At 55.3% G+C, this 41,235-nt stretch carries 37 protein-coding genes and 1 riboswitch; of the genes, 19 read left to right on the top strand and 18 right to left on the bottom strand.

The window, feature by feature from the left end:
• A partial coding sequence (locus NDI79_RS23410; RefSeq protein WP_310931042.1) for an Eco57I restriction-modification methylase domain-containing protein occupies window positions 1–2,378 on the top strand: 2,378 nt, incomplete at its 5' end.
• A gap of 8 nt (window positions 2,379–2,386) precedes the next feature.
• Here the strand turns inward: NDI79_RS23410 and NDI79_RS23405 are convergent.
• The 4 genes from NDI79_RS23405 to NDI79_RS23395 all read right to left on the bottom strand — a co-directional run bounded on the left by NDI79_RS23405 (window position 2,387) and on the right by NDI79_RS23395 (window position 8,206).
• Window positions 2,387–6,193 carry a helicase-related protein gene (locus tag NDI79_RS23405; RefSeq protein ID WP_310931041.1) on the bottom strand — a complete coding sequence of 1,269 codons (3,807 nt, stop codon included), beginning with the start codon at window positions 6,191–6,193 and terminating at the stop codon, window positions 2,387–2,389.
• Between the two features lie 79 nt (window positions 6,194–6,272).
• On the bottom strand, window positions 6,273–6,494 hold the full coding sequence (locus tag NDI79_RS23750) for a DUF8139 family protein (protein WP_234299888.1): 222 nt from the start codon (window positions 6,492–6,494) through the stop codon (window positions 6,273–6,275).
• A 7-nt stretch (window positions 6,495–6,501) separates the two neighbouring features.
• On the bottom strand, window positions 6,502–7,272 hold the full coding sequence (locus NDI79_RS23400) for a RipA family octameric membrane protein (RefSeq protein WP_310931040.1): 771 nt from the start codon (window positions 7,270–7,272) through the stop codon (window positions 6,502–6,504).
• Window positions 7,265–8,206, bottom strand: a complete 942-nt coding sequence (locus NDI79_RS23395) for a TIR domain-containing protein (protein ID WP_310931039.1) — start codon at window positions 8,204–8,206, stop codon at window positions 7,265–7,267. Before NDI79_RS23395 ends, NDI79_RS23400 begins: the two co-directional genes overlap by 8 nt.
• A gap of 127 nt (window positions 8,207–8,333) precedes the next feature.
• On the opposite strand from NDI79_RS23395, the gene NDI79_RS23390 reads away from it, so the two are divergent.
• Window positions 8,334–8,771: a TIR domain-containing protein gene (locus NDI79_RS23390; protein WP_099254180.1), complete on the top strand. Its 438-nt coding sequence runs from the start codon at window positions 8,334–8,336 to the stop codon at window positions 8,769–8,771.
• Between the two features lie 21 nt (window positions 8,772–8,792).
• Here the strand turns inward: NDI79_RS23390 and NDI79_RS23385 are convergent, their stop codons facing one another.
• On the bottom strand, window positions 8,793–9,848 hold the full coding sequence (locus NDI79_RS23385) for a GNAT family N-acetyltransferase (protein WP_099254181.1): 1,056 nt from the start codon (window positions 9,846–9,848) through the stop codon (window positions 8,793–8,795).
• A 90-nt stretch (window positions 9,849–9,938) separates the two neighbouring features.
• Between NDI79_RS23385 and NDI79_RS23380 the strand changes: the two genes are divergently transcribed.
• Entirely contained in the window at window positions 9,939–11,705 is a 1,767-nt protein-coding gene (locus tag NDI79_RS23380) for a DUF262 domain-containing protein (protein WP_235158002.1), read from the top strand.
• Window positions 11,706–11,711: 6 nt separating this feature from the next.
• Here the strand turns inward: NDI79_RS23380 and NDI79_RS23375 are convergent, their stop codons facing one another.
• Window positions 11,712–12,683: a competence protein CoiA family protein gene (locus tag NDI79_RS23375; RefSeq protein WP_310931038.1), complete on the bottom strand. Its 972-nt coding sequence runs from the start codon at window positions 12,681–12,683 to the stop codon at window positions 11,712–11,714.
• 458 nt (window positions 12,684–13,141) lie between these two features.
• Between NDI79_RS23375 and NDI79_RS23370 the strand changes: the two genes are divergently transcribed.
• The 6 genes from NDI79_RS23370 (at window position 13,142) to NDI79_RS23345 (ending at window position 20,607) form a co-directional block, all read left to right on the top strand.
• Window positions 13,142–14,170 (top strand): Cdc6/Cdc18 family protein, encoded by a 1,029-nt coding sequence (locus tag NDI79_RS23370; RefSeq protein WP_310931037.1) that lies wholly within the window; start codon window positions 13,142–13,144, stop codon window positions 14,168–14,170.
• A 24-nt stretch (window positions 14,171–14,194) separates the two neighbouring features.
• On the top strand, window positions 14,195–15,319 hold the full coding sequence (locus tag NDI79_RS23365; RefSeq protein ID WP_310931036.1) for an SMODS domain-containing nucleotidyltransferase: 1,125 nt from the start codon (window positions 14,195–14,197) through the stop codon (window positions 15,317–15,319).
• Between the two features lie 410 nt (window positions 15,320–15,729).
• Window positions 15,730–17,664: a ThiF family adenylyltransferase gene (locus NDI79_RS23360; protein WP_310931035.1), complete on the top strand. Its 1,935-nt coding sequence runs from the start codon at window positions 15,730–15,732 to the stop codon at window positions 17,662–17,664.
• On the top strand, window positions 17,661–18,908 hold the full coding sequence (locus NDI79_RS23355; protein ID WP_310931034.1) for an SAVED domain-containing protein: 1,248 nt from the start codon (window positions 17,661–17,663) through the stop codon (window positions 18,906–18,908). The genes NDI79_RS23360 and NDI79_RS23355 overlap by 4 nt, the downstream gene beginning before the upstream one ends.
• Window positions 18,909–19,061: 153 nt before the next feature.
• The gene (locus NDI79_RS23350) at window positions 19,062–19,184 is read left to right on the top strand and encodes a hypothetical protein (RefSeq protein WP_008528531.1); all 123 of its coding nucleotides are present in this window, start codon (window positions 19,062–19,064) and stop codon (window positions 19,182–19,184) included.
• 22 nt (window positions 19,185–19,206) lie between these two features.
• Window positions 19,207–20,607: a hypothetical protein gene (locus NDI79_RS23345; RefSeq protein ID WP_310931033.1), complete on the top strand. Its 1,401-nt coding sequence runs from the start codon at window positions 19,207–19,209 to the stop codon at window positions 20,605–20,607.
• 249 nt (window positions 20,608–20,856) lie between these two features.
• Here the strand turns inward: NDI79_RS23345 and NDI79_RS23340 are convergent, their stop codons facing one another.
• Together NDI79_RS23340 and NDI79_RS23335 are read right to left on the bottom strand one after the other, a co-directional pair.
• A complete protein-coding gene (locus NDI79_RS23340; protein ID WP_144800141.1) occupies window positions 20,857–22,083 on the bottom strand; it encodes a hypothetical protein in 1,227 nt (408 codons plus the stop codon).
• A gap of 69 nt (window positions 22,084–22,152) precedes the next feature.
• On the bottom strand, window positions 22,153–22,701 hold the full coding sequence (locus NDI79_RS23335) for a hypothetical protein (protein WP_144800142.1): 549 nt from the start codon (window positions 22,699–22,701) through the stop codon (window positions 22,153–22,155).
• Window positions 22,702–22,979: 278 nt separating this feature from the next.
• On the opposite strand from NDI79_RS23335, the gene NDI79_RS23330 reads away from it, so the two are divergent.
• The 5 genes from NDI79_RS23330 to NDI79_RS23310 all read left to right on the top strand — a co-directional run bounded on the left by NDI79_RS23330 (window position 22,980) and on the right by NDI79_RS23310 (window position 28,688).
• Entirely contained in the window at window positions 22,980–23,924 is a 945-nt protein-coding gene (locus NDI79_RS23330; protein WP_313696092.1) for a hypothetical protein, read from the top strand.
• Between the two features lie 2 nt (window positions 23,925–23,926).
• A complete protein-coding gene (locus NDI79_RS23325; protein WP_144800144.1) occupies window positions 23,927–24,247 on the top strand; it encodes a DUF8156 family protein in 321 nt (106 codons plus the stop codon).
• A gap of 32 nt (window positions 24,248–24,279) precedes the next feature.
• A complete protein-coding gene (locus NDI79_RS23320; RefSeq protein ID WP_310931032.1) occupies window positions 24,280–24,657 on the top strand; it encodes a hypothetical protein in 378 nt (125 codons plus the stop codon).
• 269 nt (window positions 24,658–24,926) lie between these two features.
• Window positions 24,927–27,092 carry a type B DNA-directed DNA polymerase gene (locus NDI79_RS23315; RefSeq protein WP_310931031.1) on the top strand — a complete coding sequence of 722 codons (2,166 nt, stop codon included), beginning with the start codon at window positions 24,927–24,929 and terminating at the stop codon, window positions 27,090–27,092.
• Between the two features lie 327 nt (window positions 27,093–27,419).
• Entirely contained in the window at window positions 27,420–28,688 is a 1,269-nt protein-coding gene (locus NDI79_RS23310; RefSeq protein ID WP_310931030.1) for an orc1/cdc6 family replication initiation protein, read from the top strand.
• A gap of 610 nt (window positions 28,689–29,298) precedes the next feature.
• On the opposite strand, the gene NDI79_RS23305 is transcribed toward NDI79_RS23310, so the two are convergent.
• On the bottom strand, window positions 29,299–29,874 hold the full coding sequence (locus tag NDI79_RS23305; RefSeq protein WP_310931029.1) for a DUF8170 family protein: 576 nt from the start codon (window positions 29,872–29,874) through the stop codon (window positions 29,299–29,301).
• Window positions 29,875–29,995: 121 nt separating this feature from the next.
• On the opposite strand from NDI79_RS23305, the gene NDI79_RS23300 reads away from it, so the two are divergent.
• Both NDI79_RS23300 and NDI79_RS23745 read left to right on the top strand, forming a co-directional pair.
• Complete coding sequence (locus NDI79_RS23300; protein WP_310931028.1) at window positions 29,996–30,406, top strand: helix-turn-helix domain-containing protein; 411 nt, start codon at window positions 29,996–29,998, stop codon at window positions 30,404–30,406.
• Between the two features lie 243 nt (window positions 30,407–30,649).
• Window positions 30,650–30,811: a DUF7563 family protein gene (locus tag NDI79_RS23745; RefSeq protein ID WP_425499669.1), complete on the top strand. Its 162-nt coding sequence runs from the start codon at window positions 30,650–30,652 to the stop codon at window positions 30,809–30,811.
• 77 nt (window positions 30,812–30,888) lie between these two features.
• Here the strand turns inward: NDI79_RS23745 and NDI79_RS23295 are convergent, their stop codons facing one another.
• From NDI79_RS23295 to NDI79_RS23270, 6 genes are all read right to left on the bottom strand, one after another.
• Window positions 30,889–31,209, bottom strand: coding sequence for a DUF6788 family protein (locus NDI79_RS23295; RefSeq protein WP_310931027.1), 321 nt, complete (start codon window positions 31,207–31,209; stop codon window positions 30,889–30,891).
• Window positions 31,210–31,277: 68 nt separating this feature from the next.
• A complete protein-coding gene (locus NDI79_RS23290) occupies window positions 31,278–32,777 on the bottom strand; it encodes a hypothetical protein (RefSeq protein ID WP_310931026.1) in 1,500 nt (499 codons plus the stop codon).
• A 98-nt stretch (window positions 32,778–32,875) separates the two neighbouring features.
• Window positions 32,876–33,643 carry a CBS domain-containing protein gene (locus NDI79_RS23285; protein ID WP_310931025.1) on the bottom strand — a complete coding sequence of 256 codons (768 nt, stop codon included), beginning with the start codon at window positions 33,641–33,643 and terminating at the stop codon, window positions 32,876–32,878.
• 143 nt (window positions 33,644–33,786) lie between these two features.
• Window positions 33,787–34,602: a hypothetical protein gene (locus tag NDI79_RS23280; RefSeq protein WP_310931024.1), complete on the bottom strand. Its 816-nt coding sequence runs from the start codon at window positions 34,600–34,602 to the stop codon at window positions 33,787–33,789.
• A gap of 110 nt (window positions 34,603–34,712) precedes the next feature.
• Window positions 34,713–35,639, bottom strand: coding sequence for an ArdC-like ssDNA-binding domain-containing protein (locus NDI79_RS23275; RefSeq protein WP_310931023.1), 927 nt, complete (start codon window positions 35,637–35,639; stop codon window positions 34,713–34,715).
• A gap of 87 nt (window positions 35,640–35,726) precedes the next feature.
• Window positions 35,727–36,074, bottom strand: a complete 348-nt coding sequence (locus NDI79_RS23270) for a DUF8013 domain-containing protein (RefSeq protein ID WP_310931021.1) — start codon at window positions 36,072–36,074, stop codon at window positions 35,727–35,729.
• A gap of 183 nt (window positions 36,075–36,257) precedes the next feature.
• Window positions 36,258–36,322, top strand: a riboswitch (Fluoride riboswitch).
• Between the two features lie 8 nt (window positions 36,323–36,330).
• Here NDI79_RS23270 and NDI79_RS23740 point away from each other — a divergent pair.
• Both NDI79_RS23740 and crcB read left to right on the top strand, forming a co-directional pair.
• Window positions 36,331–36,744, top strand: a complete 414-nt coding sequence (locus tag NDI79_RS23740) for a CrcB family protein (protein ID WP_425499668.1) — start codon at window positions 36,331–36,333, stop codon at window positions 36,742–36,744.
• A complete protein-coding gene (crcB, locus tag NDI79_RS23265; protein ID WP_310931019.1) occupies window positions 36,744–37,085 on the top strand; it encodes a fluoride efflux transporter CrcB in 342 nt (113 codons plus the stop codon). Before NDI79_RS23740 ends, crcB begins: the two co-directional genes overlap by 1 nt.
• Before the next feature lie 137 nt (window positions 37,086–37,222).
• Here crcB and NDI79_RS23260 read toward each other — a convergent pair whose 3' ends face one another.
• The 3 genes from NDI79_RS23260 to NDI79_RS23250 form a co-directional block, all read right to left on the bottom strand.
• Entirely contained in the window at window positions 37,223–38,440 is a 1,218-nt protein-coding gene (locus tag NDI79_RS23260) for a homing endonuclease associated repeat-containing protein (protein ID WP_310931017.1), read from the bottom strand.
• A 182-nt stretch (window positions 38,441–38,622) separates the two neighbouring features.
• On the bottom strand, window positions 38,623–40,293 hold the full coding sequence (locus tag NDI79_RS23255; protein WP_310931015.1) for a sensor histidine kinase: 1,671 nt from the start codon (window positions 40,291–40,293) through the stop codon (window positions 38,623–38,625).
• A 214-nt stretch (window positions 40,294–40,507) separates the two neighbouring features.
• Window positions 40,508–40,723 carry a DUF8129 domain-containing protein gene (locus NDI79_RS23250; protein WP_310931013.1) on the bottom strand — a complete coding sequence of 72 codons (216 nt, stop codon included), beginning with the start codon at window positions 40,721–40,723 and terminating at the stop codon, window positions 40,508–40,510.
• A gap of 132 nt (window positions 40,724–40,855) precedes the next feature.
• On the opposite strand from NDI79_RS23250, the gene NDI79_RS23245 reads away from it, so the two are divergent.
• Complete coding sequence (locus NDI79_RS23245) at window positions 40,856–41,062, top strand: heavy-metal-associated domain-containing protein (RefSeq protein WP_310931012.1); 207 nt, start codon at window positions 40,856–40,858, stop codon at window positions 41,060–41,062.
• The last annotated feature ends 173 nt before the right edge of the window (window positions 41,063–41,235 follow it).

Genomic DNA, 41,235 nt, shown 5'->3' with positions numbered 1-41,235 from the left:
ACATTCTCGATCCCGCCGTAGGAAGTGGCGCCTTCCTGCTCGCCGCACAGGAGGTGCTGATGGACCTATACATGCAATGCATTGAGTATTTCCAGCGGCTCGAAGCTGAAGGGCAAGGCTGGGAGCTAGAATCCAGAACGCGAGAAGAGATTGAGGAAATCGAGTCTGGAAAAGGCTCCTCATCACTGTACGCAAAGCGAACGGCCATACTCAACAATTTGTACGGAGTCGATATCGACGAAGGTGCTGTTGAGATTTGCAAGCTCAGGCTCTGGTTGTCGATGGTCGCTGATATCGAGGATGAACCGAGCGAGGTGGAGCCGCTCCCCAACATCGATTTCAACGTACGACAGGGCAACAGCCTAATTGGTCAACTCGATACGGACATCGAAAGTAACGAAGACGGAGACAGCGATCTCGATTCTTGGGAAGTGAAAACTCGTTTTGAGGACGTGAAAGAGGCCATCAAGAAGCACAAGAAAGCGGAGACCAGTATTGAAGCTCAAGAATGGCGGAAGGAGGCAGAAGACAGAATAGAGGAACACCGGGACAAATTTGATGAAATCCTTCAGCGAGAATTTCAAGACGCTGGCTTTGACGACATAACGATCGAGGAAATTCGGGAGTGGTCCCCCTTCCACTGGCCGTTGGAGTTCGCCGATGTCTTCGAGAGAGGTGGATTCGACGTGTTCATCGGGAACCCGCCGTGGGACATGCTCTACGCGAATCGCGACGACTTCTTCATCCGCTACGATGAGCAGTTCCGTACCTATCCGTCGGAGGAAAAAGATGGTGTGATGGAAGAACTCCTCTCAAGCCCTGAAGTTGCGTGGGAATGGGAGGACTACAAGGAATCGATGGAAACTCAGGCAGACTTCTTCACGCAGGGAGATGTCTATAAGCTCCAATCTCCGGTGGTGGGGGGTCGAACGATGCCGACAAAGAACGAACTTTCGGCTCTATTTCTTGAGCGGGTATTCAGACTCTCCAGAGACGGCGTGAAGGTGAGTCTGCTCCTCCCGGGGACTATCTTCGGGGGAGTGATGGGGAAAGACCTCCGAACGCATCTACTGGATCACACAGACATAGAGAACCTCATCGGATTCGAAAATAAGGGAATCTTTGAGCAGATACATCGGCAGTACCGATTTGCAATTCTGACATTTGAGTATGGTGGAAGGACCAGTCGACTCCGAGGTATTTTCAATCAACGGAGTATGGACGTGGTCTATAATATCGAGGACGTGGCCGCAGAAATCCCACGACAAGTGCTTCTCAATTATTCTCCCGAGGGTAGAATTTTCCCCTCGATCACATCACAAGTCGAAGCCGATGTCCTCAGCAAGGTAGTCACTCAACCACCTCTAGATGAGAATATCGGAGGTGCTTGGTCTGTGGATATGTTGACGAAAGAATTCGTCGAGTCCACCGATAAAGACCGATTGCAAGATTCCCCTGATAATGCTGATTATCCAGTATATGGGGGTGCGAACATCCACCAATTCGAACACGATAATACCCACACAGAGAGTTTGGACAACCCCCGGTATTGGAGTCGGGGGATGTACGATCCACCGAATAGTGCCCAGTACCGTGTTCGAGAGAAAAAATTCAACCGGGGGAACCTCAAACGAGCAATCTACGACGCCTTTGGAGGTTCAGAGACGAGCAAGTCTCAAGTTCAATACGTAGATGAACTACTCGAAGAACACCGTAGTCACGGACTTGAGGAAGAAGATGTCCTGCTCGATTGCACTGAATACCGAATCGGCATTCGAGACGTTTCTCGATCCCGGGACGAGCGGACGATAATTGCTACGGTACTTCCGAAGGACGTCATCTGTCTCCACACCATTAACACGTTCAAGCCGTTCGCTATTGAGCCTAAAGAGGAACACCTCACAGAGTCCCCACTTCGGTCACCCTACGTCCGGCGATTTACGGATCAAGAACTCTTCGTGGCAACGGGACTCCTGAACAGCATTGCGTTCGATTTCCTGATGCGAACTAAAGTCGAGACGCACATCGTCAAGCGCGAGCTATTGGAATCCCAGCTACCACGGCTCACCGACGGAGATGACTGGTTCCATTATATCGCTGAACGAGCTGCCCGATTGAACTGTTACGGGAAAGAATTCAAAGAAATGCGTAAGCGACTCGGCGGAATCGAGGCAGCGGTAGAAGATCAAGAACGCAGAGAATTACAGGCTGAAATCGATGCGGCCGCATTCCACGCGTATGGCCTGGAACGTCGTGACGTGAAGTTTGTCCTCGACGACTTCCATCGCGTTGAGAATCCGAAGCTGATGGACGAGATGTACTTCGATCTGGTCTTGGAGAAATATGATTTACTGGATCAGAAGGGGCCCCTACCGTAGCTCCCGAATCACTGTCCGACAACTCCCCAGCATACGAGCTTCGCTTGTACATCACTCTCTCCCATCAGTTTCGTCTGGTATTCAGTAGAGGCTTCGACGTTCTCTTCCAAGAACTCCTCAAGCTGACTGAGGAACTCCCCGGTCGGCCACTCTGGGAAGGAGTCGTACTGCTCATTCTCGCGAAAGATCTCCCGTAGAATTCGGTCTTCATCCGTGTTCGCGAGCTTTACCTCCTGCAGCCGCTCTTCGATGTCGGTAGCCCATTCTCCCATTGTTTCGAACTCTTCGACAGGAGCTGGCTCACCGCCGTGGTTCGGCTGAACGTAGTGACTGATGAAATCGAGGATCGTCTCCTGTTCCTTCGAGAAGGCCTCTCCCTGTTTGAAAGCACCCTCAACTTGGCCTTCTCGAATCACCTCCAGACGCTCGTCAAGTACTGCTTGAATCTCACCGCGATTCGATAATACCGTCTCTGGATTTCCGGTAATCGGTTCGCCGTCAACTGAAGGGTCAATGTTGAGCGTGCTCACGGGCCGCTCTTTGACCTCGTCGGCGAAGGGCTTGTAGTAGAAAGCACGACGGACGCGACCAAGCGGGGACTCGTGGTCATCATCGTCGAACCAGAGGTGGGCAAGGGCGAATACGCCCGGACGAGGACCTGCATCGTGGTCAGTTACATTCGTGTAGAGGAATTCCCGTTCTTCCGGCGGGTCACCGAAGAAGTCCTCAGCGTACTCGAAGTCTTCCGCAGTCAGGTCGTAATCCTCGTTCAGTTCTCGCTTCAGAAGGTACCGCTCGAACGCAGCGTGTTCATTACTCCCCGCATTGCGGAGGAGCGGATTCTTGCTCGTGTCGTCGAGTTCATTCACGTCGTCAATTTCACGAGACTTCTGGAGAGAGTCCTCGATCTCGTCCACCTGTAATTCCCCGATAGTCTTCTCCGTATCTACACCTGTCTTTTCAAGAACCTGATCTTCGTTCGGATCAAGGATGTTGTTCTCCTTTCCGACAATGAGCGCGATATCGTTGATCTTTGCCTGTAGGCGTTTCAGGAGCTTGATCGCCGCCTCGATGTCGCCGTCCGGGTAGAAGTTGTGGACGTGTTTCTCGGCGGTACTCCCGATCCGGTCGACTCGCCCGACACGCTGGACAATCCGCATCGGGTTCCACGGCAGGTCGTAATTGACCACCACATGAACGTCCTGAAGATTAACCCCTTCACTCAGCGTGTCAGTGGCCACTACGTACTGTAGCTCTGAGTCCCCCGACTCGGCGAGCGTTTGCTGGTAGCCTGACGCTTCGGGTGCAAAGCGTTGAATGATGTCCTGCTTATTCTCGTCACCGCCCTTGACGACGGCACTGTTCGCCTCTGTGAGTGGTGAATCCTCGTTGTCACAGAGGGTTCGATAGACATAGTCTGCAGTTGCCCGATACTGCGTGAAGATGAGCACCTTCTGATCGTGATTCGTGAGGACATCTGCAAGTCGGTCGATCTTCGGGTCGCGGAACTCGCGGAGTGAAAAGACGGCCTCGTAAAAGTCGCGTGTGGCAGGGTCGACTTCGCTCAAGTCACTATTCGGGTAGAGAATCGGATTCATCTCTTCTTCAGGAATATCTGGGAGGACACCAGCGTCGTGGTCAGCGAGCCATTGCCGCGTGGAAACCGCATAATCACTCACATCACCCGCATCCCGGGCGACATCACCGATGAACTGCGAGAGGAAATACGATAGAAGAGTGAGGTCCTCCCTAATGTACGTCTTCACCTCGCCGATGGTGGCGTCTGCCAGTTCATCTCCCTCGGTATCAGCTCCTTCTTCCGATTGAATAGCGGTGGTATCGAAACCAAATTCTTCGAGTGTTTGTTCGAGATCTTCAGCAGCGTCGGCTCCTTCGACAAAGTCACCGAGTTCAGAGTCATCTCCCTCCCGAACAGTTCGGAGCATATCGATATCTTCGTCCTCAGGGAGTTCACCAAGAAGGCCGAGAAGCTGGCGTTCGCTCTGATGCAGCGTCTCGATCGACTGGACGAACGCGTACGTTGAGGACTCGAGCCGTTTGAGGAGGTTCAGCTTGTAGAGGGCTTTCAGCGTGCTCCCTGCTTTCGGATTTTTGACTGTGATGTGGGGAAGGTGGAGGGCGTCCATCACGTCGGGAAGCATCCGATATATTGGCTGGTAGGCCGCCGGCAGGGAGTACTGTTGCTTGTTGAGTTTCGGCGGCTTGAAGCTCATCTCGAAGTCTTCGCTGTCCTGAATCTGATCTTTGACGTGCTTGCGCGTCCGGAGAACCATCACTTCGTTCAGGATATTCGAAATCTCAGAGGAGTGTCGCTGGAGCTGCTCGGTGATTTCTTGCTGTTCGTCGTCGCCGACCTCCTCTTTCCCGGATGCGATGCGTTTTCGCGTCTCCGAGAGTTCGATATATTCGTCGAACGCATCAAAGTCGAGTGACGCCTTGTTCCGAAGTTCCTCCGGGCTGGTGAACAAGCTGATGAGGTTCTTTAGGTCGGTAGCGCTGTTATTAATCGGGGTCGCGGTCAGCATAATCATCGTCTTTCCGCGGAGTTGCCTGAGATTCGCGTGTCGTCGCGTCCCCTTGTAGTCATCATCGTGGTCCGGATTCGGTCGCCATTTCCCGTAGTTCCGGAACCGGTGAGCCTCGTCGATAAGCAGGACGTCGAACTCGTCTTTGAGGTCCTGCACCTCGTCGTAGGAGAGATTCTGGAACTTGCTGATACTCATCACGTCAAGGTGCGTGCCGTCTACCTCTAACCCGAAGTACGGATTGCCGTCTTCGTCAGTGTCGTTCTGGAGTAGGTCTTCCCACTGATCAGTCAGGTTTGCCGGGACAATGAGGAGACAGTGGTCGCCACGTTGGCGGTAGTCGTGGAGGAGTTCACCGCCAATAAATGATTTCCCCAGGCCGACCGAGTCGGAGACGATGCACCCGTTGAACTGTGAAAGCTTTTCCTTTGCACTCTCGTACCCGAGCTTCTGGAAGTAGTACAGTGGGCTGTCACGGATGTTGACGTTCCCACTCAGTTCGTCGTAGGCGAGCAGCTTGTAGAGCTCGAACGGTTCGAGATACGTGCCCAGCTCCTCAGATGACGTCTCCTGGTCGGACTCGTCCTCCTGCTGTTCCTTCCAGTCCTGGTACTCCTCGCTGTTCTCGATGATTCGGATGATCTCTTCACTGAACTCCTCGGCGTTGGCCCACTGGTTGTCGTACCACTCCTCGAACGCTTCGGCCTTGTGTCGATCCTGACTCGTGAGGTTCAGCTCGATGTTGTTCTGGTGGCCGCTCTTGGTGAAGTTCGAGGAGCCGACAACTGTAGCGCATGGGCGGGTGTCTTCATCCTCGTCTTGTCCCCAATCTTCGTCATCTTCGAGTGGCGCTCGAAATGAGGCACCCTTTGCGTGGAAGTAACCGTTTTCAGGATTTCGCACACGGACGCTCACCTCGCCTTCGGCGATAAAGTCTCGTAGCCGGTCTAGTCGGCCAATTTGAGCGTTATTCAGCTCCGAGATGCTTTCTCTCACCTCTCTTTTGAGCTCCTCTTTGAGATTCTGTCCCTCACCGATTTCGTCAGCAGTTCCCCTATTCGTCTGACGGCCCATCAAAATCCGAAGCGGAGCGTGGCCGAGCTCATCGGGGTCAGCCAGGTTTTCAAGGTCTTCCCGGTAGAGGTCAAATCCTGAGAGATAAAAGTAGCCAGTTGCGATACGGCCTTCCTCGATCTGAGGAATAATCCGCTTGTAAGCGTCTTCTAGTGTTCTGTTAGCGTTATCGACAAGCGGAGGAAGTGAGAGCATCGTAATGCAGAGATGTATTCAGTACGCGAACTTAGTGTTTAGTGACCTCCCTACAGAAATAGCACCAGACAATAGCCAATCAAACTGGCCGAAGATCCCGCCAGCGGACGTCAACGGTGTCACCATTAGCGATTTTAACCCGAAAAAGATAGCCCTCTCGTTGATCATCAGTCACAGCCCCCGCATCGTCTGAGATGATCTCAACGACTGTTCCTCGACGTCCATGGAGGCGCTCGTGATCTGGATCTGTCTCGTCCGGGATATCGATTCGGACCGAATCACCGGTTTCGAAGCGTCTCATAGTATTCTCAGCGGGTTTGAATCCTAAAGAGGATAGCTAAGCCGAGCAAGAGGACGCCACCAACACCAAAACCAACCACCGATGGGTCCGGCAGTGATGGGATGAACCTCTTCACTTGGGGAGTAAAAATGAATCCTCCGGCATACCCTCCGACAGATATGTATCCAGCAGCCAATAGGCGGACGAACCACTGTTCCACAATCGTATGTGAGCGGTGGTCAGCATCTTCAGCTGGACGGGGATCAACGATTTCCGGGTCAGGCTTCTCTCGCTTCAAATATCGCCATTCATCGAGATACATACGAACAGGCAGGACCGACTCGATCTCATTCAGGATGGCGTATCGAGCTTTGTTCAGCCGGCGGTATGATTGAAGACTCTGATACCAGAAGTAGCAAATCAGACTGCCGAATCCTGATGCGAAGAGAACGATCGCAGCGTTAGTGGTTGTGAGATTGCCGCGGGCGAGAGCAAAGAGACCGGCCAGTATCGAGGTTAAAATCAGACCGAAAAAGCGGTTCATCTGGACTCGCTGATTGGCTGTCTCGATCGCAACCTCCCCGTAATGTATGTACTGCTCCATCAGTCGATTCTTCTCGTCCTCACTTAGATTAGCCAGCGGTCCAGTTGTAACATCTTCCTCCTCAGATGGCTCAGCAGGGTCCCCTCCAGTGACCTCTTCAGAGTGTTCAGGTTCTGTTTCGGGCGTGTCTCCATCGTCAGTATCGGCGCCATCCTCTGAGAGATCAACCGCCGCTTCGTCGGTTGAATCAGGCATATTCAGCGAGTGCGTCGACAAGCGAGGCCTTTCGCCATCCTACCTGAGTATCTGCGACTTCTTGGATTTTCTCGGGGACCTTCGATTGTCCCTCTGGAATGATTGCGATCACCGGCTTGTCCAGTTCATCGGCGAGTTCCAGCTCCTCCGGGATCCAAGTGCTGTGAGCACCGTACATTCCACTACTTACGACGACAACCGACGCCGTTTTCATCTGGTTCCGGAGTTCAGAACGAAGGGCAGACTCGGTATCCACGGGCAGGGGGTCAGTTGAAGGGACACTATGATTCTGCCACTTGAGCGACGGAACCTCATCAAGGAAATCAACGATACGCTCGTAGTGTTCGTCGTACTCCCACGAGTGGGAGACAAAAACGTTGTACTGCTTGTCCTCAAGTCGAGTTGCAGCGCGTGCTAAGCGAGGGAGTGATTGCCCAGTATTTCCGCCTGAGGAGGAAGAGGACTCTTGAGTCGACGAGCCTGCAGAGGCAAAGGCTTCCAGCCCTTTGTAGGCAGCATATAGGAGCAAAGCACCGCCAGCGATTTTTTGTCCAGACGAGAGACCCTGCTGGTTCTGAGTGTCGGTAGAACTGCGGCTCAGGGAATTGTCGGTCGGGACAAGGCCCGACTGTTGGTCATTCGGCTCGAAGAGCGATGGTTGAGAGGAACTGAGCTCAGGGAGACTGTTATCCCCAGATTGCGTTACTGTATAAACGGGGCCGAGTTCTCGAACGGTGAACTCCTTTCCGAGATCGTTCCCTTTGTAGGTCGGCAGTAGGCGGTCTCCATCATCGCGATAGAATCCGGTAGGTAGATCGTTAACAGCTGACTTCAGAACGAATCGAACAGCTGATTCGGGGTTTGGACTGCCACGAATATCATCAAACGCAGCCTCCCAGGTGGTTTTCAATGGGGAGGAGGTGTCTTGGCTCATAACCGTATGAACAATCCGTTTTTAAATAGTATAAGTTCTTCCCCCTGGAATATCGGCAGATTTGGATTCCGCATCAGAGAGGACCATAGTACTAAACGGGTAAGCCGTCAACAATTCGCATATAGTTATGAGCTTCAACAGCAGATCTTCAAGCAACCGTCGGAGCGAATACCGACTGTTCATCTCGCACTCTTGGGAGTACAGCGACGAGTACAATCGGATGGTAGAACTACTTCGCGACTACCCGAATTTCAGTTTCCGGAACTACTCAGTACCGAAGGTGGATGAGATCGATGCTGACACCGAAGAGGAGCTGGAACAGGCGCTCCGGGAAGACCAGATCAAGCCAGCTACGGTCGTAATAATACTCGGGGGAATGTACGTAGCACACAGCAAATGGATCAAGAAAGAAACTATTTTAGCTGAAATCGAGAGCAAGCCTATTCTGGGTGTTACACCGCGCGGAAACGAGCAGATGCCCAATTTCGTTGAAGACCACGCAGATCAGATCGTGGGTTGGCAAGGAAAGAGTGTGGTAGAGGGAATTCGAGACCTGGCTGATTGAGTTGATGAGAGCGTGGATGAACTATTGAGGGAGAGTCTGGCTACCGTCGAGACTATTTCCGACTCCGCGAATCGGGTATAGTTCGATCGCTTCGTACTCACCGTCACCGTCAATATGACCCAGTTTTGAAAACAGAGATCGGCTCTTGTCGTTCGGTTCGTCGATGTAGTAGACACCATCCTCGCAGTACTCCTGGCACCAAGTCTGAATCAATTCCTCAGCAATCCCCCGGCGCCGGTAATGATCCCGGACATACAGCTGTCGAAGAACCTGTATTCCATCCAGCTCTTCCCAAGTGACGTATCCAGCCGCGTCGTCATCTCGAATATAGAGCAATCCCTGGTGGTTCTCAGGGATATATCGGGCAAAAGAAGAACTCGTGTCACCACCATAGCTAGTCATCGCGCCGATGACTCGTTCTGTTTTGTCTATTGGTCGACCATCAGAATATACGAGAAATGAATCTTCGGCACCGATCTCCACGATGTCATCCGGAGTCGAATTCGTGAAGAGCCACTCAGCACTGAACACCTCATCAAGATCGATTCTACGACCCTGATACTCGATACCATATAAGCTCATACAGTTATGGCAGCGAAATTCTGCTGATTCCTCGATTTCGGACATTCCCGGAACACGCTCAATTGACGGGTCGTCAATCCCTGAGCAATTGCAGTCCTGTCTAAGTTCCTCAAATTTGTCCCCCTTCCCAGATTGACTATACGGAACAAATCCCATCTTCCAATGCTCCTCTAACTTCTCACCGAGTTCCTGAGCGAGTTTTTGAACAACTCTCGCGTCTGTTCCCACAAATGCAACGACAGCATCAAGGAGGTCGTCTACGTGAATAATCGGGTCCTCGGACAACTCATATTCTGTGAGCAATTGCCAGCCATTAGGTGCCCGGTAGATCATCCGAAGATCATCTTCACAGAGAAGGGAAACAGCGACGACCTCAATCCCGTCATCAGCTTCGATATAGAGAGGAATCGTTTGATCAATTTCTTCACGTTGAACAAGAGTTTCGAGCCAAGCATAGTCCCCGAGACCCGCAGGAAGTGGGATATTCAAGCTCATTTCCGTATCAGAAATTGCTCTGTTTCGTTATAAATGATAGGCGACCACCACTATGTAGATATATAAAACCAGCATACCACAAGACGGAATATGGAAACCAAGCGGATCGCTGAGGTCGTGGAAAACATAAATTATTCTTATCTCTTACCCGCGATTCAGCGGGAGTTCGTCTGGGAAACGAGTGACATCGTGGATCTGTTTGATTCCCTGTTACGGGACTATCCGATCGGTGCGCTCCTTCAGTGGAACCTCTCGGCTGAGGAAGCACAGGCTCAGCCCAAATATCGCTTCGTCACCCACTACGTCGACGAACCAAATTTTCCCCAGTCACTCACAACACCGACCCATCGAAACCCCCCGCACAATTCTGAAGACCCACTCCCGTCACCGGTGAAACTAGTCCTCGACGGCCAGCAGCGACTGACCGCGCTCAATATCGGTCTGACCGGATCATTCTACGAGCGGAAACACAACCACCCTCGGAACAAGGCCAGTTCGTGGGTTCAGAAGCGACTCTATCTCAACCTCCTCTCGGACCCGCAGACAGCGGACTCGGAACTCGGCAATAAATACGACTTCTCCTTCCGCTCTGAGCAGTCCGCAACCGCGAATGCATACTGGTATCCAGTCAACCGAATCATGTCCATCTCTGACAACGACGATTTCTATGCAGAACGCCAGGAAATTGAGGGAGAGATCCAGGAGCTGGTCGAGAACCACCCCGAGATAGAGAATTCAGATAGTCTGATTCTCAACGCTCAGCGTAATTTCGAGGACCTCTATCGAGCGGTCCACAAGGACGAGAAGCTCCACTTCTTTACCGAAGACGAGAACGACATCACCCGTGTTCGCGACGTCTTCGTACGGATCAATCAGGGAGGGGTGACACCGAATCGTGCCGAAATCCTCCTGTCGTTGATGACTAGTAGCTGGCAACAGGAGCCGCCGGAAATCAACGCACGGGACGAGGTGCACTCGATGGTCGACGAACTGAACGGGATCATCGACGGTGGGAACGCTCCTTTTGCTACGAAGCACGTCCAGAAGGTACTGCTCGCAATCAACGGCAACGAGATCCAGTATCGGTTCGACAACTACACACTCGACTTGCTGCGGAATCTGAAGGAGATCTGGCTCACCGATACGTTCTCGAACACGATGGAACAACTCGCTGAGCTTCTGAATAGTTACTATCCGACGGTGACCTACATCCTCAGTCCCGCCCTCTACACACCTATCGCCTACTACCTCTACCAGAACGAGAATCCCTCGCTCGATTCGACCTCAATCAAAGGTCGCGGGCGACGTCGTGACATTCTCTACTATATCTGTGCAGCCCGACTCAACGGATTCACCAGCCAATCATCGAACCAGATCGCAGAACTCGTCCGGGATGTTATCCGAGAGGAAGAGAGCTCGGAGTTCCCACTTGAGCGGATCAGTGATGAAGTGGCATCCAGTTACGGAACCTCCCTCCGTTTCACCGAAGAAAAGTTGACCACGCTTTTCGAGGAGCTCCAGTACGGGAAGCGCGACATCGAGTTCCTTCTGCAGCTATCACACTACCCCGATGAGCCGGCACGGGGCAAAGACTACGATATCGACCACATCATCCCAAAATCGGTTCTCCCCGAAGAAGCAGATGCTGACCGGGTGGGGAACCTCCAGTTACTGATTGACAAGACGAACAAGATGAAATCGGACGATGACTTCGAGGACTGGATGAACTCCAGAACGGACGACTACAAGCAGACTCATCATATCCCGGAGGGCGCAAAGGAGATGACGTTCGAAGAGTTCGTGGACGCCCGCGAACGGCTCATTATGGAGCACATCCTCGAACACCAGCCGTTCTAGTAGAAGTCAGGCCTCCAGTTCGAAGGACCTCTCAAGAAGTGTGGTTAGGTCGTCCAGAGCCTGAGTCGCAGTATCGTCGATCTGAACACTAACTCGGTCAGTCTCCTTGGGATGTTTCTTTCCTAACGAGAGGACCACGTCGTCATCGGGAGAGAGGGAAGCCGAAAGCCAAGAGGTAACACGAGGAGAGCCAGCGAACCAAGCAGTCGTCAAATCATGCCAAGGGCGTTCCCGATCTTCCTCACTCGGGCGATCTGGTCCAAACGCTAGCCGTTCCAAGTTATCAGTGAATGATCGGAGTTCCTGGGTATCCGAATCTTCAAGTTGAACGGTGACACGGTGGGTATCGCCATCCCAGCCCCAGTCCTTCTTTCCGAGCTGAAGAGTAAGCTGACCCGTTGGTGAGCGAGAAACAGTCGCCCAAGCGCGTCCCTTCCGGCGGAGATCTTGTTGAGCGACAGTCACCCATTCATCCGACTTATCGAACGAAGCCCAATACTCTCCTGGTATAGGGATTTCCAACGCAACAGTGGGCGATTTCTCTTGCCAGAGCCACCTGATGACTTCCGGGTACCCCTCCATATCAGACCGCGACGGAAGCGCATAGGGCCAGACGGACAGTATTCCGGAGAGATCAACATCGTACTCTGAGAAATCGCCCTCATCGAGCCACGCAACGCTATAGTCACGCTGTAGATAATGGTCAGTAACTGCCTCGATATCTTTGCCCTGATTCCGATACTGAGCCTCTATCGCGATACCCCTTCCATAGGGCTCTCGGGGAGTGTCGAATGTGAGCAGGACATCCGCAATTCGGCCGTCGATACCGGATTCAAGCTCAACTGTCGCATCAGGGAAATCGTGTTCCAATCGAGCATACGCAATCGACTTCATTTTCATATGTTCGTCCGATTCACCAGGGCACTCGCCGACATCTACAAGATCAGCAAAGGTTGCCTGACCTGTAGTTTGGCCCATCTCAGAACGACCCTCCTGTTCGTGGTGCCGAAAATGACGAGAAATGAAAGCAGAACCTCGTTCGTGAGACCGTACAACGGCCATCGGTTGGTCGCACGCAGGACAAGTAACAGTCGTGCCGTCGGCTACTTGTGGTGGGATTACCCGTGTTCCGTTTTGAACTCCAAGATATGGCATTGAAGTCGATGGCCGGATTAGATTTGCTTGTCACTCTATCATAATGACCATTACTCCGGCATCCTGTCGTTGGAGGGCCAAAGAGAAATCACCCACTTAGTGCCAAATCAGTAGTGGGAGCTGAGTTTCCGGAAGTTTCCGGAAGGCTCGACTTTCCACGAACACAAATCGAGATACAGCGTAGGTTTTTGGGTGCTCAAGATGGTACTATCATGGGAGTTTCCGGAAGCAACCCGGTCAGGCTTTTGTAACCTGACCCGAAATCAGTCTGTCAGAGACAGATGATTCGCGATGCTCGCGTCCTCCGGGCCGGGTTCGTTCCTCGGGAAGTTGAGCATCGCGACGCCGAAGTCAACCATCTCTCCAGCGTCCTCGAGCCCATCACGAACGGAGAGCCCGCCGACACGGCCATCGTCACCGGACCCAGCGGCGCCGGCAAGACCTGCATCTCGAAGTTCGTTACCGAACGACTCCGGGAAGAGGTCCTCGACGTCGAGGCGACCTACGTCAACTGCTGGCGGAACTACACCCGATTCCGCACGCTCTATCAGATCCTCGACGACCTCGGCGCGACCATCGACATCCACCGTCAGTCGACGCCCCACGACGAACTCGTCGATCGCCTCCAGCAGCACGACGGCTCTCGAACCGTCATCATCCTCGACGAGGTCGACCAACTGGAGGATCCCAGCGTCATCTACGACCTCCACAGCCTCCCGCAGTTTGCGATCATCTGCATCGCGAACAAGGAAGAGGAGCTGTTCAGCCGCGTCGACGGCCGCCTCGTGAGCCGCCTGCGCTCCAGCGAACACGTCCGGATGGACAAGTACCACGACGAGCAGCTGTACGATATCCTGAGTGCGCGGGCGAAGTGGGGGCTCGACGAGGACGTCATCACCGACGACCAGCTATATCGAATCGCCGACGCGGCCACCGGCGACGCCCGCCTCGCAATCGGCATCCTCCGAACGGCCGCCGGCAAGGCTGATCGCGAGAACCACGAGCGCATCACCGACGATATTCTCCTGGACGCCGCCGAGGATGCTCGGGCCCAGATCAAGCAGAAGAGCCTCGACTCACTCACGCCGCACCAGCGCGTCGTCTACGACATCGTTCGTGAGCACGGCCCGCTCGGCCCGGGCGAGATTCACGAGCGCTATACGGACGAAGTCGACGACCCACGGACGAAACGGACCATCCGGTCCTATCTCTCGAAGATGGCTCAGTACAACCTCCTCGAGGCCGAGGGCACGAGCCGGGATCGAGAATACGCGATCATTGAGTCACCACCTGCTGCAACAACCACTTAAAACATTCCAGAACATCGATACACTATGACCACACTCCCCACACTGTTCGAGACCTTCTTGTCAGACATCCGCCCGCAGGACGAGCACAATGATGCCTACAAGGAGGGCCACGAAACCCTCCGCGATCACTTGCAGAGTGACGAGGACATCGACGAGTTCTACGTTGCAGACTTTCTACAGGGGAGCTACCGTCGGTGGACGGCACTCAGACCGCAGGAAGACGAGAAATCCGACGTTGACGTCGTCTTTGTCTCTGATCTCAGCAGTGATCTCGATACCGATGTTGCGCTAAGAAAATGCGAGCCGTTCCTGGATGAACACTATGTGGGGCAGTGGGAACCGAACGCGCACTCCTACAAGATCGAGGAAGAGAAGGTGGAGATCGATCTCGTCTTGACAGCGGCACCGAGCGAGGCAACACGTGAAGCCGTCAAATCACTGGGTTCACTAGACGTTGGCACAGCCCTGAGTCCAGACGACCTTTCGACCGTGGCGGAGGCCCTCAATATGTCGGCAGATGGCGACGACGAGTGGAAGGACCAACCGCTCAAGATCCCACATCGAGATGAGAACAAGTGGGAGAATACCCATCCCCTCGCGACTATCGCCTTCACCATTAATAAAAACGATATCACGGATGGCCACTACGTGAACGTCGTCAAAGCCATCAAATGGTGGCGGCGAACGAAGACACCCGACGTCGAAGGACCGACAAGCTATCCCCTCGAGCACATCGTTGGTCAGTGCTGTCCTCATGATATCGACAGCGTCGCTGAAGGCGTGACAAGGACGCTGGAAGAACTCACACGGCAGTTCAAGACCGAAGCAATGGCCGAGGAAACCCCCGTCTTGCCTGCTCACGGGCTCCCGGAAACCCCCGAGAATGACGTCCTCAAACAAATCGACGGGGACGATTTCGCGGCGTTCTACGATAAGGCCGAAGATGCCGCAGCGCTCGCGCGGACAGCACTGGATGAGGAGGACAAAGAAACATCGAGGGATTACTGGTACCAGCTCTTCGGTGAGAAATTCCCTCCCTTCGGAAGCGACGACGATTCCGACGATGGAGGGGAGAAAGCCATGTCAGTAGGGTCGTCCTCACAGGTAGAGGATCCATCTGACCACCAGTTCGCCGAGTCGGACAGCTGACGTAACAAATGCCTCCCCACGAAATTACAGAAGCCGTTGCAGCCATTGCCGAACGGGACGGAGTCACCGTCCTCAAAGAGCCATATCGACACGATAGCAACGGACGGTGGATCGTCAAGATCAGGCTTTCTCCAGACGACTTAGAACCCCATCCGGACGTGCCACGCGAGACGGACTGGTATCTCCATCTACGGGATACGTACCCCGCAGGTTCAATTGGGATCTACCCTGCAGATCAAGAAGAGAACACCATTTCCGCCACATTCCCCCACCAGAAGCTGAACGTGGCTGGGAGCAACGATACTCCATGGCGAAGAGGCGATATCTGTGTTGCTCGGTATGGGCACACCCTCAGTCAAACGGGAGCCACCGGCGAACCCAGCACAAGCCGTGATCGGCTCTGTTGGCATATGGACCGAGCACTGCGGTGGTTAAGTAATGCTGCGAAAGGGGAACTCCGGGAACCAGACGAACCGTTTGAAATCCCGGCCTTCGATACGAACTCGGCTTCGGCCACGACCATCGCATTCAATGAGACGCAGGAGTCGTTCTCAGAATGGAGGGAGACGTATGGACAGTGGGGGACGGTCAATCTCCGCTCGTTGCCAACTGCTGAAGAGACATACGCGACTGGTACGTTCAAAGATAGCGACGATGAAGTCGTCTATCAGCCACAATGGGGTGGATACATCGATGCGAATCCTGAGGACTCTGTTTCCGGAGCGTGGGCACTGTTAGAAGAGGTGCCGATTGAACCCCCGTGGGAGGCCCCGGGAACGTGGCAAGATTTGGAAGGGTTTTTCGATGGCACCGAGACCGACCCGTACGAACTACGGGCAAATATCAAGCCCGTTTTGGACGATGAACCGGTCAAGATTCTTCTAATCGGGTTCCCCATCCCAGCTACGGTCGACGGCGACCCCGAGATCATTTATTGGCAACCAATCGAGATCCAGGAGTTCAAGGACCCGAATGACCTTTCCGGCGGATTTCGAGATACTGGAAAGGGGCCAGAGATAGCCGAACGACGGGAAGCTGGAGAGGAACAGATTCGGTGGCTGGACTCGGACAACTGGTCGCATGAGCAGCTCACCAGACGCGGGCATATGACAGAGTGGTTTCTGGATCGCAACATCGTACTCATTGGAGCGGGAGCGCTCGGCAGTATGGTTGCCGAGAACCTCGTTCGAGCCGGCTGTCAGCAGCTTACCATCGTCGACAACGACACGTATGAGATCGGCAACGTGGCTCGCCACACACTAACAATCGATGAGGTAGGACGAAACAAGGCGACAGCAATCGCGGACCGGCTCGAATCCATTGCACCGTACGCCCAAGTCTTTGATGTGGATAGCGCCTTTCCACCGAGCGGTGAGTTGCCGGAGTCAATTAGAGAAGCGGAGGTAGTAATTGACTGTACCGCGTCACGGGGAGTTCGTCGCGCTCTGGATGCGATTAGATGGAATCACCCGGTCGTGTTTTGCTCCGCTGCGATGGGTCGGCGAGCGAGCCGGTTGTTCTGCTTCACAGCTTACTCACATACCTTTCCGTACAGCGATTACAACGAAGCGTTCGATCCATGGCGGTTGCAAGAACAGATCGAATGGGACGAAGACGAGGATGCCATCCCCGAGCGAGTCGGCTGCTGGCACCCAGCATCAGTTATCCGAACGGACCGGGTGATGACGTGGGCAGGGACAGTGACACGACTTCTCGATCAGGCGACGGCATTGAGCCTGCGCGAGAATCACTTCACCGTACTCGAGACCGGTAGTGGCGACGAGCTGCCGACCATTTCACAGGCCACACCTCCCTTCCAGGACGGAACTATATGGCGAGCACCGGAATCACCAATCACCGTACAGATTCCGGCCACGTGTCTTGAAGCGATGTATGAGCGCTGTCGGGAAGAACACCCCTGTGAAACGGGCGGTATTCTCGCTGGAACCGACCGTCTCGATGGGCCAGCACTGGTGGTGAATGCCCGCGACCCACCGCGGGACTCCATTCAAGAACCAACTCGATTCCTCCGCGGAACCGACAAAGTCGAGGAGTGGCTCAAAGACGCCAGGGAGAGCATTGGCATCGACTATCTCGGTGAATGGCACTACCATCCCGGCGCTTCACCCGATCTCAGTCGGGTCGATCGGACTGCGATGAATGACATCGCCAACGACGACGGCTACGACTGTCCGCATCCGCTCCTCTTCATCGTTGGACAGGACGAAGAAGGTCAATTCACGATCAACGCCTATCTATTCCATGATAGTAAGGAATACGAGCAGTTAGAACGGATTGACAACCCAGATGCAGCTACAACTCTCAACGTCGGTGACGATATATGACTGATCCAACTGGCCGTGTATTTCTCAGCTATAAGCACGAACAGACGGACATCGCCAACTTCCTGCAAACGGAACTCGAGCGACACGGGGTGCCGATTTGGCGGGATATCTTCGATTTGAAGCCAGAGCCACTCAGAGATGAGATTATCGACCAGTTGGAGAACCCGGAAACGGCCAGTGGTATTGCGCTCGTCAGTGAGGGCGTAGCCGACTCCGACATCATTCTCAACGACGAGTTGCCGGGATTCAACAAGCGCTGGGACGAGGATGACGAGTTTTTCGTGGTCGTTGTGCCATGTCCCGATATCAGCGTTGGAGAAGCCAAATCGATACTCAACGAGGCACCGATCCTCCACGACTTTTCCGCCTGGAAAATGCTCCCCCTAGAGGAGACCACGTCTGACAAAGCTACAGAGATCGTCCAGGCCGTCTTATCAGAGCGCATCGAGCGGATAGATGGGTATTTGCCGGACGGTGAGCCCCTCGAATGTTCACTTGATACCTACGAATCGCCCGCTCACGACAACGATCCAGCGATTGCTATTGACTGGTCGAGATCGTTCGAACATGGTCCACCATCCCAAGAAGTATGGAACCAGCGTCTACTCCCGGCGTTAACTACGGTAACGGACAGTCTCATTCAAAACGCATCGGGCCGCACCCTCCGATTCCGTGGCCGAACGCATCTTCCCGCTGCGTTCGCGGCCGGTTACTGTCTTCCAACCACACGTCGTATCCAAGCAACGTGGATGCAACCCACCGGTCCTGCCGGGATGACAGAATGGAGACTCGATATCGACGAAGAGGAAAGCGGGTTAGAAGGAGATCTCCAGCGACAACCGAATCACGGAGCGGAGCTGGCGGTGCTCGTCAACATCGCTGCCGATGTGCAACCGGAGATCGACCAAATGCATAACGACCTTCCGGATTTCAACGGTATTCTCAGATTGACACCGGAAGATGGGCCTGGTGTGGAATTGTCCCCGGCACAGGCAGCCCATGCTGCAGGTGTTTTCCGTACCAAGGTACGAGACGCAATCAAAGAACTATCAAAAACATCGACTATTCATCTCTTCATAGCTGGCCCGATGGGGCTCGCCTTTCTCTTCGGGCGAAACTCAAACACTCTTAGACCGATCCAGACCTACCTCTACAGCAAAGACGAGGGTCGGTACTATCCTGCTGGTCGATTACAGAATCAGTCACTTTCAGACGGCTCAGACACCGCCTCAGAAGAGCAATAGCAAATCAGTGCCCATTGCCAGAAGGGCATCGACTCGATCATTTCGCACCAGCGCGTCGTCTACGAGGTGATTAGAGAACTGGTAGGTCTCGTTTTGTTGACCGAGAGAATGCACCCCCGTGATTTATTACTGCAGGAGCGATTATGTCCTACTATGAGCGCAAAGGGCCAGCTCCGTCGGTTCGAGAACAGGGCGCAGTTGCTGCGCCATATCTCTGAGGAGACCGGCACGGACATCGACACGCTTTGGGACGAGTACGAAGCCCAAGTCGAATAGAGCCCTTTGCAGTTTTTGACGCGTGGGCGACGATACTAATCTCGATTTATCGTTCGAAATAGACGCAGAGACAGTCTCTCTGAGCCCTATCGGGGAATATCAGGTTCTCGATCTGGAAGGGCCGGTCGTCATCGTTGGAGATGCGTCGTACCGCGTTGTTCCGGTCGGTGAAGACTCAGAGGCGTCAGAAGATGTTCGGGAACTTAGTGTCGACGAGATACGTGCTGCACTCAGCGAGCTCGCTGACAACGACGACTTTCAGTCAATCGTAGACAATTGCCCGACGAATACGCCGCTCGTCTACGACGACATCGATTATTTGACTCGCCATCTCCCCACAAGTTCGCTCCAGAAGTGCCAGAAGCTGAGTGAGAGCACCCCTTTCGAGAAGGAATTACTCCTCCAAGTTGCCTACGTAGAACGCCAAAACTCTCTCGTCGGGCACGCAGACAACGTCCTCGAGTATTATCTCGAACAGCGTGCTGAAATCGCTGAAAAACTCCGGTCCACCGACGAGATCGACAGCGACGTTGAGCGGTCATTCTTTTCGTATCTCCTCCTCGCCTCGGCACTCATCGAAGAGCTGACGACAGAAACGGTCCTCAACGAACTCTTTCGCGAGGAAGCTCGTCTCGACAGCATCACCGAGCACGTTCGGAGTATGGGGCACGCGAAGCGATTAGAGAAACTCTGTGATATCCAAATACTGACCGGAGGTGACCACGGATCGCTTGTCGAGGTCAAAGAACGCAGAAACAACCTCGTCCACGACGCGCAGAAACGTGCAGGCCTTGACGAACTCGAATCGCGTCGTGAAGTCGCACAGATCCTCGAACAGACTGATCGATGTGCGTCCGTCCTACTGACGATCTCGGGAAAGAACATCGAGTCAGTCATCGCGAAGCGAGGGTGTGAGCCCTATATCGAACACGCTCAATCTGAAGCAGTAGCCGACACAATCACAACCTGGGAACAGGAGAATCCAGAGCGCCTATCGAGACTTCACGACTGTGAAAGAGCAACCCTCGAAGAAATTCGCTGGGATACCGAAGAGAGTGACCCTAGGAACAACATCACGGAGGGATTCACATTTGATGGATTTGATGACGAAGAGCGGTATGAGATACTGATGGAGTTCGTCGGTGATGCCTCAAAGGCGTTCCTCGACCGGATTGATGCTGATGCAAACGAGAGCAATCTCGATCGCTTCGATTTCGCGTTGATGGTGCTGCTCTGTGCTGGTCACAGGTACGAGGAGATTGCCCGGTGGCTGGATACCGACGAAAAGTACGTCCAGCGGAAGGAGAACGTGATAGCCTGGAGAGCTTCGCAGTTCGAGAAGGATTTGGTAGATGAGATCCCCCGCCCAGAGGGCCCAACATGGCCATCGGACACGGAATCAGATGAACAGGATGGGTGCTAGCCCGATAACAGACGGGTCATCCTCGCATAGTACGTATGCTCTCTCAGCGGAAGGCACACTCGGATAAGACCGAGCGTAAGCATCTCGAAGACCGCCTCACGGCAGAAGGTACCATCCGGGATCGAGAGTACTCGCTCGTCGATTCGGTAGCTACGTCGCCGATGCAGCGACCGTGACGCCGCCACCAATCAGGCACTGAACTCGCCGAGGCCCGATTGCTCGTGCTCCAGTGGCTCAGCCGTACTATGCCTATTCCCGGACATCGAATGCTTTCACCGCGACACGGACCGGATACCCACTCTCCGACTCCAGTCGATATACGCCGTGATCTGCAATCTCCGGCACCTCAGAAACGTACCGGTCGTGCGCCATCGTCGCCTCCCGTATCCGGTCTTCAACCGTCCCGAAGTCCTGGCGCCGTGAGAAGATCAAGAGTGCAGCGTGTGAATCCCGGACAGTCAGGTTGTTTAGGAGCTGGTCAACCGCGTCCGTATACACAGATGGTCCATCCCAGAATTTGCACTCCGCGATGAACAGGTTCTCGTTATCATACCGGAGCAGGATATCCGTCTTCCCACCGCGGTTGAACGTTTCTCCGGTCGCGAACCCGGAGTAATGCGAATTAATCCCCATCAGGAAAATATCCCGTAGCGACTCCTCATCCAGACCCCGGACCGGCGTGGCGGATCGTTCCAGATCACGTCCTAAGTCGTCAAGCAGATCCAAGACCTCGATAAAGGTCCGGTCCTGGAGCACCTCGTCATCACTGTCCGCAGCCGGTGACGGTAGCTCAATCTCTCGCTTTTTCTCCGGCACTACATATCCAGGTTCCGCGGTGTCACCGGTGTCGACACCCAGTTCGGCCATCACCGCATGGTTTGTATCAACGATCTCCCGCCGTTCCTCAATCGAGCGGCGGGCGGTTCGCCGCAGCTGCTCCTCCATCTCCGCGATATCATCCTCAAGCTGTTCCACGAACCACGCCACCTTATCCACCCATTCGTCAACCTCTGACTGAATTTCGGCTTGGACCTGTTCCGCATCCTTATTCCCGATTGTGTAGTCAACGTGGTAGACGACCTCGTTCCGGTTCAATTCATTGTAGCGCGGTTTGTTCAGCTTTGAGGAGCTAGGATTGATCTGCAGGAGGTCGCTGTCGCCGTCGAACGGCAGCTTCACACGGATCCGCTGGTACGTTTTAGTAGGCCGACCGCGCTGATTGAGGCCGGGCAGGCCTTGGCCACGCGGGACCTCTTTCTCGACCTCGCCGACCTGTTCCAAATCGTAGTCGTTGAGCTGGATCGGGGACGGTATGTATCTTGACGTGAATATCAGGGTCAGGAGGTCGGTGCTGTCCTGCAGCTCGTCGTTGGACAGTCCCTTGATTTCGTCCTTCAGCGCTGTCTCTTGCTCCCGCCTGTACTCGTGGATTGATTGGTCGGAGAAGAGATGGTCAACTGATTGTCGCCGTCTCATTACCACGTAGTTGGGCCGTGATCTGTCATAAAATACCGGATCAACTAGTAGACCGGTTGTATCACAGGATCACGAACTACGGGCTTCCCGTTCGACCTCGCGCTCTACCGCATCCGACTCCTCATACAAGAACCGTGATGGCCGCCCCTGCGTGAACCCGCAGCCGGGACACTTCCAGATCGGCTTGTCATCCCGGAATCGCCGCGATTTCGTGTCTGTCATCAGATCGGTACCGCACTCCGGACAGACCGGTGAGTCAGCATACGCGTAGGCGTCACCAAGACTGCGCTGGCGGCCGTGCAGCACTCGCCATTTCACGCCGAACTTATCGACCTCCCACTCGGAGACATCGCGCCGAGGCTTCCCTCGAGCCGTGGCGACGAATGCGGCGGACCGGCCACTACTACCACTGTTACCGAACGTGTTCCGGGCCCAGGACAGGAGCCACCAGAGCAGAGCGAACGCAATTATGGCGATCAGCACGACCCGGAGATACGGGTTGTTCAGGAAAGTGAGAGGGTCGATATCAGTAATGGTCTTTGGGAGAAGTGGCTGGAGTAGGGAGGCGATGAGGATTGCGGCCGCCGCGGTTACGATTTCGTCGACCGAAATTTCCATTTGATAACTGATTACATACCAGTATGGTTAGATGTGTCGAATTACCGGAACATGTTGATCTCATCCATCAATATTCGAGATGCGCGCTGTGTATTCAGTACAGCCAAAGGTCGATCACTACTTGAGGGTTGAAAGACCGTTCTGGAAACATTCCCAGAAACAGACGAAACATAGTAGAAATCCGGTGACGGAGCCGGTTCTAAATTTGTCCCAAACCTTCCCGGAAACGCGGAAGCGACACGCCGCAGCTTATCGGGAATATGGCCATCTAGTCGAGTATGCCCAAGCACTCTACATCGATATCAAACCAATTAGCGGTGGATCAACCGACCCGGGACGCTAACCGCAATCGAACCCTTGCCGATCAAGCCGACCCAACCACGGAGAAGATGCTGTTGCCGTCACTTGAGGACGGCATCACGCTGCTCGACGTCGAGGGAGGCCGCGGCGTCCCAATCTTGCAATCGCTCGTGCTCGACCATCTCCTTTTGCACGACGGGCCCGCCTTCTGGGTCGACGCGAACGGCCACGCGACGACGACCACGCTCGCCCAAATCGCCCCCAGCCAGCGGTTGCTCAACCGGATCCACGTCGCGCGCGGGTTCACCGCCTACCAGCACTACGGCACCGTCTGCGATCTCCCGACGGCGGTGAACCAATCTATCCGGAGATCTACCGCAGACACCGGGACGAGCAGTCGACAGTCGACGGCTCGCAACGAGGACGCGTCCTCGCACACCCCGTCGCTCATCGTCGCCCCGGCAGTCGATGCGCAGTACCGCACTGACGACACGCTCGGAGACGCCCACGCCGGGACACTCCAAGCGCGAACGCTCGCTCGACTGGCGACCTACGCGGATGGGTACGAGGTGCCGGTGCTCGTTACTCGCAGCAAAGCGGACGAGTTCGCGGCGCCGGTCGCGACAGCCGCTGATCGCCGTCTCGAGTGCGAGCAGACCCGGATGGGGCCACGGTTCACGGGTGAGGAGTTCGAGACGCTCGTCTATCCCGTCGACGATGGGGCATACTACCAGACGACGTTTACCTACTGGCGTCAGGTACTCGGCGCACGTGCCGAACAGGTCGGGCTGGAACCGGCCTCGCCCTCCACCCCGACCACGACCTCCGACGGCGTCGGAACGGGGATGACGGCCAACGGAACGACCGCATCACTCACTGCGAACCCACTACTCGATGCCTGGACGAGTGCTGGAGGGCGATAGTAATGGGGCGCACCAATCCGACGTATCGGGATGCGCTGCGAACTATCGAGGAGCGATGGACGGATTTCCGTCGGGCGCTCCGTCGTCGCGACCAACCGCGCTTCGACCAGCTGTTCGAGTACGCTCGCGAGCACGCCGACGCGAGTGGCCTGTTGAACCACCAAAACCCGCTGTTGCCGGCGCTGATCAGCATCGATCTCGAACAGGAAGCCCGACTCGATGAACACGAAGACCGCCTCGCTGAACTCGAAAACGCACTCAACGAGGCGGACGATCGGCAACAACACTCCGAGGCAGGTACAACGGAGGACGGATTGTACTGATGGTTTTTAGTACGGGGTACTAGACCGTTCGTATGGCAACGGATCGTTTTCAGAGAATCAACGACTTGGAATCAGGTGATCGAATTCGAATCCACCTTACCGGAGACGGTCCGGTTGAGGCTGGCGGTGTGACGTTTCAGAATCCGTGGGAGACCTCCGTCGGAAGCGTACACGAAGAGAGAAAGGACCCCCGGAAGGGAGATGAGGTCCGACATATCGAATTTCATCGGACAGTGCGTCTCGATGCACCTGACGAGATCGTGCCGCCTGATCGCATCGTGTTGAAAACTGCACATCGGATGGAGCAGGAGAACACACTTCGGCTGACATTCAAACAGCTGATCGAAGATAGTCCCGGTCACTATACTCTCCATGCCCTGGGACTCGAGGATCTCGAGGTTCTCGAATGAATTTGTATCGAATACAGCGCCTCAGTACCGTAATTAGTAGACTTAACCAACATCCCGTAGCAAGCGTGGGTTTTGTTGGTTAAGATGGACGGAGAAGGGGATCAGCGCCCCGGAAGTGTTTGTGGAAAATGGATGGAAAGCCCCAAATTCGCGTTCCACGCCCTTCGCAGCCGTGTCACACAGATTCCCTGAACTCCGGAAGCAACACACTGCCGATTATCGGGTGAGCGTACGTTGGCGTGCCTATGCTGGAGGACGATAGATAGAAAATGCCATTCACATTCGATTTCCTTGATGATGGCCGTGTCCTCGAATGGGAGACGACGGCTGACGGCGCCGTCGCGACCGAACGCGAAGACTACTCGCCGCGCTTCTACGTCGCATCCCGCGCACCAGATGACGAGATCGACCTCACGAGACTCCGCAGCGTGTACGAACGGCACCCGGACGTCGTCGCGACCGATATCGTCGCCCGGCGGCCAGGCTTCCGTCGCGACGACGAGGACGTCCTCGCCGTCGACGTTGTCCACATCGATCGGATCACCTCGCTGGCTCGACAGGCACGCCAGCTGTCCGAGTACCCTGTGGGGGATCTCGCCTGCTTCAATGTCGATCTCTCGCGGGAGTTTCGGTACTGTCTCGAGAACGATGTAGATCCGACGCCAACGAGCGATCTCTCGACGCTGCGACTCGACGTCCCACTCACAGAGACAACAGGCGATGCGTATACCGAACTTGCCGTCGGCGGCGAGACGGTCACGGGCCCGCCAGCAGATATCCTGACGACAGTCCAAGCTGCGCTTGACGACCACGATCCGGACGTCCTCGTCTGCTCGACGAGCGAGATCGTCCCGACCCTGTACGAGATGGCTGCCAGCAATGGCGCCGACAATTTCTCGTTGAGCCGGACCCCAGAGGGCGATTTCCAGCAGCTCGCGAGCCGCTCGACCTACGCGAGCTACGGCCGCGTCGGGCACTCGCCGGCGCGCTACAACGTGCCCGGAAGAGCAATCATCGACCGATCGAACACGTTCTTCTTTGGCGAGACCAACATCGACGGCGTCCTCGACCTGGTCTCGCGGTCGCGCAAGCCGATACAGGAGGCAGCCTGGGCGTCGATCGGCAACATCCTCACAGCCATCCAGATCTGTGAAGCCCACGAACGCGGCGTCCTCGTCCCGTGGCACTCCTGGCGCCACGAGAAATTCAAATCAACAGGGGTGCTCCACGATGCCGATCGTGGTGGGTTCATCTTCGCACCTGAGGTCGGACTCCACGAGGATGTCCACGAACTCGATTTCTCCTCGTTGTATCCGAACATCATCTGCACGCACAACGTCTCGCCGGACGTGATTCGCTGCGAGTGCCATCGCGACCGCGAGGACGTCCCCGGACTCGGGTACTCGATCTGTGACGACCGGGGCTACCTCGTCGACGTCCTCCAGCCGATCATCGATGCGCGCGACGAGATCAAAGCCGCCATCCGTCGCGAACAAGAGCGTGACGAGCCTGATGAGGAGCGCCTCGACGAACTCGAAGGGCGGTCGGGGGCGCTGAAGTGGATCCTCGTCGCCTGCTTTGGGTACCAAGGCTTTAACAACGCCAAATACGGGCGCATCGAGTGCCACGAGGCAATCAATGCGTTCGCGCGCGAGATTTTGTTGACGGCGAAGCAACGCCTCGAAGCCGGCGGCTGGCGTGTCGTCCACGGCATCGTCGACTCCATCTGGGTGACCCCAAACCCCGACGTCGACGACGAGGACCGCGAGTCCCTCGAGGCCCTCGCGACCGAGATCACCGAAGCAGTCGACATCCGCCTCGAGTATGAATCGCACTATGACTGGGTGGCGTTCGTCCCACAACGCGAGAGCGACGCCGGCGCACTAACGAAGTATTTCGGAAAGGTCGTCGATGAGGACGAGTTCAAGATCAGAGGCATCGAAGCCCGCCAGCGGTCGACGCCACCATTTATTGAGGACGTCCAGCGAGAATGCCTCGATCGCCTCGATACGACGCAGTCACCAGAGGCAGTCCTCAGCTGTCTCGACCGTGCAGTCTCGAAACTCCATGCCGGTGAGGTAGCGGTGGAGCGACTCGTCGAACGGAATCGTGTCTCCAAACCACTCGACGGCTATACCCAGAACACACAGAACGTCGCAGCGCTGAAACGGGCTCGCGACCAGGACCTCGCTGTCCATCCCGGGCAAGATATTGAGTACGTCGTGGTTGATGACGAGAAATCCTCACGGGAACGCGTCGTACTCGCCCACGAAGAGGTCGAAACATACGATCCATCGTATTACGAGACACAACTCGTCCGCGCTGTCGAAAGCGTCCTCTCGCCCTTGGGTTGGGATCAGACGGATATTCGACGGAGTCTCGCCGAGACACGAGAGGTAGAGTTGACCGATTTTACAATGACCTGGAATGGATGACCTTGTTCTGAGATGCCGATAGCGGCTCTTTACCACCATATTTCGGTTTTATCGATAGATGGACCCATGAGATACATGGGTCAATGGACGGAGATCGTCTTCGGTGAGAAAAAACCACAAGTGGGCGACAACGTCGACACCCCCCGGAGTGTGAATGGTGGAGTGATATGTATTCATATTGTGAATCTCTTTCTCTAAGCCGAATCCATTCACACTGAGGGGGGAGTACCCTGGATCAGTTACACCCCCCTCAGTGTGAATGGGATTTGAAATCAATCACACCGTGGGTGGACAACCTATATGTGAATGGGATGAATTGGTCCGGCTATGCCAAACAACGAATCCACGCAAACGACCGTCGACGAGATCTTGAATGTCGACGAGGACAACGAAGAAGACGAATCGAATATTTTTGAAAAACCGTGGCTGCTCGAAATCGATAACGTACCAGACGCCAACCGGATCGTCGGCCGTGACGACCACATCACGTTCTTGGCGAAGAATCTCCGGAAAATGCGGACGAACAGCGTTCCGGACAACGTTCTAGAGTGGGGTGAAACCGGGACAGGGAAGACACTAGTTGCAAGGCACGTCTGTGAGCGCCTCGAAGCAGCAACGGACGGGACGGATTCGCCCATCGTTACAGCCTACATTAACCCGGACCCGATTTCTACGTATACCTCCACCTTCCGAAAGATTGCAGAACAGGTGAACGCCAAAGCGGAAAACCCGCTTGAAGTTCCCTATCAGGGCCTTTCAGCAGAACACTACCGGGATCAGAAGTTGTGGCCCGTCGTTCAGCGGGAATTCTCGGGTGGGCTCGTCGTCATTATCGACGAAATCGACAAGCACGGCGAGGTCAACGAAGTACTCTACACGCTTTCACGGACACAATCGAAAGACGACGTGGATTTCCCAGTCCTCACGATCGGGATTTCAAACGACATCGAATTCAAAGGCGAAATCGAGTCCCGGGTGCAATCCACACTCCAACCGGAACACCGAACGTTCACGCCGTACGAAGAAGATCAGCTTATCGCGATCCTCGAGAATCGCCGCGACGCGTTTTACGACGGAGTCCTCGATGACGAAGTGATACCAACAACAGCCGAACTCGCAGCTGAAGAACACGGAGACGCTCGACGCGCAGTTCGATTGTTCCGCAATGCGGGTGAAATTGCCGACGAGGAAGGAGACGACATCGTGACCGCTGAGCACGTCCACGAGGCCGACGAACTCGTCGAGGTCGAACTCTTTATGGAAATGGTGAAAGGGACGCCGTTGTCCGGGAAGTTACTCCTCTTTGCACTCACACGACTTGATCGGAACAACCCGGAGAAGGAGTGGTTCCGTACGTCCGAGATCCACGAGGTGTACCAAACAGTCGCAAGAGATGTTGAAGTGGAGCCGAAGGGGTACAATCGCGCACTTGAACTCCTGAACAAACACGTGACGACTGGCGTTCTCGAATCCAAGAAGAAGGAAGGCGGCGATCAAGGAAAGTTCAGATCGTACTCACTCCAGGGTGACGTCGAGAGCACTCGAACTGGGCTGATCAATTCGACACCGGAGCTCCAGACGTTGATGGGATGGTGACACCCCCACCCCTCGGTGTGAATGGTATGGCATAGGGGATGGCAGCTGTTTAGATGACGCTGGTGTCGTTGGAGAGCCGTTAGCAGTCTCGTGAGGTTGAAACAACCCGTAGAGCGGGTAATACGGTAAAATTGGCTGTTTGCAGTGGTTGGCTAGTGTGTCGCACCGCAGTAATAGATAATTTTAATACACACGAGTCTAAACAGTCCTCCGAGTAGTATCCTGTTTAAAGGCAAGGCACTTGTGCCGAAGCCGACGCGCCAGCGCGGAGGCGGAGGGGCGTCCGCGCTGGTCGGGTTCCGCTATTAGGAGCAGCTTAATCGTGGTGCCCCACGTGGTGGGACCATTCACACTGAGGGGTGTGGGGGTGGGATATCCGCCAAACCGTTTCGCTGGCACCGCTTTGCCTCGTCTTCCAATGACGAAATGGAACGCCGTGTTGAGGAGGGTGGCTGCCCATTCACACCGAGGGGTGTCGGACTGACGGGTCCCATTCACACTCCGGGGGGACCCCTTTCGTCCACGACATTCTGCAGCCATCGCCAATCGGGTACTGGGCTATCGAATACCAGCCGACTTCGCCAGCGAACGTCAGGTCACAGGTGTCCGCTCAGAGGGTGGCAACACACTCGACGAGCTCGTCTTCAGTAGTCCACCGGCATAACCGACCGCCATCGTCCAACATCTCAAAAATCGCCGTCTGCATACCACTATACGGATTCTCACTCGTCACTCCGGTCTCAACGTCCTCCAGGTCGAGTGGTTCGTATTCGCGCTTGAATACGTGCGTTTTCGCGAAATATTCCTCCAGGGCCGTGAAATACCCCTGTTCGACCAGAAATCCTCCCTGGGCGTGTTCGGCGACACCGACGATCGTATCCGTATAATCAGCGAGCAGACGGAACTTGAGATAGGTATTCGTCCACTCACTTCTGATGTCGACCATCAAAAATGCATACGCGCCGGCCCGCCGATTGAGGCGATCTTTCACGAGTTGGAGACGGCGAATCTCGGGTTGACCATAGCTGCCGAGGACAAAGTACGAATGCTCAGCCGAGAAGATCGGCGTGAGCTCCGCAACACTCTGTTTCAGCGCTTCGTACTCCGCCGGCGTGAGTGAGGTCTCGTGAAGATACTCCTCGGCCTTCGCAGCGAGTTCATCAACAGTGACTGGATCCTCACTCATCTACCCGTGCATACTCGGATAGCGTGCTTTAATGTGGCGACCTCATCATAGACCGATTCGCTCCTACTCGATTCGTATTAGGGCGAAACGCTTTTGCACGCACCACCCGAACAACGAAGTAATGAGTACCTCCGATCAGCCGCCAAGCGATCTCGATTCCGTACGGGAGCGACTCAACGTCGTCACCCAGGAGACGCGGTTCGCGCTCCTCCAGGACATCCTCGGGCATCCGTCGGAACTACCGACGCTGAAGGAACTCGACTACGTCAACCCGAGCAAGAGCCAGACGACGATTCGCCAGCACCTCCAGCAGCTCGTCGACGCCGGCGTCGTCGAGGAGGTGCTCTTGCCCGAGGACCGCCGGCAGAACGACCTCCCGTACAAGTTCTACGGGATCAGTGAGAGCGGCCGGCAGTTCCTCGAGGACCACAAGCTCCTCCGCGCACAAGACACGCTTCGAGAAATCTACGACCGGGTCGAGAAGACCGACGACATCAAACGGTACGAGACTGCCCCGCGACCCGAGCGCTGACACTCCTTCTTCACTTCGTCCCGTCGCCACGGCTGTGGTCTGTCCCGCTACTGCGAACGGAGTCGATCGCCGCCTTCTGAGGCTCATGGATACAGACGGAAGTCTCTCATTCCGTCATTTCGGACGCAGTCGGGTATTGTGCAGCAGGGCATCACTGGTGCTGTCCTAGTTCACGAGTGCTTCGTTGCTCAGACGGCCCGTTCGGTCAGAAAGCCTATATCAGTATAGTATAGCGTCCGTAGTATGCCCGAATGCCAGAACTGCGGGTCCTTCGTTACTGCACAGTATGCTCGTGTGTTTACCCCGGATAATGTCGATACGCCACGGGTGTGTCCGTACTGTCCGGACAAACTCCGCGACGGTGCCGACGTCCGCTCTGCGCGGTCAAACCGGCGCTCTGCGTAACGTAGGGTGTGATTCCCTGATTTGATTTCGTCTTAGTGAGCGAACACATTGCTATCGGGCGGGTGGCCCCGATCGGTTCAGTCGCCCGGCTTGACTGGACCTTTGTATTTGGAGGTTACCGTTTCGCCCTCTCGCCACTGCCAGTAGTAGTAGCGGTTATCGTTGATTTCCTTGATCGTGATCGTTGCCTTGGTAAGGACGTCGTCCGGGAGATCGGGTGGGCGCTCTTCGTCCTCGTCGTCGTTGTCCGACTCGAGACGGTCCGTTCGCTCTTTGTACTCGGCCAACGCTTCCGCATAGCGTGATACGTGGCGGAGTTGGTCTGAGGAGTATTCGTTGAGGGTGTCGACGATGTCCGCCGGAAGGTCTGCCGGCGGCGTCGGTGGCTCGTAGGACATTGGGACCCTTCGTATTAACCAACACAACTCGCCAGAGCCATAGATTGTTGGTTAATCACCGGCCTCCCTCAATTCCGATGGTACGTTGTGAGATACTGTTCGATGAGGGTAGAAACCGCGTGGCTGAATCGATCAATCTCGTGAGCGAGAATCTTGAACTCGAGGATGGAAGAGTGAGGGTGGATCTGCCACGAAGACGGATATGAGTGAATGAAAAAGCTGTACTCGCCGTAGAAGTCATCGAGGCGGGAGGGAAGCTCGTGGTGCCAGAGCGAATCCAAGTAACCGATGACGTGATTGTTGGATGGGAACGGCGGTACGAGGTAGTTGGCTTTGATGTCAAGTAGTTCGTCGGTGAGAGTATCGATGAACTCCTCGTCAAGCTGGCCAAGCCGTCGCCCCTCTTTCAGTGATCGGACGACATTCTGTATCGTGCGGCGAACGCCAGGCTTGAGATGGGCAGGGTTGACAGGAGTCACGAACGATTCGACCGACTCGGTGGTCTCTACTTCGAGTCCTGCCAGCGCGATGTAGAGCGGGTAGGAGAGGTTCGTCTTGAGCACTTCGGTGATGGTACCCTTGGTGATGCCGTACTTGTCGTCGTAGCTGAGTCGTGACCGGGTACTGTGGTCGTAGAGACGGTCCCGGAGCTGACTGCGCTGTGTCTCAAAACTCGGAGTCTGTCGACCTCTAACCCAGTCATACCATTGCTGATTAGCGGACAAGAATGGACGTGGCGGGGTATGCGCCGGTACTGAGGAGTCATCGTAGATGGTAGCGTACTCTGCGTTGATGAACAGGAGATCGTCGAACACCGACCAGCTCAAATTCTCCAAGAGCTTCCGTAGTTCTCGGTAGCACGGCGGGATCGAACCGCGGTCTGCAAGCACATCGATATTGGTGATGATGCTTTCCATCTCCAGCAGGTAGAGATGCACTGCGGGGAAGGTATTGAACCGTTGCCACGTCGTCCGCCGCCAGTACGTTTGGAGTTCGTCACGCCATTCGTCGATCTTGGAGAGCAACGTCTCCGTCGTCTTTGTGATCGAGTCCTTCTCCGATTCAACTCGCGCTTTGACAGCCTCCTGCACCTGCTTTCTCGACGCAATTGAATCCGATTGCGATTTGCTGGCCACTTCCGAGACCGGGTATTTTGAGCCGTGGAGATAGTGGTATTTCTCCTCTAGCGTCGCTTCGTCTGTCTCTGCGAACGAGTCGAGAAAGGCATCGAACTTGGAGCTATCCAGTCCATGGATTTGGAGCCCATAGTACGGCTGGGGGCGTGATGAGGACCGGTCAACAATTCGGAGCTGGAGGAAGTCCAGCCCCATCTCATCAAGTGCCTCATTATATCGCTCTGTGACTTCGAGCGCCGTCTTGTACTGGTTCTCGGGATCATTCGGATAGGCTTCGGGCACTTCGTGCAGTACCTTCGAGAAGAACGCGTCGACGAGATGGTTCGGGAAGTCCACATAGTGGTTCCGGACGTTGCCCTCGATCGTGAAATACTGGTTTTCGCTCGCATCGGGCGAAGGTCCGGACGTCTGCGTTAAATACGGCCAATCCATAACGAGAGCTACCTCTACAATTGCCCATTGTAGACTCGATATTTAATCTCTGTCAGTGATTGAGAGTACCGGTGAAGTTCGGTGGACTTGGTGGTGCCCTACACGGTACTTGCAATGCCAGTGAAGTACCCATGGGCCATATCTAGCTGGTCCCGATCAACCTCATCGGCTTCGGCCCGGAAATGGAGAAGCGCGTTCCGCGTCTCGCGAATATCTTCAAGCAGGCTTTCGACCATATCGCGTTCCTGTGAGAGGCGTGGTGGCAGGTGATCGAGGTTTCGCATTATGAACATCCGATAGTCATCGAACGAGAAGTCTTCGGGGCAATCAGGCGTCTCATAGCTCTCGTCATGCTCAGCGCGATCGGCGAACGTCTCGTCGATAGCCTGGTCTAGGTCATCAAAGGATGCACGGAACAGGTGGCGGAGACTTTCCTCGATCTCGCCAATCTGGAGGAACGGTTCGACCTGATGTTCGAGGAAATAGAGGATATCGTAGCGGGTCAGGATCCCGTCCAGGCCATCTTGGTCGCCAATCAGGACATAGTCATCCTCGGCAAGCGTATCGAACAACTCGAAAATATCGTGGTCTCGGTCCACGAACTCGGGATTCGTATTCAGGGCGATTTTGACGGAGGTCTCCTCGACCCGCGGATCGTCCATTGACTTCACGTATTTTGCGACCGATTTGTACGTGACTGTACCCTCAACACCATCATCGCTCACCACTGGGAGCTGGTCAAAATCGTGTTCCAGCATGAGCGTCAAGGCATTCTGAATCGAGTCATCCAGATCGACAGTTACGGGCTCATCTGGTGTCGCGGCCGTTCTGTGGCTGAGAACGTCGGCCGCCGTGAAGAATTCCATAGCTCGACTAATGTCGTACGTGTCCTTCTACATTGGGGACATCCTGGAGAACGAACCGAACAAGTGGATTGCAGCGACGGGAGTAGACGACGTTCCGAGGTAGACGATATGCTCCGAAAAAACGGTCCCTCGGCGAAAAGGCCTCAAATCGATGTCTTTGGGAGTCGCCCGTCGGGCCGTGGAACACTGCCGCGCTTGATCTCGAGATCGACTCTCCGCAGATGCTTGCATCCTCCATCGGGTGCTCGCTGCTGCCAGTCGGGACAGGAACACGACTCACTGACGACGTCGACTTCGTATCGGTTTCCCGACCCGGATCGCACCTCATACCGACCGCCTTTTTCGAGCAACGAAATCGACATTTCCTCGGTGACGGCTCGCCTCGTTCGGGGATCGAGATCGTCGCTTTGAGAAGAAGACTCTGCGACGACCATCCGATCACGCATATCTCCTGTCTGGCCCCCGTCAGGCGTAGCGGCGTCAGGGCTCTGCAGCCGGTCAACCAGCCGGGCTTCGATCGGATGCCCCTCTCGCCACAGGTAGTGGACTTCGCGACGGTCTCGGTGGTCATAGGACCCGCAGGCGGCAGCGTCACCGGACCAGACGCGCCATGCGCCGAGTGCTCCCATCGCGTCGACGATGGTTCGAGGAACCGTCTCGTACTCGGCAGGATAGAAAATGCGGAACCGAGTGCACCCTTCTTGCGGCGGAATATGGTCCCACCACTCGACGGCGTCACTCCAGCTGTCGAACATCGCTTCGTCGCTCCCGTATCCGACGGTTACCCCGTCGAGTTGCAAGGCGTGAGGTCGTTCTCCGGTCTCGCCTTCGAGGAGTCGGAGGACAGCGTATCGGAGGTACTCGTGGGCCTGGTTGTCCGCCGATTGCGCGACTTGATTGTGCTGCTCTGCGACGCGCTCGGCTTCCTCGAGAACTGCCGTGAGATATCGATCAGTCATGGTTTGACGGAGGGTGAGATGCGCCTCCGCCCTTCGGCGGGCGCTGAAAAACTTAACCAACAAAGTGAGTGACCGACGAATCTGTTGGTTAAACCCGCGAAGTCAGCTGCTCAGCCTTCGAGAACGTCGATGAGTTCCTCTGCCGTCCGACTGATCCGCCCGAGTCGGTCGCGAACGACCTCGGAATCGTCCGACTCCCACGCAGCGAGGTAGAACGCCGACCCGCTAGTATCCAGTCCACAGTACCGCCCGACGACGTACGCGACGGCCTCGGCCTCGACTTCGCGTTTCGCTCGCTCGGTGTCGTCGTCGATGTCGAAGTGGAGCAGAGCGTGGGCGTACTCGTGAATTAGCGTCCGCGCGAGGTCGGCCTCGTTCTCCCGATCACGCACCTCGACGAGCGGCTGGACGTCGACGAGGCTCAGCTGCTCGCAGATGCCCTTCGCCTCGCCGTGGGTCCACTCCTCGGCTGGAACGATCCGCACCGTCACGCCGAGGTCGTCAGCGGCGACAGTCAACTGTTCGACGAGGTCGCCGGCGTCCCCGGTCGCTTCCGTGTCGAAGTCGGGAAGCGGCTCGCCTTCGGTCTGGGAGACGTCGAACACCGGCGCAGGCTTGAACCCGACCAGGCCCTCGGACCACTCCTCGGGCGGCGTCTCATCGTACTCACAGTCGCTTTCCTCGTGGTAGCTCGGCGAGTTCTCGCATTCCGGGCACTGCTTGGTGATGATCGGCGCCCAGATCCAGATGGCTGACTCGCCCTCTGTGACGTGGCGGTCGAACTCCTCCTGCCACGTCCGGTAGCCCGCCACCCGGCTGGCCTCGGGACACTGCCGCTTGATGAGGAGCGTGTTCCGATACGAGTAGTCGTGGAAGCGACTCTGGACGTCAAGCCACTCCTGGAACTCCGCGCTGGCCTGCGCGTCGTCGACGCCGGCGACGAGGTCGTCGATCCACTGTTCGATCGTACTGTTCATCTCGTCGGATCGCGTGTCGGTCTGGTCGAAGGAGACCCACGAATCACTGGTCGTAGCCATTGTGTTCACCGAATCAAGTTCACGGCAACTGCGTCTGCTCAGACCGCGCCGCACCCCTCAGGGGCGTTCAAAAAACCGCTCTGGCGGTCAGCGGAGCTCGTGGCGTTCGTCCGCAAAGCCAACCGAGACGAGGTACTCAAGGAACTCGTCAAACCGCTCGACATCGCCAGGCGTGTCGGTCGCAAGGTGACGCGCCCACTCGATGGCCCACTGAAAGGCGGGATCCGTGCCGCCCTTGCCGTGGATGTACCACCACCGGGCCGCTTTCAGCACTACCAGCGGATTCGTCGGCGGCTTCTCACTGGCGAGCCCACGGGTGATGGACTCGATTTCGTCGGGGACGTCGGCGGGATCGATCACCGCTGATTGCGTGTTGTCGATATCGACCGGGATCTCGTCGATCGAGACGTTGTCGGGACTCTGTTGTTGACTCACTGGAAGTCACCTCTGAGGGCTATCGAAGGAGCCCTCGCCCTCTCCGGGGCACGAAAAACAGTCGAACCAGATGCCCTCTACTGTCAACTCCCAACGGTGATTTACGCCGAAATCCTGTTTTCAGCGGTCATTCAATATTCTGGAGAACGGTGCGTTTATTTGTCCGATCGCCGGAGATAGAAGTGAAACACGGGCGATGGAGTCCGCCTTCCCCAACCGCCGATACGGCTGATGACTCCTACTTTCGGCTCATCAGATGCTACGGAGACAACTCATTCGGCACGGGGAAGCGATCGTATTGATTACACTTGGTGGAATCGTCGGTGCGAACCTTCGATACGCTGTCGGGGCAGCAGCGGGTGACGCACTCCTGGTTACACTCCTCGTCAACACTCTCGGGAGCTTCGGACTTGGGTTACTCCTCTTCGATGCTCGAGCAGATGAGATCCTCACGAAACGGCTGCGTTATGTCTTCGGAACGGGCTTCTTTGCTTCGTTTACCACCTACAGCACGTTCGTGGCCGACATTGCGTTGACCGCACCGGAACTCGCAGTTCCATACATTATTGCCAGTTACGCATCCGGATTTGGCGGAGTCCTTGTCAGTCGAAAAATCGTAGCCAAAACGTCTAAAACCGCTATTCAGCCACCGACGCCGGGTGATGACTAATGGAGGTCCTGCTCATCAGTATTGGCGGAGCAGTCGGTGCAGTACTGCGTTATATGGTCGGACAGCTGATCGACAACACGTCGTTCCCGTGGGCCACTCTCGTGGTCAACGCACTCGGGAGCTTCATCCTCGGGTCAGTCATCTTCGGGGTGAGTGATTCCGACATCCTCCTCTTGGTGAGTGTCGGATTCTGTGGGGCGTTCACGACATTCTCGTCGTTTAGTTTTCAGACCGTTAGCCTCTGGGAGCAGGGCGAACAGAGAGCTGCATTTTTAAATGCGCTCGGCAATCTGACCGTCTCTCTGCTTGCGTTCGGAGCTGCGTGGCTTCTCATAGCCTAAGGACTGAGAAACCCTCGCTCACCAGTCGGTTCGGGAAGATCGGGAAGAGAATTGAACTCCACCTACGTCACGCCGGCGGGAGGTAGACGCTCTGCTGGACGGCGATTTGATTCGAACTGAGCGTAGAACTCCGCTTGTTAGTCAACCACTGGTTGGACTGGCAACCGCTCGAGGCGGCGATGGCACGGGATACAGAGAGTCAACAGGTTACTCGGGACATCTGCATCGTCGACCGACTGGTCTGGGTCGTCGTAGAACCGGCGTCGAGGAATCCGGTGGTGAACCGGAAGATCACGTCCGAAATTCTCGCGGTGAGCTTCGCGGCCCATACCGCAGCGTAGACAGGACTCGTTATCACGGGCGATGATTTCCTCACGAATCTGTGGCCAGTTCGAGCCAAACGGAACTGTCTCGGTATCTGACTGACGGTAGTTTTCTAGATAGTCCGGGTCGGCCGCTTGAAGGGCCGTTCGCCATGTTCCGAATTCACGCTGATACGGATCGATGGTGAACTTCCCGTGTTCGTTCATTTCCGTCGTTGCCGGTGGGTGGCCCAGCTCATTCGCAACAGCCCGCAATTCGGCTAATAACTCCTCCCGTGGAATTCGCCACCGCTTATTCGGCTCGAAACCGGCAACTCGTAGAGCTTCATTCCACGAACCGAATCGCTCCTGATAGACTGCCGCACTCCATTTCCCTTGGCTCTGCATCTCACCCTTCCGAGGGACATGACCTAGCTCTTCGGCGAGACTGTTGAGTTCGGATATCAGATCGTCCCCGCTCACATTCCACACGGAGTGAACTTCCAACCCGGCCTGCCGAAGAGCACGATTCCAGGTTCCAAACGCTCGCTTGTACGAATTCGAGGTGTAGGGGCCACTCCGGTCCATCTCATCTGTCGTGGGCGGTCGACCCAGTTTCTCGGCGAACCCCTGTAAGGCAGTAATGAGAGCCTTCTCGGAGAGGTTCATTTTGACATTCGGTTCAAAACCGGCCGCCTGTAGTGCTGAATTCCACCCTCCAAATCGCTTGCAGTATGTCTTCACCGAATACTCTCCATGAGTACCGTATTCGCGCTCTGACGGAGTTCCCCCTACGATGTCGGCAACTGATTTGAGATCAGTAAGAAGGTCCTCTTCGGGCGTCGGTGGTCGTCCGTTTGGATCGTTCGTTCCGGTCTGAAGTCCGGCAGCCTCAAGTGCGTTTTTCCACGACCCGAACCGATTCCCGTACGTCTTCGAAGCATGGGGCCCCGAATCGTCCATCTCACTCTGCGACGGGGGACGACCGAGTTCCTCAGCGAACTTCTGGAGCCGATTGAGGAGTTCATCGTCTGAGTACAGCTTCTTACCCATGATTTCTGAGAGGATTGAGTCACTCAGTTTGGTCCCGGCTCGGTATATGAATGTCTGCACTCACTCTATTCCAGATATTGATCGGAACCGCGGCTCGATGGGCAATTCTCGGAAGGCGGATGGCAGCTACCTCCACTTTTTCGAAGCGAGGGCCGACGACTAGGTTATACTGAAATTCAGTACTAAGACGCCTTGTTCGACGGTTTATGAATAGGCAGTTCGACGACGAAGACTGACCCCGTTGGGTTGTTGTCTTCGACCCACACGTCACCACCGAATTGGTCAGTTAGTAGATGGACGAGATATAGACCAATCCCCGATCCTGGACTGTCCAATCCTTTCTCCCCTTTCCCGAAGATTTGTTCTTTCTGTTGGTCAGGGATGCCAGGTCCATTATCTGCAATCCGGTACTGGACAGTCTCTGAACTCTCTTCACAGGAGACGGTGATCTCAGGGGTCTCCTTGTCGTTGTGTCGGACCGCATTCTCGAGGATATTCCGGAAAACCGAAGAAAGCATCTCGTTTGCCTGTACCGATACGTCGCAGAGTTCACCCGATACGTGAAACTGCGCGTTCGAGAACGAATCACGTACTGCAGCGAGCTCAGCGTCAAGAAGTGGCTGAAGCTGGATTTCTTCTAATTCAGCTGTTCCTTCTTCCGAGAGTGATTCAACGAACTCACGTGCGACCTCTGTGAACTGAATTACGTGCTGGGACTTCTGTAACACTCGGTCCAGAGCGTCTTCCCCATCTTCATCGATATGGTCTTTGAGGATCTCGGCCCATCCGAGAATCACGGTCATATCGTTCCGGATGTCGTGCCGAACCACGCGATTTAGGGCCTCGAGTTGTTCGGTTTTCTCTTCGAGTCGCTGTCGATACGACTCGCGTTCAGTTACGTCGGTAACCGTCACTAATTGGCCGGTCGTCACCTCTCCTGCTAAGAATGGCGTGCTCGACACGTCATAATACCGTGTTTCACCATCCTGCGTAACTGCTAGGATATCTTGTTTGGTGAGATGATCTGCGAGTGCGGTATTCACAGCCTCAAGCGGTTCGCCAAAGGAATCCTCAAGGGCTGGGAATAGTTTGCGAGCCGCTTGATTATAATCCTGGATCCGGGTTTCTTGGTCGAGGAAGATTGCGGGTTTATCTGACTCTCCGGTTAATCGAATTGCCTCAAAACGCTGTCTGTAGAAGAAGAGCGTTCCAACAGCGAAGAGGGCGACGCCAGGAGGCTCATACATTAATGGGAGCAGCCAGTCGACTTGACCACCAATAATCGTTGCAACAGCTGGGAGGCCTGAGAGTCCAACGAGCACAACGAGCGGACGGCTGTCACTGCCAGTATGATGGAACCGCTCCATCAGTACGAAGAATCCGACAGCGATGGCGGCATATGATAGCCCCAAGACGATCCAGTAGAGCAGTTCGTGATGGATCACGAGGTGCGGGAATGGTTCTGTGACCCATTCCGTCGTAAAGTAGAGATTGTGGAGTGGATTCGTGACTTTGAGAGCGGTGAAAAAGAGGAACGTCCCGAGTATGAGGTTTCGGAATGGGGCGTGCCGAGGTGGCCGACCGGTATATGCAGCACAAAAGTAGAGCCAGGCACCAACGGCGACGAACGCAAAGATGAAGCCAAATATATAGAAAGCGAGTTTCCCGGCACGCGTCGGTGCGAGAAGATAGCCAATGTACCCTCCAGACCACAGAGCAACGGAACCGAGGAAGACGATCAGTCCTTCACGTGTCTCCGGATGCTGTATCTTCCGTGCTTGTGGAATAGTCGCCACGCAGGCAATCGCAGATAGTGCGAAAATTATGACGTGACCTAGAAGGAGGGGATTCATTATCCAGATAAAGGGTTGTTCTCGGGGTATTAAATAACGGTTTGGAACAGCCCTCTTTCAGGGGGATATCCGGGCTTCTTCCGGCCACTAGGCATTCCTCCTCTCGGTTGACACCAGAGTTAGCGTCCAACTCATAAGGCTCCAACAGTACTGGTACAGCCGATTAACCAACAATAGGAGAACTCACGCGGAGCTTGTTGGTTAAGAATAGGGCTTAATCTTCGTCCTCACGCAGCTCTTCAGCCTTCCACTTGAGCCGGCGCAGGATCTGCGTCCGATTCTGGTGGGCGTTCTCGTAGGCAACGCACTCCTGGAGGGTTTCCATATCCGGAATCGTCGCGATACCGGCCTTGATCAGGCGTGTGTTCGGCGCTTCCAGACGCTTCTCTGGAGGGAATTCGTTACTCTCTTTGTCGTCAGTGGTCCCCATCTCGAAGAGCCTCCACCTCTTTAGGGCCGACACAAACAACTCTCCGGACGATAACGCCTCACCTCTAGTAGAGATGAAACCGATACAACGGTTACCGTAACGGTCATTCCCCGCGAGTGTTTACAGGCCCGTATGGAGCGAAAGACGATTTCCGTCACCGGGATGTCGTGCAACGGGTGCGAACAGAACGTGGAGACCGCCCTGCGAAACCTCGACGGTGTGAGTCGGGTCGAGGCCAATCACGACGCTGACACGGTCGACGTAGTCCTCGAGGATGGAGTCTCAGACGACGACGTGAACGCGGCAATCGAACAGGCTGGCTACGACGTAAAGGCTTAATCGGCTGTCACTCGGCCGGCTCCACGTTCGCCGTCGGTGCGTTCTTCTATAGTAACCGGTAGAACTTTTTACTCAGAGATAGTTGCAGTAGCTAGTGAATCATCTCGACGAGATCTCCGTCGAGGAATTGCAAGACGCTCTCGACAACGTGGACGGAAAGAAGCCGACACAAC

It is taken from the genome of Halogeometricum sp. S3BR5-2, from assembly GCF_031624635.1.
Lineage (GTDB): Archaea > Halobacteriota > Halobacteria > Halobacteriales > Haloferacaceae > Halogeometricum > Halogeometricum luteum.
This window is presented reverse-complemented; position numbering and strand designations above follow the sequence as displayed.

What these genes read in the sequence shown, in the direction of transcription:
- NDI79_RS23405 (WP_310931041.1), bottom strand. Translation starts at nt 6,193, where the DNA reads ATGCTCTCACTTCCTCCGCTTGTCGATAACGCTAACAGAACACTAGAA.
- NDI79_RS23750 (WP_234299888.1), bottom strand. Translation starts at nt 6,494, where the DNA reads ATGAGACGCTTCGAAACCGGTGATTCGGTCCGAATCGATATCCCGGAC.
- NDI79_RS23400 (WP_310931040.1), bottom strand. Translation starts at nt 7,272, where the DNA reads ATGCCTGATTCAACCGACGAAGCGGCGGTTGATCTCTCAGAGGATGGC.
- NDI79_RS23395 (WP_310931039.1), bottom strand. Translation starts at nt 8,206, where the DNA reads ATGAGCCAAGACACCTCCTCCCCATTGAAAACCACCTGGGAGGCTGCG.
- NDI79_RS23390 (WP_099254180.1), top strand. Translation starts at nt 8,334, where the DNA reads ATGAGCTTCAACAGCAGATCTTCAAGCAACCGTCGGAGCGAATACCGA.
- NDI79_RS23385 (WP_099254181.1), bottom strand. Translation starts at nt 9,848, where the DNA reads ATGAGCTTGAATATCCCACTTCCTGCGGGTCTCGGGGACTATGCTTGG.
- NDI79_RS23380 (WP_235158002.1), top strand. Translation starts at nt 9,939, where the DNA reads ATGGAAACCAAGCGGATCGCTGAGGTCGTGGAAAACATAAATTATTCT.
- NDI79_RS23375 (WP_310931038.1), bottom strand. Translation starts at nt 12,683, where the DNA reads ATGGGCCAAACTACAGGTCAGGCAACCTTTGCTGATCTTGTAGATGTC.
- NDI79_RS23370 (WP_310931037.1), top strand. Translation starts at nt 13,142, where the DNA reads ATGATTCGCGATGCTCGCGTCCTCCGGGCCGGGTTCGTTCCTCGGGAA.
- NDI79_RS23365 (WP_310931036.1), top strand. Translation starts at nt 14,195, where the DNA reads ATGACCACACTCCCCACACTGTTCGAGACCTTCTTGTCAGACATCCGC.
- NDI79_RS23360 (WP_310931035.1), top strand. Translation starts at nt 15,730, where the DNA reads ATGGACCGAGCACTGCGGTGGTTAAGTAATGCTGCGAAAGGGGAACTC.
- NDI79_RS23355 (WP_310931034.1), top strand. Translation starts at nt 17,661, where the DNA reads ATGACTGATCCAACTGGCCGTGTATTTCTCAGCTATAAGCACGAACAG.
- NDI79_RS23350 (WP_008528531.1), top strand. Translation starts at nt 19,062, where the DNA reads ATGAGCGCAAAGGGCCAGCTCCGTCGGTTCGAGAACAGGGCGCAGTTG.
- NDI79_RS23340 (WP_144800141.1), bottom strand. Translation starts at nt 22,083, where the DNA reads ATGAGACGGCGACAATCAGTTGACCATCTCTTCTCCGACCAATCAATC.
- NDI79_RS23335 (WP_144800142.1), bottom strand. Translation starts at nt 22,701, where the DNA reads ATGGAAATTTCGGTCGACGAAATCGTAACCGCGGCGGCCGCAATCCTC.
- NDI79_RS23330 (WP_313696092.1), top strand. Translation starts at nt 22,980, where the DNA reads ATGCCCAAGCACTCTACATCGATATCAAACCAATTAGCGGTGGATCAA.
- NDI79_RS23325 (WP_144800144.1), top strand. Translation starts at nt 23,927, where the DNA reads ATGGGGCGCACCAATCCGACGTATCGGGATGCGCTGCGAACTATCGAG.
- NDI79_RS23320 (WP_310931032.1), top strand. Translation starts at nt 24,280, where the DNA reads ATGGCAACGGATCGTTTTCAGAGAATCAACGACTTGGAATCAGGTGAT.
- NDI79_RS23315 (WP_310931031.1), top strand. Translation starts at nt 24,927, where the DNA reads ATGCCATTCACATTCGATTTCCTTGATGATGGCCGTGTCCTCGAATGG.
- NDI79_RS23310 (WP_310931030.1), top strand. Translation starts at nt 27,420, where the DNA reads ATGCCAAACAACGAATCCACGCAAACGACCGTCGACGAGATCTTGAAT.
- NDI79_RS23305 (WP_310931029.1), bottom strand. Translation starts at nt 29,874, where the DNA reads ATGAGTGAGGATCCAGTCACTGTTGATGAACTCGCTGCGAAGGCCGAG.
- NDI79_RS23300 (WP_310931028.1), top strand. Translation starts at nt 29,996, where the DNA reads ATGAGTACCTCCGATCAGCCGCCAAGCGATCTCGATTCCGTACGGGAG.
- NDI79_RS23745 (WP_425499669.1), top strand. Translation starts at nt 30,650, where the DNA reads ATGCCCGAATGCCAGAACTGCGGGTCCTTCGTTACTGCACAGTATGCT.
- NDI79_RS23295 (WP_310931027.1), bottom strand. Translation starts at nt 31,209, where the DNA reads ATGTCCTACGAGCCACCGACGCCGCCGGCAGACCTTCCGGCGGACATC.
- NDI79_RS23290 (WP_310931026.1), bottom strand. Translation starts at nt 32,777, where the DNA reads ATGGATTGGCCGTATTTAACGCAGACGTCCGGACCTTCGCCCGATGCG.
- NDI79_RS23285 (WP_310931025.1), bottom strand. Translation starts at nt 33,643, where the DNA reads ATGGAATTCTTCACGGCGGCCGACGTTCTCAGCCACAGAACGGCCGCG.
- NDI79_RS23280 (WP_310931024.1), bottom strand. Translation starts at nt 34,602, where the DNA reads ATGACTGATCGATATCTCACGGCAGTTCTCGAGGAAGCCGAGCGCGTC.
- NDI79_RS23275 (WP_310931023.1), bottom strand. Translation starts at nt 35,639, where the DNA reads ATGGCTACGACCAGTGATTCGTGGGTCTCCTTCGACCAGACCGACACG.
- NDI79_RS23740 (WP_425499668.1), top strand. Translation starts at nt 36,331, where the DNA reads ATGCTACGGAGACAACTCATTCGGCACGGGGAAGCGATCGTATTGATT.
- crcB (WP_310931019.1), top strand. Translation starts at nt 36,744, where the DNA reads ATGGAGGTCCTGCTCATCAGTATTGGCGGAGCAGTCGGTGCAGTACTG.
- NDI79_RS23260 (WP_310931017.1), bottom strand. Translation starts at nt 38,440, where the DNA reads ATGGGTAAGAAGCTGTACTCAGACGATGAACTCCTCAATCGGCTCCAG.
- NDI79_RS23255 (WP_310931015.1), bottom strand. Translation starts at nt 40,293, where the DNA reads ATGAATCCCCTCCTTCTAGGTCACGTCATAATTTTCGCACTATCTGCG.
- NDI79_RS23250 (WP_310931013.1), bottom strand. Translation starts at nt 40,723, where the DNA reads ATGGGGACCACTGACGACAAAGAGAGTAACGAATTCCCTCCAGAGAAG.
- NDI79_RS23245 (WP_310931012.1), top strand. Translation starts at nt 40,856, where the DNA reads ATGGAGCGAAAGACGATTTCCGTCACCGGGATGTCGTGCAACGGGTGC.